This is a genomic window from Actinomycetota bacterium (assembly GCA_005888325.1).
GTDB lineage: Bacteria > Actinomycetota > Acidimicrobiia > Acidimicrobiales > AC-14 > AC-14.
In genome coordinates this window covers 5998-58910 of sequence record VAWU01000022.1, presented here as the reverse complement: position 1 = coordinate 58910, position 52913 = coordinate 5998, and the positions used below count along the sequence as shown (strand labels likewise).

The following is a 52913-nucleotide window of genomic DNA, read 5'->3' as shown; positions in this document are numbered from 1 at the left end:
CCGCCGTGCCATCTCCACCATCGCGTCGGCCCGGCGCTGGGCGGGGGTGCGGGCCAGGTCCGCCGCACACACCCCCTCGCCCGCCCGGGCCCGGGCCTCGGCCCAGTCGGCTTGGAACAGATCCGCTTCGATGCGCTTGAGCGCGCCGTCGAGCACGGCCCCGCCGACGGGGTCGAAGACCCCGTCGAGCACCCAGGTGCCGGCGAAGGTCTGGGACTGGTGCAGGCGACGGGCGTCGAGCAGTGCACGAGCACGGTCCTCCACGCCGTCGGGGTCGGCTTGTTGTGACCAGTAGGCCAGCGCCCGGGAGAAGTGTCGGTGGCTCAGCCGCGCCGCCTGGTCCACCAGCATCGCCTCGTCGCGCTCGAAGCACTCGGTTGTCCTCGGCGTGCGCGCGTCGGAAAGCGCCCCCACCCGCGCCGCGTCGATGTCGCCCGCCAGCCAGGCCGCCTCGGCCCGTGCCATGTCGCGCAGCGCCCGTCCCAATCGGAGGCGACGACGCGCGGTGCTCAGCGGCAGGCGACAGCGGGTGGCGAGCCATGCCGCGGCCGAGCGGGCGCCGTCGGGCGTCCACGTGCCGGCCGCCTCGAAGGCGGAGCTGGCCCTCGTGGCCACCGCCTCCAGCCGCTGGAGCTGGCGGTGGATTGCGACGACGGCCTCGGCGTCGGCGAGGTGGGCCGGATCGGTGTCGACGACCGCGTCGATCGCGCCGCTGAGCTCGACGAGAACGTTCATCGCTCCTCCGCCTCGGGGCCTCACGCAGGACCGTCGGGCTGCACACCGACGGTCGATAGGAACGACGCCGACACCGTACTCGAACAGATGTTCGACGTCAAGGAATTCTGCCGGGCCGAGTGACCTGTCTCAGACGCCCGCGGCGACCTTCAGCTCGTCGAGCGCGTCGGGCAGCATGCGGCACAGGTCCCAAAGGTCAGGGACCAGCTCGCGACAGGCCACGAGCCCGAAGTCGAGCTTGCCGTTGTACGACTGGACCGTGATGTTCAGCCCCTGCGTGTCGGCCACCGCGGACACCGGATAGAAGTGCAGCATCTCGGCTCCACCCGAGTACAGCGGCACCTGAGGACCGGGCACGTTCGAGATGACCAGGTTGAACGGCGGGTTCAGCCGGTTGGCCAGCTGGGTGCGGGCCACCACGCGGGCAGCACGCGCGGTGATCGCCGGCGGCGCGAACTCGACGGCGTCGGTGAGCAAGTCCGCCGGCAGGGCCCCCATGGTCTCCTTGGCCGAGAGCGTCGCCTTGTTGATCTCGTGGAGACGCTTCACTGGATCGTCGACATCGGTGCAGAGGCTGGCGAGCATCCCGGAGACCCGGTTGCCGTAGTCGCCGTTCTTGTCCTCGGTCCGTACCGACACAGGGATCATCGCTCGCAGCGACGCAACGGGGAGGGCGTCCTTCTCGAGGAGGTACCGCCGGAGGGCGGCCGAGCACATCCCGATGACGACGTCGTTCACGGTCACGCCCAGCGCCGACTTGACCGCCTTGACGTCATCGAGTGACACGCTGCAGAAGGCGAAGCGCCGGTGCGGGGAGATCTTGGCGTTGAAGGGCGTCGGCGGCGCGCTGATCCCGCCGCGGGAGAGGTCGGGAGCGTCGTCCTCGGCGTGGCGCGCGCCCCGACCGAAGAGTCGGGCGACCGGTTCGGGAAGGGCTTTGGCCACGGAGGCGACCACCGAGCCGATATCGATGCCCCTGGTCAGCTGGGGGGCCGACCGCATCATGCGAATGACCAGTCGCCCCTGCGCGTACGGACGGGTCACCAGGGAGGACACCCCGCGCCTCAGCATCTCGAGATCGCTCGGGACCCGCTCGGGCTGCGGTAGGGGCTCCGGCTCACCCGGCCGCGCCGCGGGGTCGACGTCGAGGATGTGCATCAAGAGCTGCGCGCCGCCCACGCCGTCGATGGCGGCGTGATGGACCTTCGTGAGCTGCCCGATGAGCCCGCCCTCGATGCCGTAGATGATGTACAGCTCCCAGAGCGGACGAGTGCGGTCGAGCGGACGGGCGATGAGACGGCTCACGAGCTCGCCGAGCTGCTGGTCGTTCCCCGGCGGCGGTACGGCGGTCTGCCTGATGTGGAAGTCGAGGTCGAGGTCCGGGTCCTCGATCCAGTACGCGTGGTCGAGATTGAACGGCACCTGCACGAGACGGCGACGCATCGGGTCGAGCACATGGAGGCGATGCTCGAAGATCGCTCTCGTGGACTCGTAGCCCGCGCCCGGCGTGTCCTTCGGGTCGAACAGGATCAGGCTCGACACGTGGCCGAACGTCGAGGGCGTCTCCATGTAGAGGAAGCTGGCGTCGATACCGGTCAACTGGCGCATGGAGGTCTCCCCGGGGGCGGAGCACCATCGTCTCGCTGTTCGCGCCCCGCGTCCACGCCGTCGGTCCTCAGGCGTGGACCTCAGAGCCCGTAGAGCGCAGTGACGGCTGCTCTCTGCTCGTTGGTGGGCGGACGGCCGAGCGCGGATCGCCAGTTGAAGCCGGGATCCGTCACCATGAAGCCGAAGGTCTCGGCGAAGTCTCCGGCGGGTGTGGCGAAGTCGGAGCAGTCCGCGCAGCCGAACCACCGTGCGTCGGCCTCGATGCCGCGGATGCTGCGATAGGAGCTCCGGCGCGCGGGCGTCGAGTACGTCACGTCGACCGCGTGGCCGAGCTCGTGGCCGAGGTTGTACGCGACCGTCCGCGCCGTGTCCCCCTGCCGCACGTAGATCTCGATGCGCTTCGACGCAGGGAGCGTCCGGCCCCGATAGCCGGCTCTCCCCGGAAGGAAGACGACCGTCCAGCCCGGTAGGCGGCTCAGGTCGAACGCGATGAGCCGCAGGCTCTGCGCTCCGATTTCCTGCTCGTCCGTCCGCGTGCCGGGTGAGTCGGGGCCCGCGCCGACGGGCGCCACGGTCACCCCGGCAGTCGTCGTCGCCGGCGCGCTCTCGACCATCGTCGTGGGCGGCGTCGCGATGGACGCGGCCGCCACCCGCGCCTGCGGACGACCGATCTCCATCCGTCGCCCGGACGATGGCATCCGGGCGACGCCGGCCAGCCCGACGCCGGAGGCCAGCACCGCGACGGCGACGCCGCTGAGGGTTCGGGCGGAGCGGCTGCGCCGCCCCGCGCCGGGGCGCGGGTGCTTCCGGGTCACGGCGCCCAGGACCTCCTGCGGCTCGCGCCGCGATCAATCCTCGGGCCGGTTTCGCTTGGCTCCCCGCACCCGCCGTTCAGCGACCAGTCACGTCTGCGGATCAACACCTCCCCAAGGGGGGGCGTGTATCGCTGTCCGTGACCGGATGCCACGGAACGTGCCTAGTGTGTCCGGAGGCTCTCAGCCCGGCAATGGGCCACTCGCCTCAATCGAACGCGGCCGCGAGACCGCGTCGGCGTCAGCCGACGAAGCCGGTCGACCGCCGGCGGCGCACGCGGGACACGCACTCCAGGAGGACGCCGAAGGCAATCGTGAACCCACCCAGGAGCGCCAACCGGCTCTGGAAGCCGGTCCGGGCCAGACCCGGAGGCACGGTGTCGGGCGTCGACGTCGTCGTCGGCGAACCGGTCCCGATGCCGGTCGTCGGCCCCGAGCCGGTCGTCGTCACCGTGGACCCCGGGCCGGCCCCTGCGCCCGCAACGGTCGTCGTCGATCCAGGAGGAGTCGTGGTCGTCGTCGCCGCCGCGCAGGTCTCGGCGGTGATGGTGTTGGTGTCCATCGTGACCGCGCCGTTCCGCGCCAGCAGACGACCATCGACGGTCGCGCCCGTCGTCGCCGTGATCGACGTCAACGCGAGGACGCTTCCGATCAGGTGGGAGCCCGTACCGAGCGTCGCGGAGCTGGTGAGCTGCCAGAAGACGTTGCACGCGGTGCCGCCGCCGAGGACGACGACCGAGCTGTTCGACGCGGTGATCAGGGTGGCGCCCGACTGGAAGATGAACACCGCCGCAGGGTCACCGAGGGTGTCGAGCGTCAACGTGCCGGTGATCTGAAGGGTCGCGCCGTTGTAGACGCCCGGCGTCAGCGTCAACCCGCCGAGCTCGCCGGTGGGGATCGCAATGGGCGGACCACTGCCGGCGGCCACGTCGTAGGCGGTGACGAGGTCGTCCTTGGCCTGCTGGGTGACGGCGTCAGCGACGTGGTTGGTGCCGTTCACCGTCACCGAAACGAACCCCGTCTCCGCCGGGTTGGGAAACGTTCCGATGTCACCGGTGATCGTGGTCGGTCCCGTGTTCGTGATGCCCGAGCCGGCGAGAACGGCGAAGCTGTCCGCCGTCCCGAGGCCGACCGCCGGCGCCGCGACGCTTGCCGCGGGGAGGAAGAGGACGGCGACGCCCGCGACGACCGCCAGGGAAGCGATCCGGGTGACCTTCCGTCGGGACCGCTCGGGGGCGCCGACGGGTGGCGCGAGTTTCCGGTCTGACCGCATGGCTTCCTCTTCCGCGGAGGTGGGAGAGGATCGCGTCGAGCATCGTCGACCGGAGCGCCGATTCGGCGCCTTTGATTCAAACCAGGCGTGCCCTCTCGGGGCTCTTGAGTCCTTGTCGGCATTCGGCGTCATACCCTTGAGGCAACGGCCGGCCTCTCGCCTGTCCCCGCCTCAACGGTTCAACTCGAGAGTGTCCTCTGCAGCGGAGTCGGGAAGCGGGGCGTGACGCGCACGTCGCGGAGCCGAGACTCCAACTGGTCGGCGACCGTCTCGATGGCGGCGACCGCGTCGCGCCCGACGTCCTCCAGCAACCGGTGCGCGATCTCGCCGCTCCGCCGCTGCGTCCAGCCGCCGACGACCCGACCGTCGACCCAGACCGTGGGCCCGGCATTGCCGTTGGTGTCGAAGAGCGACCGGCCGTGCTCACCGAGGTACCAGCCGCGCTCCCGCCACCCCATCGCCGTCGGGTCGAGCGCGGGCAACAGCGAGACCCACGGCGCGGGTGCGCGAGCCGGCCCGTCGTCGCCCGGGAGCACCCAGCCCGCGCCCGCCTCGAGCTCGACCTCGACGGCGCGCACCGAGGCCAGCGCGGCCTTCGTCTGGGCGACCGTCCAGCCCGTCCACCACTTGACGTCGGCTGTCGTCGCCGGTCCGAATGCCGCCAGCCAGCGCCGGACGAGCTCCGCGCGAGCGGCGTCCGCCGCCATCGAAGGCACGCCGCCGGGCAACCACGCTTCGATCGGTGACCACCGGAACTGACTGCTCGTCCACGATCCTTTCGGCCGGCCGCGCGCGACGCGCTGCTCGGTCGAGAGCAGGAACAGCACGCGGGTCGTCATGCCCACGGTGCCGGCCCACCGCTTGCCCTCGCCGAACGAGAGCTGCACGCGCAGCTCGGGCACCGCCTTCGACAGCTCGGAGCCGGTTGCCTCGCCGCGAGCCTCGAGCTCGGCGAGCGTCTTGGCCTCGACCTTCCGCAGCCAGCGCGCTCCATCGCGCGCGACCCCGTGGTCCTCGATGAGCCGGACCAACCGCTTGCGCTCGCCGGGAACCAGCGGATCGGTGCACGCCGCCTGCACGATCGGCACGACCTCGAGCGGCACCACGAACATCGTCCGCCGCATGCACAACGTGCGCACGAGCGTGCGCTCGTCGTACAACGCATGCTCGAGCGCGGTGACGGCTCCGGCCGGCTTCCTCAGCCGAGCCGCCGCAGACAGGAACACCGTGGCCGGGTCGCTGCCGTGCAAGCCGACCAGATCGCCCGCGAGCCTGACGACGTCGGCAACGTGGGCCCTCGGCGCGAGGTGGTGCCGCACGGCCAATCGCGCTCTTCGCTCGTCGTCGGTGACGCGTCGCACCCTCACGCGGCTTCGACGTACGCCTTGAGCCCGGCCAGGTAGCGCCGGGTGACCGACGTCTGCACCGCACGCGCGATCGGTGCCCCGAGCCGCGCGAGCGCGCCGGCGGGACGGGAGAAGGCAACGACGTCGAACGTCACCCGGTCGCCGGCTCGGGACACGACGAACGACTCCTCGCCTCGCTCGGGATGACCGGCGAGCGTCCCGTACGCGAACCCGAAGCGGTCCGCGTTGTCGAGCACGTACACGATGCGGCAGGGGGCCACCGCCGTGAGGAAGGCGACGCGGACCGCGACCGCGACAGTGGCACCCACCTCGAGGTCGACCGCGTCGGGCGCCACCCGAACGCCGGCACCGAGGTGCGCCTGCCAGCGGCGCAGACCGTCGGCGCCACGCTCGAACACGGCCGGCCCCCGACCGAGGTCGATCGAGCAACGGTCGATGCGGTACCCGGCCGGCATGGGCCCTCGCGTCGCGCCGACCTCCTCGTAGGAGAGGGGCAACGAGCGGGCGGCAAGAGCCAGCTCGGCGAGGCGCCCGGCGTCGACGCGTCCCGGCAGGACTGGCACCGGACGACGGTAGGTCACGCGCGGCGCGACCGCGGCATGATGCGGTGATGCGCATCGGGATCAACGGCTCGAGCCTCGTGGCCATCGGGGCATCACTGACACAAATGGTCGACCACGCGGCCGAGGCGGAGGCCGCCGGATTCTCGTCGTACTGGGTCGCGCAGCTGGCCGTGCCGGACGCGCTGACCGTCATCGCGACGATGGGCACGCGTACGAGCACGATCGAGCTCGGCACCGCGGTCATCCCGACCTGGCCCCGGCACCCGCTGATGCTCGCGGGCCAGGCGCTCACCGTGCAGGAGGCGATCGGCAACCGCTTGGCGCTCGGCATCGGGCTGGCCCACAAGTCGAGCGTCGAGTCCACCCTGAAGGTTCCGTTCGCCACCCCGGCCAAGCACATGGACGAGTACCTGTCAGTCCTGCTCCCGGCGATGGTCGAGCGGAGGGTCTCCTTCACCGGCGACATCTGGTCGGGCGAGGTCGAGGCGGTCAACGGGGCCCCGGGCGCCGAGGCACCAGCCGTGCTGCTCGCGGCGATGGGCCCGCGCATGCTGCGCCTCGCCGGCGAGCGCACGGCCGGCTCGATCCTCTGGCTGAGCGGGCCCGGGGCCGTCGCCCAGCAGATCAAGCCCGCGCTCGACGCGGCCGCCGCCGCGGCCGGTCGACCCGCACCCCGCATCGTCGCCAGCGTGCCGGTCTGCGTGACGAGGAAGCCCGACGAGGTGCGCGCGGTGATCGGCAGCGTGCTCGCCGGCTACAACGACCTCCCGTCGTACCGTGGTGTGATGGATGCCTCGGGCGCGGGCGGACCGGCCGACGTGTCGATCGTCGGCAGCGACGACGAGGTCCGCGCCGGCCTCGCCGCGTTCGCCGACGCCGGAGCCACCGACTTCGCCGCGCTCGAGTTCTTCACCGACGCCGACGAGATCACCGCCACCCGGGCGCTGCTCGCAGACGTGGCGACAGGGGACGCATGAACGACGACTGGGCGCGACCGGTGGTGCACTGGGAGATCGAGGCGCGAGACCCGGATCGGCAACGCGCGTTCTACGCGGCACTGTTCAACTGGGAGATCGGCGATGGTCCCATCATGCAGATCGCGCCAGGGCTCGGTGGGCCCGAGCCCGGGCCGGGCGGGCACCTGCGCGGCAGCGACCGCAGCGGCGTGTCGCTCTACGTCCAGGTGCGCGACCTGCGGGCATCGCTCAGCCGTGCGAGCGACCTGGGCGGCACCGTGCTCAGCGAGCCCTTCGACGTTCCCGGCGGCCCGACGCTCGCCGCGATCACCGATCCCGAGGGCAATCCTCTGATGCTCGTCCAGCAGTAGCGCGCGTCCGTGCGAGGGCTCAGTCGAGCGTCGAATAGCGCCGCGTCTGAACCGTGGCGTCGTCGATCAGCGCGGCGAGCTCCGACGTTGCCGGGTCGCTCTCGGACAGGCGCGCCGCCGCATCCGCGTCGGTCTCCGACCGCCAGATGACGATGAATATCCACTCGCCCTTTCGATCGCGCGCTGTCGTTCGTCGGACCAGTCCCGGCCGGCGGTAGAAGAACTCCGTCTGGGCCCGCCGGTCGGCATCGAGGAACGCCGCTTCATCGGTGCCCGCGGCGAGCCGGAACGTGACGGTCTCGATCACCGACGTGCGCCCTTCACGTCGCGCAGTGTATTGAGCCGCCGGCGGCGGCATCGGTAGCGTCTCGCAGGTGGTCGTCGTCCTCGCCCTCGGCTCGGCCCTGTGTTACGCGGTGGCGACGGTGCTGCAGCAACGCGGCGCGCAGCTCACCACCGCCAAGGTCTCGCTGCACCCGCGTCTCCTGCCCGAGCTCCTCAAGCTGCCGGCCTGGCGGGCGGGCATCGTCGCCAACCTCGCCGCCTATGGCCTCCAGTTCCTCGCCCTGCGGCGGGGATCGCTCGTCCTGGTGCAGCCCCTGCTCGTGAGCGGTCTGCTCCTCGCGCTGCTCCTGGGCGAGTTGGTCTCCCCCGGCGCGCTCCGTCGGCGGGACCTGCTGGCGGCCGCGGAGATCGCAGTCGGTCTGTCGCTGTTCCTGGTCGCGGCATCGCCGGACCGAGGGTCGGTGACCGCTACATCCGCGGCGTGGGCGCGACTCGCCATCGCGGTCGGCCTCGCGGTCGTGGGTCTGGTCTGGGCCGCGTCCCGGTTCCGCGACCGTCGACGTGCCTCGCTGCTCGCCGTGGCCGCCGGCGTGTTGTTCGCGGTCACCGCCGCGCTGACGAAGGCCACGGGCGATGTCGTGGGAGCCGGTTTGCACGACCTGCTCACGCGCTGGCCGCCGTACGCCCTCGTCGCGGTCGGGCTCGCAGCCGTCGTCCTCGTGCAGGGCGCGTACCAGGCCGGGCCGCTCACGAGCTCGCTGCCATTCCTCAGCGTCGTCGAGCCCACGGTGGGGGTGGCCATCGGCGTCCTGCTCTTCCACGAGCACGTGGCCGTGCAGGGCTGGGCGCTGGCGAGCGAGGCGGCAGGCGTCGTGCTCGTGATGAGAGGGATCTGGTCGGTGACCCGCACGACGTCGGTCGCGGGTGTGGGTGAGCGGGTCGCCGGGCGCGGGGCGCAGTGAGAGGATCACCGCCGTGACCGACGAAGCCGCGGAACCAGGACCCGAGGCACGAGCACCCCGACGGATCGCGGTCGTCCCCGCCTACAACGAAGCAACGACGGTCGAAGCGGTGCTCGAGCGCCTCTACGGCCTCGTCGACGAGCTCGTGATCGTCGACGACGGATCCACCGACGACACGCGGGCGATCGTGCAGGGTTGGGCCACCGACCGCGATGGCGCGCAGCTCCTGACGTTCGATCGCAACCAAGGCATGTCGGCCGCGTATCACCTCGCCTTCTCCCGCCTGCGCGATCGCCTCGCCCGCGGTGAGCTCGACGAGAGCGACCTCGTCTACACCGTCGACGCCGACGGACAGCACGAGCTGAGCTCGCTCGAAGCGCTGGCCGATCTGACGATCGAAGAGCACCTCGACGCACTTCTCGCGCGACGCGACCTGTCCGGCTATCCGATCCACAAGCGGGTCGGGAACGGAGTGGTCAGCGCATGGGCGAGCCTGTGGGCGGGCGGCCGGCTCCACGACGTCGAGTCGGGCTACCGCATCTTCCGGCTGGGGGCCCTCGCCGACGCGCTCGACTACTACCGCGGCTACAAGTACAGCGAGACCGTCGAGGTCGCGGTCATTCTTCACCGCCTCGGCTATCGGGTGCGGAACGACGTCGTCGTGCCGGTGCCCCTCTACCGGTCACGCACGCGCATGGTCGACGCGGTCATCGACCTGGCGGTCATCCCCCGCGCCGCCTGGCGGGTGCGCAGCCGCGGGCGGTCGCTCAGCTAGCACGCGGCGCCGTAACCCGGCCGCCCGAGCAGCACGTCGAGCCGGACCGGCCGCAACCCCCGCGCCCGCAGGCCGTCGAGAATGATCGGCAGCGCCCGCGTCAACACCGAACGGTCGGCGGTGAGGTTTCCGTCGATCCCGTCGTGCAGGTCGATGATGGCGCCGGGCCGGGCGCGACGAAGGACGCGTCGGGCGACGAGGCCCGCGTCGCGGGTGGCGAAGTCGCCGGCCGACACGTTCCACGTCACCATCGTCATCCGGTGACGACGCACGGCATGCGCCATGAAGGGAGTGTGCTGCCCGTGGGGCGGTCGAAAGAACGTGGGACAGACACCCAGGTCGCGGCGGAACGCCCGCTGCGTGCGCTCGAGCTCCGGGTAGCGGGGATCGAGCCAGCGGATCTCGTCGTGGAGGTACGAGTGGTTCCCGAGCAGGTGACCGTCGTCGAGCAGGGCGCGCGAGATGTCGGGCCGCGCGTCGAGCGCCCTGCCGACCGTGAAGAACGTGCCCTTGACGCCGTGCGCGTCGAGGATGGCGCGCACGACCGGCGTGTACGTGATGTTGGGCCCGTCGTCGAAGGTGATCGCGACCTCGCGACGTTCCCGGGGGCCGTGGCTCACGAGCGACCCGAACCAGCCCGCGGTCGGGGAGTTGGCGCCGATCCAACCGGTCAACCCGACGACGAAGATCGAGGTGGCCGACGCGACGAGCCGCCCGGACGAGCGCGCACTCGCGCGCGCGGCCCGGGCGACCGAGGACGCGGCAACCGCTGACACGACGGCGCACGCGGTGCCGACGGCGAGCGCGGACGCACGCCCACCCGCGGCCCGCGCGACCACGATCGCGACGGCGGCCACCGCGGCGGAGGCGGCGGTCGCGCCACCGGGCCGCAGCCGGCGCGGGAGCGTCATCCCGAGCCCGAGGCCGAGCGCCAGTGCGATCCACCACATCATCGCCCCGAGCGGCGTCTGCGTGAAGAGCCACGCGGACACGGCCACGACCGACGCGCCGAGCGGTGCGGCCGCTTCACGCGTCTGCCGGCGCGTCGCCGACGCGCCGAGGCCCGCGAGCCCGATCGCGACTGCCACGGTCAGGCGGTCGCCGGCGGTTGCGCCGGCGCGGAGCAGGACTGCGGGGAGGAGCAGCGTCGCGAAGCCCGCACCTGCGCCGCGCCCGAGGCGCGACGGCACTGTCACGCGAGCGCGAGCGACCATCGCACTCGACCCTATGCTGCGACCGGACTCGGCGTCCGCACCCGATGAGAGACCTTCAACCCGCCGCGCACGAGCAGGAAGTGGCCACCGGCCGCGGTTCGACCCCTTGGTTGAGACGCCTGTGCGTCGGCGTCCTCGTGGCGGGCTGGGCGCTCGTGCTCGCCCTGATCCTCGGACACCGCGTCTTCGTCTCGCACGACACGGTCAGCAACTACGCGCACGTCTGGTACGTCAGCGAACGGCTCAGCCAGGCACACACGCTGCCTTTCCGCATGCCCGTCATCGGGCACGGTGAGGCCTACGCCTTCCCCTATGCGTTCGTGCCGTGGGTCAGCGCCGCGGTCCTGCGCCCGCTGCTCGGTGACTGGGTCGTGACGCTCTGGCTGGTGATCGGCACTGTTGGCGTGATCGGGGCGACGTTCTGGGCGTTCCCCGAGCTGCTCGAGGGTTGGGGGCCGGCGGCCGTGCTCGCCAACCCCGCTCTCGTCGCGTCCCCGATCATCGGCCAGCTCCCGTTCGTCTGGGGCGCGGCGTTCCTGCTGGGGGCGGTGGGATGCTGGCGTCGCCAGCGCAGGTGGGAGGCTGCGGTGCTCGCCGGCCTGGGCCAGGCGACGCATCCCGCCGTCGTGCTGCCTCTCGGGCTCATGCTGGTGGTCGGACGGTTGTGGTGGGAGCCCGACCGACGCGCGCTCATCCGGTGGTACGCGGTCGCCCTGCTGGTGACCCTCCCGGCCGCGCTGCTCGTGTTCGCCTCCCCGGTCTTCCAGGACAGCTCACGGCGAACGATCGTGAACGCCTTCCTCGAGACCCTCGGGGTCCGGATGGTCGTCGTCTTGGTCCCCGTCATCCTCTGTCTGCTCCGCCCTCTCCACTGGCGCTGGCTCGCCCCCGCCGCGGTGGTCGCCATGCTCGTGACGAACGTCCTGCTGCTGCAACAGCGCGACGTGGCCTCGGCGTGGCGGGCGCTTCGCCGCCATCCCGACCCGACGATGCTGACGTTCATCCGATCCGACGCCTTCGTGCGCGGCGCGACCTACCGCGTCCTCAGAGCAGGCGACAGCAAGGTCGGGATGTACCAGCTCCTCCAGCACGGTGCCCGCCTCGACTCGGAGTTCTTCCCCGAGAGCATCGACATCAGGAGTTGGAGCCGTCGAGGGGACTACACCCGGTTCCTCCAGAGTCGCGACGTCGACTTCGTGATCGTGTTTCCCACCTTCGACCGTGCGTACCGCACGAACGAGCACCAGCTCCTCGACCAGCTGGCGATGCCGTCCACGGGCTGCGCATCATCCGACGTCGAGGCCGGCGCGTCGGTGATGCGACGGCCGCAGTACGACGTGTACCGGATCGAGCACGCGTGCAAAAGAGCGCCGGCGACGGCGTCGGACAACTAGGTCGTCGTCGCCTCGCGCAGCGCGCCACCCAGCGCATCGACGACTCTTCCCGCCTCGTCGTCGGTCATGTCCGAGTGGATGGGCAGGCAGATGTGCCGGCGGCAGACCTCCTCGGCGACCGTGAGGTCGCCGGCTGGGAGCCCGGCGAACACCGGCTGCAGATGCAAGGGGCTGGCGTAGACCTCCCCGCTCGGCGACACCCCTCGTCTGCGCAGAGCATCCTTCACCTGCTGACGGTCGATGCCTTCGTCGAGGTAGGCGACGTACTTGTAGTAGTTGGGCTCGGATGCGGCGTCGACGACGAGCGACTGCACACCTCGGATCTCCTCCAAACCCTTGTCGTAGAGAGACGCGACGCGCCGACGGACCGCGATGAACTCGTCGAGCCGTCCGAGCTGCACGACCCCGAGCGCCGCGTGCAGCTCGCTCATACGCCACGCGTAGCCCATGCGGACGTGCTCGCCGCCGAGGAAGCCGGCCTTCCCCTGGTCGCGGTAGACGAGCGCTTCGTCTCTGATGCGCTCGTCACGCGTGACGATCATCCCGCCTTCCGCAGTCGTCATGACCTTCGTGGGATAGAAGGAGAACGCGGCCGCAGTGCCGAACGAGCCGGCGGGCGCGCCCCGCCAGGCCGCTCCGTGGGCGTGCGCGGCGTCCTCCACGAGGGGAACCCCGGTGTCCCGGCAGAGCCGCGCCGTCGCTTCGGCTTCGGCGGTGACCAAGCCGCCGATGTGGACGAGGATCACCGCCGCCGTCCGTTCGCTGAGGGCCGGGCGAACCGTGGCGGTCGACAGGGCCAGCGTCTCGCGCTCGACGTCGACGAGTCGCGGGATGCCACCGGCATGAACCACCGCCGCTGCAGTGGCGAAGAAGGTGTTGGCCGGCACGATGACCTCTCGTCCTTCGACGCCGAGGATGCGGAGGATGATCTCCAGCGCGCTCGTGCCGCTGCTCACGGCGATCGCGAACGGGGCCGCGTGCCTGGCGCCGAACGCCGCCTCGAAACGCCGGGTGTTCGGCCCGAGCGTCAGCGACCCGCTCGACAGTGCCTCGTCGATCATCGCGAGCGCCTGGGCCCGATCCTCGGGCCCGAACACGATGCGGGCCGCGGCGATGGGCGAGTCCGAGCTCTGGGTCACGCGCCCAGGCCACGGCGCCGGGCCGGTAGGATCACCCGAGGGAGGCTAGGCGCCGACGGCAGCTGACTGGGATCGCGGTCGGGGCTTGCCGAATCACCGACATCCGTGATGGCATCCACACAACCATGAGAATCGCAGTCACGGGCGGGGCCGGCTTCATCGGGTCGCACGTGGTCGACCGCTTGGCGAGCGACGGTCACACGATCGTCGTGATCGACACGCGGCGTCCGCATCGCTCCGATGTCGAGCACCACGACGTCGACATCCTCGACGATGCCGGCTTGCTCCGAGCGACCGAAGGCTGCGATGTCGTGTTCCATCTCGCTGCGGTCTCCGACGTGAACGAGGCGGTCGCCGACCCCGTCCGCACGACCGAGCTCAACGTCCTCGGCACGACGAAGGTGTGGGAGGCAGCGCGACGCAACGGCGTGCGACGCGTTGTGCTCGCCAGCACGGTATGGGTGTACGGCACGGCGACCGGCAGCGGTGTCGCCACCGAGGATGCGCCGTTCGACCTGTCCCGCGCCGACCACGTCTACACGTCGTCGAAGTTGTCGAGCGAGCTGGTTGCGCACAACTACTACTCGCTCTACGGGCAAGAGTTCACGATACTTCGCTACGGCATCCCGTTCGGGCCGCGCATGCGGGGCGCCCTGGTGATCCCCAGGTTCGTGGGGATGGCGTTGCGCGACGAGACGATCACGATCGACGGCGACGGGTCCCAGTTCCGCAACTACATCTACGTCGACGACCTGGTCGAGGCGCATGCGCTCGTGCTCGCGGACGGGGCCGCGAACCAGGTGTTCAACCTCGAGGGCCCCGAGCCGGTCAGCGTGCGCCATCTCGTCGATTGCATCAGCGAGGCCACCGGTCGCCCGGTGAGCACGGTGTCCCGTCCCGCGCGCGCCGGGGATTACGCAGGGCGGACGGTGTCGTCTCAGAAGGCCCGCGACGACCTGGGCTGGGTGCCGGCCATCTCGTTCGACGAAGGGCTCCGTCGCTACGTCGACTGGTACCGATCTGAGATGGACCGGCCCGTGCCGGTCATGGCTCCCGCTGCGCCCGGCCGCCGCCTCTCGTTGGCGACATCGCGGGTGCTGGCGGGATGCGTGGTGGCGGGACTGCTCGTTCCGGCGCTGGCATCACAGTGGGACGCGGTGACCGCGCGTGCACCTGTTGTCGCGACGGCCGTGGGGTTGGCGTGCCTCATGGCGTGGCTGGTCGCCCGCCACGTCCCTCGGCCGTTTCCGAGACTGGTCGGTGGGGCCCTCGTCGCGACGACCGTCTGGCTGCTCTCGCAGACGTCGGTCGGTCCCGTCACCTGGCTCCTCGGCCTCGCGCTCGGAACCGGGATCGGCATGTGCCTGCCCGCCCGCGGGCTGGCGCGCGATCCGCTGGTGGTCGGGTCCGCGATCACGGCGGCCGGTGGTCTCGTCGCGCTTCGCACCGGCGGCAGCCCCAGAGCCGTGATCTTCGCCATCGGGGTCCTGGGCGCGCTCGTGGCCGTTCGCGACCTGTTCGGCCGTCGGGCGCTCCCGCAACGACCCAGGCCCCCGGCGCTGGTGCTGGGTGGGACCACGGTGCTGTTCACCGCGGTGCTCGCGTCGTGGATCGGCGCCACGTCGGCGAGCGCCACCTGGTTCGGCGCGATCGTGAGCCATGGTCCGCGTGACACCGCTCGGGTCGCGCTCACGTTCAACGGTAGCCCGAGCAGGAACACGCTCGCGATCCTCCGCATTCTCGACACGAGTGACGTGAAGGCGACGTTCTTCAGCGACGCGGAGGCGGTCGACGCCAAAGCCGTGGCGCTGCACACGCTGCTCAGCGACGGGCAGCTCGTCGCCAATCACTCGTACGTCGAGCAGCAGCGCGCCTGGCTCGATCCACGCTTTCGTGACCTCGGGCGGGCGCAGCATGCCTTCGCCCGCGAGCTGGGCGTGTGCCCCACGTTCTTTCGACCGCCTCACGGCAGGCACACGCCGTTGATGGCGCGTGTCGTCCATCATCACGGTATGACGATGGTGGGATGGGACGTTGCCGCCCACAGCCGCTCCTCCGACGACGGCCGCGCCCTGGCGCGTCAGGTGTTGCGGCAGGTGCGGCCGGGCTCGATCGTGATGCTGGGCGACGGTCTCGACGACGCGCGGTCCACGGACAGCCGGGCGATCCTGCGCGCGCTGCCGATCATCGTCGACGGTCTCCGTGATCGCCATCTCCAGCCGGTGCGGCTCGACGAGCTCCTCCGTCTCCCTCCGTACGGAGGAAGCTGCTGACGCCGCACCCTCAGATCGAGCCGAAGAACTCGACGAGGGCAGACGCGACCTGGTCGCCGTGCGTGAACACCCCGAGGTGGCTGGCGTCGGCGATCTCCACGAACCGGGCGTTCGGGATCCGCGCCGCCGCCTCCCTCGAACGCGCGGGCGGCGAGTCGACGTCGTGCTCGAACGCCAGCACGAGGCAGGGCGCCCGAATCGAGGGCCAGGCGTCGGTGCGGGCGACGTCGAGCGACCAGCTCAGGCACGCCTCATACTGACCCAACCGACCCGGGTTGGGCCACGGCGGTTGGTCGCCGATCATCGCCAGCCACGCCTCGACCACCTCGTCCTGCTGCAGCGCCTGATTCGGGAGGTACCGGAGCGTCTCGGTGGCGTAGAAGAGACGCGGCAGGTCGTAGTCGAGGCGGGCCATGTCGCGCTCGACGGTCGTGATCGCCTTCTCCCACGCGGTCGCCACGTTGCAGCTGCCGAGGAAGGCGGCGGCGCGCACCCGATCGGGGTGTTGGATCGCGAGCGTCTCGGCCACCCAGCCACCGAGCGAGTAACCCGCGAACCGGGCCGCGCCGATGCCGAGGTGATCGAGCAGACCGAGCGCGTCGGCCGCGAGGTCGGCGACGGCGTAGGGCGGGGGCGGAGACGATGAAGGCGCGACACCCCGGTTGTCGAAGGTGACGACCCGGTAGCCGGCTGAGGTCAGAGCGGGGACGAGGCCGAGCTGCCAGGCGATCGCAGGTTGTCCGCATCCGCAGATCAGCACCACCGGGTCCGCGTCGGGATCACCGCCGACGTCGAAAGCGATGTCGACGTCACCCAGGCTCACCGTCGGCATCGACCCCTTATACCTCACGCGGCGCGCCCCGTCGACGGGTACGTGGATCGACCAGTTGCTCCATGTGATCCCCTTATCCTGGATCGATGCTCGCTCGACGCGGCCTGGTGCTCGGCGCCTGCCTTTCGATCGTCCTCCTGTCACCGGCGGCCGCGCAGACCCAGGCGCCCGCTCCGACCGCGGTCTCGGGCGAGCTCTTCTACACGACATACAGTCCGCCGGCAGTGAAGAAGGTCGCGTTCACCTACGACTCATCGGGATTTCGGATCGGCCGGCGCGTGCTGATCGCCAACCTGCCCGGCGCGGACGGCATCGTGTTCGCGCCCAACGGCAAGCTCATCGTGGGCGGTGGCCCGACTGGGACGGTGTTCGAGGTCGATCCCAACTCCGGCGCGGTGCAGTCGGTGAAGTCCGGCGTCGCCGGCGCGTACCACGTGAGCGTCGACCCGAACGGCAAGCGCGCCTGGACCGCGGGTCTGCCCGGCACGCTCGCCGAGGTCCCCCTCGAGCCGTTTACCAACGGGACCCCGCGCCCGATCACGGGCGACGATCTGCTCGTCACGTCGGTGGGATTCGCCCTGGGCAAGGCCTTCTACACGTCGAGCGACGCAAACGGCGGCGGGAACTTCGGACGGATCGACCTCAGCACGATGCGCACGCAGCGGCTCCTGAGCGATCTGCGAGGGGCACACGGCATCACGTTCGACTCCTCGTCCGGCTCGCTGTTCCTCTTCGGCAGCTTCTCGATCCTACAGATCGACTCGGGCACCCCGACGGTGGTCTCGTCGCAACGCAACGTCCTGGGGCTGCGCTTCGACCAGGGCACCGTGGACGGACGCGGCCATCTGTTCGCGGCCGACAACGGCGGCAAGCTCGTCTTCGTCGACTACTCCGCGACGCGCCGGATCGGCGACGAGCGGAACCGGGTGGAGACCCGTTTCCTCGACCCCGCCCTCGACGACCTCGCGCCGCTGACGGGACCCGGCGCGAAGCCCGCGGCCGCGGCGAAGTCACACACCGCCCTGTTCCTGTTGGTCGGGGTCGCGCTCGCCGTCGTCATCGTGGCCGCGGTCGTCACCCGACGGCGGCGCGCGTAACGACGCGAGCGCCATGGATCCGGGTGAACGCGTGCGCTGGGTGCTCGAGACGGCGACCGCCGTCCTCCATGGACGGGTCTCGGCGGAGCAGGGCACCCAGGCGGTCCGTCTCCAGCAGGACCAGCTGGTCGTGCTCCTCCGCCGCGACCGCGACGCGGTGACCCGGCGGGAGTCGGAAGCGGTCGCCGTCCGTCTGCGGCTGCTCGCCGAGCAGCTCGTCGACTCTGCCGAGGCGCGCGACGATCCCGAGGGCTATCTGGCGCTGGCCGAGGCCCTCGGGGAGATGGCAGCCGTCCTGCGGTGAAAGCAGCACGCAGTCGGGCAGAACCCCTGGGAAGGGAAGGGCCGAGGGTGCCGCAAGAGGGGGGAACCGCAGCCCCCTCGGCCGAACCTTCCACCTGACCCTTCGGCAGAACCCGGGCCGAACTGTAGGGAAATCTCGGCGCCACGGGTGTCAACCCCCGCCTGGGTCATCCTGAAAATGATCCTCAAGCGCATGCATCGCGCTTTCGATGAATGGAATGCGAGTTCTCCTGACAAAGGCAAAGCCACCGGAAGGTGGCGACGCAAAGTCACGGGGCCCAGCACTGTCGACGATGACAGGAGCGGCCGGCCGGACTACCTGGAGGTGTCTCCTCGGCGACGGGGCGGGGCCCACGGGCGGATGAACGGGGCCTCGCTCCATCCATTGCAATTCATCGAGCCGAAGGAGCAACACCCATGCTGGAAATGCTGCGCAAGCGGCGTGAGGACGACGAGGGCTTCACCCTCATCGAGCTCATGGTGGTCGTCCTGATCATTGCGATCCTCATCGCCATCGCGATCCCGACGTTCCTCGGCGCCCGTCAGCGCGCTCAGGACCGGGCCGCACAGTCGAACGTCCGCAACGCCTTCACCGCGGAGAAGACGTTCTACACCGACGGCCAGGCCTACACCCAGACCGTTTCCGATATGACGGCGATCGAGCCGTCGCTCACGTACACGACGAACGCCGCCTCGTTGGCCGCGACCGGCAACCTCGTCTACCTGAACGTCTCCACGACAACCACCACCAACGACACGGTGATCCTCGGTGCGCAGAGCGGCTCGGGCAAGTGCTTCTGGCTCAAGGACAACACCGCAACGGGCACGAAGTACGCGACGACCACCGCCACTCCGTGCGCCAACCCGGGAGCGGCTGCCATCACCGGCGCCTCCTGGTAAGCCAGCAGTAGGACTCCTGTAGACACCCGAGACCCTGAGAGGGAGCGGCTCCCGCCGCTCCCTCTCTCGCGTCCGGCGTTAGGGTCGACGGCGTGCGGATCACCGACCTCCGGACCCCGGCACTGCTGGTCGACGTCGACGCGCTCGAGCACAACCTGGCGACGATGGCCGACGCGTTGCCGGGCGCGCGGCTGCGTCCCCACGTCAAGGCGCACAAGTGCACGATGCTCGCCCAGCGCCAGTGCGAGCTGGGCCACCCGGGCTTCACGGCCGCGACGATCCACGAGATCGAAGGCCTGGTGGCGGCCGGGCTGGTCGAGGACCTCCTGCTCGCCAACGAGGTGCTCGACGCCCACCGCCTCGGGCGCCTGATCGTCACCCACAACGCGCGCATCACCGTGGCCGTCGACTCCGAGGCGACCATCGATGCCGCGGTCGAAGGCGGCCTGCACGAGGTGGTCGTCGACGTCAACGTCGGCATGCCGCGCTGCGGCTGCCCGCCCGACGACGCGGGCCGCCTGGGCGACCTCGCCCGTCGCCGCGGGCTGTCGGTGCGCGGCGTCATGGGCTACGAGGGCCACATGGTGCTGGTGGCGGACCGCGACCAGCGGGCCGAGGGTGTGGAGAAGGCGATGCTCGACCTGCAGCTCGCGCACCAGGCCGTCGGCGGTGACCTCGTGTCGGCGGGCGGCACGGGCACCTACGACCTCAACCGGTGGGCGACCGAGATCCAGGCCGGTTCCTACGCCCTGATGGACACTGCGTACGCCAAGACCGGCGTCCCCTTCCGTCAGGCCCTTACGGTGCTGGCGACGGTGATCTCGGTGGCCGCGGGCTGGGCGGTGGCCGACTGCGGGCTGAAGGCGCTCGGCATGGACCACGGCAACCCGTCGATCGACGGCGCCACCGTCCTCTACTGCTCCGACGAGCACATCACCTTCGTCCCCGACGAGAGCCGGCGGGTACGCGTCGGCGATCGGGTCCGCGTCATCCCCGCGCACGTCGATCCCACCGTCGCGTACCACGCGCACCTCTACCTCGTCGACGGCGACGACGTGGTCGACACCTGGCCCGTCGACCTCCGCGGCTGGTAGCCGCGAGGGTGCGCCGCGGCCTCGCCTCGCCGCGCGTTCTTTTCGCGCTCAACCACCGTCGCGGTGGTCGCGCGTACCGAGAAGTCGAAGGCGTGCGTGGCGTACCCGACGGACCTCGGCCGCGACCGCCGGTTGTCGGCGGGTGAGGTCAGCCCACGTGTAACGGAGAGGCTGCCACCCTGCATCGACGAGGGCGTTCTGCCGTGCGAGATCTCGCTGGAGCGCGGGCCCGGACCCGTGCGTCTCGAGCCCGTCGAGCTCGATGAACAGCTTCGCCTCCGGGTACGCGAAGTCGACGCGTGCTATCCAGGTGCCGTCGTCGGCCAGCACGTCGAGCTCCGGCACTGCGGTCGGAAGCGCGAAACCTCGGGCGAGCGACGAGAACTTCGCCTCGAACACGCCGGCCGGGCGGGGGTTGTCGCGCTGCTCGTCGAGGAGCTTACGGAAGACCCGCACGCCTCGCCTCCCCTTGCGCGCAACCCGCTCGAGCGCTGCCTCCGTGGCGTCGAACGCGGCCAGTCGAGTGGACAACGCTCGATGCAGTGCATGGGCCACCGTTCCGACCGGGGCTACCGCGGCCAGGTCGACCAGCGTGCGCATGGGATTCGTCACCGAGATGCCTCGACGCAGAGTGGTGTCGGCGCGCTCGAGATCGGTTGCCCGGTGTACCACCACGTTGCGCAATCGGTGGTGGAGCGGGCGAGGCACGGCGATCTCCACCACGTCTGGCTCCTCGTCGAGCAGACCCCAGATCCACGCTGCGCTCCGGTGCGACGCGGCCGACTCCGCTCCGGCGGCGAGGCACGCGGCCACCACCCGCTGCTCGTATGTGACCGGAGCGCCGGCCACGCGGTACACACCGCGATGCACCCGCTCCCACCGCCCGCTGCCCAGCAGACGTTCGATCATCCGGTACGTGATGAGCTGCATCGCCTGGTCGTGCGTGATGAGGCCCAGCTGGCGTTGGGCGATCGCAGCCAGCCCTCGCTGGATCACGCCCGACAGTTCAGCAGGGGGCTACGACATCATCCCTTCTCGTCGCGCTCAGCCACCGTGACGGTGGTCCAGCGCGACAAGAAGGGTGGTGGCGAGGGCCGAGAAGGCCCGGAAGCGGTGGGAGACGGCCTGCTTCTCGGCCAGGGTCATCTCCGCGAACGTGCGCCCGTCGCCGTCGTCGGGGACGAAGACGGAGTCGTACCCGAACCCGCCGCTTCCGCGCCGCGCTCCGGTGATGACGCCGTCGACCGCGCCCTCGGCCACCAGCTCGCGCCCGTCGGGGAGGCAGGCCGCCGCCACCGTGCGGAAGCGGGCCCGGCGCGAGCCCGGTGGCACGCCGGCCAGCGCGGCGAGCAGCTTGTCGACGTTCTCGTCAGAGGTGGCCGCGGGGCCGGCGAAGCGGGCGGAGCGCACACCCGGCGCGCCGTGGAGCGCGTCGACCTCGAGCCCGGTGTCGTCGGCCACCGCCGGCTCGCCGGTGGCGTCGCGCACCGCGCGTGCCTTCAACAAGGCGTTCTCCACGAGCGTTGCGCCCGTCTCCTCGACATCGGGCACCGACGCGGGCCGGGCCACCACCTCGAAACCGTCGAGCAGGTCCTCGATCTCGCGGGCCTTGTCGGGGTTGGCCGTGGCGAGGACGAGCCTCACGAACGCGGCGCGGGCGGTGTCGCCAGCACCTCGGCCTGGTGGTCGAGGATCTCGGCGATGCCGTGCTCGGCCAGACCGAGGAGGTCATCGAGCTCGCTGCGGCTGAACGGAAGTCCCTCGGCCGTCCCCTGCACCTCGATGAAGCGCCCGGTGGACGTCATGACGATGTTCATGTCGACCTCGGCGCGCACGTCCTCGGAGTAGTCGAGGTCGAGCAGCGCGACCGCGTCGACGACGCCCACCGACACCGCCGCGCAGGCGGCTTCGAGGGGATGGGCCTGGAGCCGTCCGGCCTGCACCAAACGCGTGCACGCGTCGTGCAGGGCGACGTAGGCCCCACAGATCGACGCGGTGCGCGTGCCGCCGTCGGCCTGCAGGACGTCGCAGTCGATCAGGATCTGCCGCTCCCCCAGCACCACCATCTCGGTGACGGCCCGGAGCGACCGGCCGATCAGCCGTTGGATCTCCTGCGTACGTCCGGACGGCCGCCCGCGCACGACCTCTCGATCGGTGCGCTCGCTGGTCGACCCGGGCAGCATCGCGTATTCGGCGGTGACCCAGCCCTTGCCCCTGCCGCGCATCCACGGCGGCACCTTCTCGTCGACCGATGCGGTGCACAGCACGCGCGTCCGCCCCATCGAGATCAACACCGACCCGGCCGCGAACTCGGTGTAGTCGCGCTCGAACACGATCGGACGCAGCTGGTCGGGCTGTCGCCCGTCGCGCCGGGCGCTCACGCGACGGTGTACCGTGTGTTGTGCGCGGCGAGCTCGGCGGACGCACCGAACGCGTCGGAGCCCTCGTCGAGACTGCGGACGGGGTCGAGCGTGGGCCACAGGTGGGTGAGGAGCAGACGGCGCGCGCCCGCCGCCCGGGCCGACGTGCCTGCCTGGCGGGCGCTCATGTGCTGCACCTTCCCCTCCTCGTCGGACGCGAGCGTTGCCTCGCACAACGCGAGGTCGAGCGCCGGTCCGAGTGCCTCGAGCGACCAATCGGGACCGGAGTCGGCAGAGTAACCGAGCGAGCCGCCGCCACCATCGATGCGCACCGCGAGCGTCTCGACCCCGTGATCGGTGCGCGAGAAGGAGACGTCGAGCCCATTCACCGCGACGCGATCGCCGTCGGCCACCTCGTGCCACGCGAACGTGGGCTCGAGGTCGAAATAGGCGCGGTCGCGCAGGCCGGGCGGTGCGTAGACGGGCACACCGGCACGCGCAGGGGTCCCGTAGCGGCAGGCGACGAAGTAGCCCTCGAGGTCGTGCCAGTGGTCGGGGTGCTCGTGGCTGAGCACGACGGCGTCGACGTCGAGCAGGCCCACGTGCTCCTGCAGAGTCGCGAGCGTGCCGGGGCCCGCGTCGAGCCACACGCTGGTGGCGCCGCTGCGAACGAGGTAGCCGCTGCACGCGCCGCCCGGCCGGGCGTACGAGCCCGAGCATCCGAGCACGGTCACCGTGAGGCCGCTCACCAGACCCACGCCTCCGCCCCTCCGAGCTCGGGCCCGAGCAGCCGGCTCCCCAGCTCCTTGAACCAATCGATGTCGCCCGATGAGACGAACCGGTGACGACCCTTGCCACCGCCAGTGCCCGACCGGCGTACGAGCCCGGTCTCGTGCAGCAGGGCGCGCACCTCGAACGCGGTCTCGTCGGCCGACGAGACGAGCACGATCTCGCGGCCCATGACATCGCCGATGGTGCGGGCGAGGAACGGGTAGTGCGTGCAACCGAGGAGCAGGGTGTCGACGCCCGCGTCCTTGACCGGCGCCAACAGCCGCTCGGCGAGCACGTGCACCTGCTCGCTCCGCGTGTCGCCCCGCTCCACGAACTCGACGAACCCCGGGCAGGCCGCGCACGTGACCGTGACGGGCGCCCGGGTGGCGGCGAAGGCGCGCGGGTACGCGCCCGAGCCGATGGCACCGACCGTGCCGATGACGCCAACGCTGCCGTTGCGTGTGGCGCGCACGGCCGCCCGCACGCCCGGGTCGATCACACCGACGATGGGCACGTCGTGCTCGAAGTGGAGCAGGTCGAGCGCGGCGGCCGACGCGGTGTTGCACGCGACGACCACCATCTTGACGTCGTGCTCCGCCACCAGCAGCTCGGTGATCTGCTGCGCGAACTCGCGCACGTCGTGGAGCGGGCGAGGCCCATAGGGGTAGCGCCCCGTGTCGCCGAAGTACACCAGGTCCTCGTCGGGCAGCAGGTCGATGAGGGCGCGGGCGACGGTGAGCCCCCCGAAGCCGCTGTCGAACATGCCGATGGGCCGGTCGTCCACGATGCGCTTATGCGGCGGCCATCAGAAGTAGACGATCTTCTCGGCCCGCTCGACCACGTCGTCGATGTCGTCGGTCCAGGCGCCGGTGGAGAGGTACTTCCAGCCACCGTCGCTCGAAAGGGTCACGATCACGCCCGTGTCGATCTGCGCGGCCGCCTTGGCCGCGCCCGCCATGGCCGCGCCCGTCGAGATGCCCGCGAACACACTCGCCTCCTCGGTGAGGCGACGCGTCCACTCGATGGACTCACGCGGTCGCACGATCACCTTGCGATCGAGCACGTCGGGATCGAACACCTCGGGCACGAAGCCGTCGTCGAGGTTGCGGAGCCCCTCCACTCGCTCTCCGGCCGGGGGCTCGACCGCCCACACCTGCACGTCGGGCTTGCGCTCCTTGAGGAAACGGCCGACGCCCATGAGCGTGCCGCTCGTGCCGAGCCCGGCGACGAAGTGGGTGATGTCGGGGCAGTCGCGCAGGATCTCGGGGCCCGTCGTCTCGTAGTGCGCGCGCGGGTTGGCGGGGTTGCCGTACTGGTAGAGGAACGCGACGTCGTCCATCTCCTTGACCAGACGTTGCGCCATGCGGACCGCGCCGTTGGACCCCTCGGCGCCCGGCGAGACGATGATCTCGGCGCCGAAGATCTCGAGCAGTTGCCGGCGCTCCACGGAGACGTTCTCCGGCATGACGACCTTCAGCCGGTAACCCTTGAGCCGGCAGATCAGCGCGAGCCCGATCCCCGTGTTGCCCGACGACGGCTCGAGGATCGTGCACCCGGGCGTGAGGGTGCCGTCGGCCTCAGCCGCCTCGATCATGAACTTGGCGATGCGGTCCTTGACCGAGCCACCCGGGTTCTGTCCCTCGAGCTTGACGAGGATGCGGACACCCGGGTTGGGGCTGAGCCGGCTGACCTCGACCAGAGGCGTGTCACCGATGAGGTCGAGGACGGAGCGGGCCGCGGGCACGACTACCCGCCGGCGACGGCCGGCAGGATGGAGATGACGTCGTCGCCCGAGACCTTGGTGTCGAGCTTCTCGAGGTATCGCACGTCTTCGTCGTTGCGATAGACGTTGACGAACTTGTGCATCGTGCCGTCGTCCTGCACGAGCTGCCCGGCGAGGAGCGGGAACTGGCGGACGAGGTCTTCGAAGACCTCGCCCACGGTCGACCCGTTGGCCTGCACCGTCGCTTGACCGCCCGCGCTGTTGCGCAGGACGGTGGGAAGACGAACTTCGACCGGCATCCTCCTGATCCTACCGACGTTCCAGAGCAACCGGCTCTTCCGTGACGGTGCCGTCGACGATGCGGTAGGAACGGAGCCGCGGCTCGGCTTCGCTGAGCGACACGATCACGTAGTGCCACGCGGGGTCGGGGGCCTGGGCCACGTCGGTGGGCGACGGATACGGCTCGGTGTGGGTGTGCGAGTGGTAGACGCCGATGATGTCGAGGCCCCGGCTCTGCGCGTCGCGATCGGCCCGCAGCATGTCCTGGCTGTTCACCGTGTACAGGCGGGCGGATGCCGCGTCGTTGCGACAGCGGTACGCGACCATCACCTTGCCCGTGCCCAGGGGACCGGCCAGCAGACCGCACGCTTCGTCGGGCAGGTCGTCGAGACTGTGGCCGACCATGGCGAAGTACGTGAGCTCGCTCAGCCGCAGCATCGGCGCCGAGGGTACTGCCGGTAGCGTGGACCCGGCATGGCATCGAAACGCCCGGCCGGGCCGAAGCCCATCGCCACCAACCGCAAGGCCCGTCACGACTACGACGTGATCGACACCTTCGAGTGCGGGATCGTGCTGGTGGGCAGCGAGGTGAAGTCGCTCCGCGACGGCAAGGCGCAGCTCAAGGATTCGTACGCGCGCGTCGAGTCCGGTGAGCTGTGGCTTCTCGGCGTGCACATACCTCCGTACTCTCACGCGCACGGCACCGACGGCCACGAGCCCGAGCGGCGCCGCAAGCTGCTGCTGCACCGGTCGGAGATCGACGAGCTGGTCGGGCGGACGCAGCAGGAGTCGCTCACGCTCGTTCCGCTGTCGATGTACTTCAAGGACGGAAGAGCCAAGGTGGAGCTGGCGCTGGCCCGGGGACGCAAGCGCTACGACAAGCGCCAGGTCATCGCCGAGCGCGACGCCAACCGCGAGGCCGAGCGGGCGATGTCCGCGGCCCGACGCGGGGGCGTGGGCAACCGCCGGAGGATCTGACGGTCACGGCCGGCCGGTACACTGGTGCGGCAACACAGCGTCATTTGACATGGGGGTGCCAGGTCTCGACTTCGGTCGTCGAGACGGGAGAAGCGAGCCGTGGTCTCCGGAGCCACGTAAAAGAGCCGGAAAACAAACACAAACGCCGACGACAACGTCGCGCTCGCTGCCTAAACCACAGCGATGTCCGGCCGGTCCCAGCCCTGCGGGCCGGGTCCGGGCATCATCTCGCAGGGCTCACCTGACCGGCCTCGTCAACGGGTCGGACAGGGACACTTCAGTTGACTGGGGCTCCTCGCCGATGCCGGCGACAGCGAGGAGCCCGAGATCTCACCGCCGGCTGCGCTCGGAGAAGTCCCGTCGAGAAGCTGAAGGACGCGGGTTCGATTCCCGCCACCTCCACCGTTCTCACGTCACGCCGCAATAGTTGCTGCTCGGGCCTCCCTCGAGGAGGCACACCAACACTTCTTGTCGTACGCAGCGGTTCACGACGGTCGCGTACGACAAGAAGGGTTGGGGCGAAGCCCAGGAGCCCCCAATCCGATTCGGATTGGAGGCTCCCGGGGTTGCCATGTCACGGTCGTCGCCAAGACCGTGACTCAGCTCTGGGCGATCCGGTCGTGCGGCTCAGCCGTGCGAGAACCCGTACTTCACGGTGCTGCCGTGGCTGAAACCGTGGTTGATCTTCTTCATGGCTCCCCCTCTTGCTTCGCCCGAATGATTTACTCGGGCTCCTACTGAGAGCAGCGTGCGCCTCGGGGTTTGGACGGCCCTTGGATCCGGCCTGGATCGGCGTCGTGCTGGCATCACCGAGGGGATGCCGGGAGGCGCCCTTCCGGTGAAGGCGCAGCCTCCGCACAATGGGGTGATGCTGCCGGTGTGGATGGCATCCCGGACGCAGCTGCGGCGGCGTCGGGGTGCCACGGTCGGGCTTGCGCTCCTGGTGGGGCTGGCGGGGGGCGTCGTGCTGGTGGCCGCCTCTGGCGCCAGCCGCACCCGCACGGCGATGACGCGCTTCGTCGCGTACAGCCGCCCCGAGGACGTCGTCGTGATCGTGAACGGGGCGCAGGGCGACCCGTCGGATCCGGCCGTCTTCGCGCACGGCCTCGCCACCCGTCGCCGCGTGCTGGCCCTCCCTCAGATCGCGGAGGCGGGTCGCGCCCCGTACCTGTTCCTGTCGCCCGACAGAGCGGGGACACAGGTCGGTTCGATCAACCCCTTCGGCGCCGCCGACGACCACACCTTCCGCACCATCGACCGGCCGCTCGTGCTCCGGGGCCGCCTCGCCCGCGTCGAACGACCCGACGAGGTCGTGGTCGACGACCTCACCGCGGCCCGGCGCCACTTGCACGTCGGCAGCCGGGTGACGATGTGGGCGTTCTCCGCCCAGCAGAACGAGGAGACGAACGCGACCGGGTCGGGGAAGGTCCCCGCGCCCGAGGGACCCCGCTATACCTTCCGCGTGGTCGGGATCGTGCGCGACCCCTCGACCGTCAGCGCCCCGCCGCCGGACGTGACCCGTGACGCGATCTACCAGAGCACCGGCGGCATGTTCCTGACGCCGGCGTTCCTCCGCCGCTTCGCCCACGACGCGGGCACGCCGGTCGAGGTGCTCCCCGGCATGGAGTGGTTCCGCATCCGTCTCCGCCATGGCCCGGCCGACCTGCCCGCGTTCGAACAGGGTGTCCGCCGAGCCGTCGACCCCGGCGACGGCCAGGTCCACCCCGGCTCCGACATCCAGACCGCGGCCGACAAGGCGCAGCGATCCATCCATCTCGAGGCGATCGCCCTCGTCACCTTCGGCGGCCTGGCGGCGGTGGCCGCCCTCCTCGTCGTCGGCCAGGCGCTGGGCCGCCAGGTGGCGTCAGACGCCCGCTTCAACCCGACGCTGTCCGCCCTGGGCCTGAACCGCGCCCAGCTCGTCCTCGTGCCCCTCGTGCGGGCTGCCGTCATCGCCGTCGGCGGCGGCGCCACCGCCGCGGTCGTGGGCTTCGCCCTCTCTCCGCTCACGCCGATCGGGCTGGCCCGCCGGGCCGAGATCCACCCCGGGTTCTCCGTCAACGTGGCCGTGCTGGCGTTCGGCTCCGTCTGCGTCGCGGCCACGGTTCTGCTGCGCGCCCTCTTGCCCGCGTGGCGCGCCGCCCGCACGCTGCCGGACGCGGGCCACGAGCAGGCACCGGCCCGGCCCGGCCTGTTGCTCGGCGCGGTGGCCGGCTCGGGTCTGGGCCCCGCCGCCGTTGCCGGGATGGGGATGTCGTTCGAACGCGGACGGGGGCTCGCCTTCCGCACCGCCCTGCTCGGGACCGTGGTGGCCGTGGCGGGCGTGGTCGCGGCCGTGACCTTCGGCGTCAGCCTCCGCCACCTGGTCGACCATCCCGTCGAGCAGGGCTGGAACTGGGACGTGGTCGTCGGCAACCCGCACAGCAGCGAGGGCCTCATGGGCGACCCGGCCGCGGGCCCGCTCCACGACGAGATGGTGCGGCTGCTGGCCACCAACCGGTACGTCGCCTCCTTCGCGGGGTTCGTTCCCGTCGACGCGATCACCGTCGACGGCCATCAGGTGGACATCGTCGGCGTCGATTCGGAGAAGGGCTCGGTGTTCGGTCGCATCATCGAAGGGCGGGCCCCGGGCTCGGCCGACGAGATCGTGCTCGGCCGGGACGCCCTCGCAAAGCTTCACAAAGGCATCGGCCAGAGCGTCACGGCGCAGGCGGGCGATCGACGCATCACCATGCGGATCGTCGGCGCCTCGCTGCAGCCCACCGCCGGCGACCTGTCGCCCCGGCTCTCCCGCGGCGGTGCCACCACCGTCGCGGCGCTGCAACGTCTCGGTGTGGACGTGCCTGTCCTCCAGTTCGCGGTTCGGTACCGCCCCGGCGTCGACACCCGAGCGGCCCGCACGTCGTTGCTCGACGACTTCGGTCGTGAGGTGCTCCGGCCCTACCCGGGTGGCGAGGTGGGTGACCTCGCGCGGGTGGACTTCCTGCCCTCGGTGCTCGCAGGGCTCTTGGTGGTGCTGGCCGTCGGCGCGCTGGCACTGACCCTCGTCGGCTCGGTGCGTCGCCATCGGCGCGATCTCGCGATCCTGAAGACGATCGGCTTCGTGCGCGGACAGGTCTTCGCCACCGTGGCCTGGCAGGCGACGGCGCTGGCGGCCGGCGCGCTGGTGGTCGGAGTCCCCTGCGGCATGGCGGTCGGGCGGTGGACGTGGGACCTCGTCGCCGGCGGTGTCGGGAGCGTCTCGCCACCGATCGTGCCGCTCGTGGGCGTGCTCGCCATCGGCGCGGCCACGCTCGTGGTCGCAAACCTCCTCGCGGGCGGCCCCGGCTGGGCTGCCGGGCGCGTCCCGCCGGCCGAGGTCCTCCGGGCCGAGTGACGGCGCCGCGCCGCGCGCCCACGGCCCTCTCGTCGACCGCGCCCTAGTCTGCAGCCCGTGAGACGCGGTCCGCGCGCCCCGACGCGAGAGCGTCTCATCACCGTCGCCGTCGTCGCCGGTGCAGTGCTGTTCGTGCTCTGGCAGTTGCAGCCGTCGCTGCTGTTCTCGAGCACGACACCCACGGGCGGCGACACCGGCGGCTACGTGTGGGGACCGCAGTACATGCGCGAGCACCTCCTACCGCACGGGCATCTCACCGGCTGGACGATGGACTGGCACGCGGGCCTGGCCGCCTTCGTCTTCTACTTCCCGCTCCCGTCGTTGGTCATCGCAGTCGCCAGCCTTGTGCTCCCCTACGCGGTGACGTTCAAGGTCGTGAGCGCGCTGGGCCTGCTGACACTCCCCGTCGCCGCGTGGGCGTTCGGTCGGCTGACACGCCTCCGCTTCCCCGTGCCCGCGCTCATGGCCGTGACGAGCGTGGTCTTCCTCTTCGACCACTTCGCACCCCGAGCGCGCGGCGGCGATGTCATCTCGACCGTGCGCGGCGAGTTCGCGTTCTCCTTCGGGCTCGCGCTCGCGCTGCTCTTCCTCGGCCTCGTCGCGCGCGGCCTCGAGACCGGACGTCACCGCGCGTCGGCCGCCGTCGTGCTCGGCGTCACCGTGCTGAGCCACGTCTTCGCCGTCGTCTTCTCGCTCGCGGGCGCCGCGCTGCTGCTCGTCTTCCGCCGCAGCCGGGCAGGTCTCGTCCATGTCGCGGTCACGGTCGGCGTGGGCCTGCTGCTCGCCGCCTTCTGGCTCGTGCCGCTGCAGTGGCGTTACGCCTACGTCCCGCCGACGCGCATCGCCCAGGTCGGGCACTACCTCACCAACGTGTTTCCGTTCGTGAACTCCTGCGCCGACTCCGCCCACTGCGGGCGCGGGCGGTTCCTCTTCAGCCACGTCTGGCACCTCTTCCCGGTGACCGTGCTCGCGGTGACGGGAATCACCCTGGCCGTCCGCCGCCGCCAGCACGTGCTGCTCGCGCTGGGCGCGCTCGGCGCGCTCATGGCTCTCGCGTTCGTGCTCAAGCCCTCGGCCCGACTGCAGAACGACCGCTTCCTGCCGTTCTGGTTCCTCTCCCTCTACCTGCTGGCCGCATACGCCGTGGGCGAGCTGGGTCATCTCGCCCAGGACCTCGTGGCGCGCCGGCGGCGGCGTTACGCGGGGCCACGCGGCACCGAGCCCGCCCTGGTCGCCGCGGTACCGATCGTGGCCTTCGTCCTCGTCATGTGGCTCGTCGGGATCCCGGTGGCCGCCGCCCCGCGCGGGCTGCCGTTGCACGTGACCGACCGGAGCGACGTGCGGGGGTTCATCACCTCCGTGTACGGCGGCTACGAACGTCAGGCGGGGGCCCGCGAGTACCGCGACCTCATGCGGACCCTCGACGCGGTTGGCCGCGACCACGGCTGCGGACGCTTCATGGGCGAGGCCGACCTGCACCCGCTGATCTCCTACGGCAGCTTCAACGCCCTGCTCCTCGTGCCGTACTTCACCGACGGGTGCGTCACGACGGTGAACGAGGGGCTCGAGGTCTCGGCGACCGCGCCCTACGAGCAGCTCCTCAAGAAGGAGCTCTCGCAACTTCCGTTTCTCAGCCTGCAGAATCTTCCCTACGGCCGGCTCGACGTGGCCCGCGGGGTCGACCATCTCCAGTTGCTGGGCGCGCGCTACTACGCGGCCTACACCGCCGGCGCGCGTCGTCAGGCCGACGCCGAGCCGCGCCTCGAGCGGCTCGCCGACGCAGGCAAGTGGCGCGTGTACCGGGTCGCGGACACCGCGCTCGTCACGCCGCTGAGGTTCCAGCCCGCGGTCGTCACCGGGATCGGCGGGCCCGGCCGTTCGTGGACCGCGGTGGGGGTCGACTTCTTCCAGCGCGACCCGTCGGCCTGGGAGGTGCCGTTGCTGGCCTCGGGCCCCCGCGACTGGCCACGGGTCGCGGCGCGACCACAGCCCGCGAAGCACACCAAGGACGGCCTCGTCGTGCTCGGCTCGACGGTCGACGTCGCCGCGCTACGACACCCGGTGACGCCGGCACGGGTGAGCAACGTGCGTCTCGACGACGACCGCGTGTCGTTCGACGTCGACCGCCCGGGCGCGCCCGTGCTCGTGCGGGTCTCGTACTTCCCCAACTGGCGGGCGACGGGCGCACGCGGGCCCTGGCGCGCCACTCCCAACTTCATGGTCGTCGTGCCGACCGCCCGGCACGTGTCCCTCCACTACGGTCGCACTCCGGTCGACACCGCCGGCACGGGGCTGAGCCTGCTCGGCGCGGCAGCGGTCGTCGTCCTCGCCTGGGCCGACCGCGCCAGGGCGGGCGCACCCGACCCCGATCCCGCACCCGCACCGGCTGCCGCCCCGACAGGTCCCGCGCGTCGCCCCGCGCCGGTCTCCCGGAAGCAGGGCCGTTCGAGATCTCGCCGCCGACGTCGCTGAGGTTCAGCGCTCCTCGCGGACCGCGAAGCGCTCGACGTAGAACCGCAGGGCGCGCCGCCGCTCCTCACGATCGAGACCGAAGTCCGCCAGGTCGTAGATCAGGCCTCCGTGACGACCCCGCGGGTGATCGGCCATGAACGAGTCCATCGCGGCGCGCGCCTCGGGTGTCATGGCTTGGCCCGCCACCCGGTAGATGCGCTCGACCATGGCGACGTCGTCGGCCATGAACTCGTCGAAGCGAACGTCGAGCGACTGGTCGGCGGGCAGGACGTCGCGCTCGTCGACGCACGCGTGGAGCATGTCCTCGACGCGGTCGGCCCAGTAACGGCCGATCTTCCGGGGGTCGACGCGTTCGTGGCTGAGCCGGGCCGAGTAGCTGATCATGGTGGCGAGCGACGCGGTGATCGACACCGGATCTCGGTGGGTCACCACGAACGTGGCGTCGGGGAAGGTGGCCATCAGGGGCCGGAACTGCTCGAGGTGTTGGGGCGACTTCAAGACCCACCTGACACCGCCGCGCTGCCACTGCAGCACCTTCAGCACCGTCTCGAGGTAGCGGTACGTCGGTGACTGGTCGGTGGACTTGTACCAGTCGCGCCAGGTGGGCATGACGGCCATCGTCTCGAACAGCATCGTGGAGAAGTCGATGGCGAGCAGCTGGATCTCCTCGTGCACGTGATGGGTCGTCATCTCGTGCATCCGTCTGAAGAGGGGCAGCGCGGCGTTGAGCACACCGAGCGCCTGTTCCGTGCGGGCGACGCGCGGGTCGGGCTCGTCGCGCCGCTGCCGTTCGTCGTCGGCGAGGACGGGCTCGAGGCTCTCCCAGTACGGAAGCGAGCGCAGGGCGGGGTCGGCCGACATGAGGTTGTGCAGATGCGTCGTCCCCGTGCGCGGCAGTCCCGCGATGACGATGGGACGCTCGATGCGCAGCGCGTGGATCTCGGGATGGCGCTTGAGCACGTCCTCCACGAGCAACCGGTTCTTCAACAACGTCACGAGCTGCGACCAGGTGGTCGTCACGCCGGCCGGGCTCAGTCCCGCCTCGGTCCGGAGCGCGCCGCACAGCACCGCGAGCGGCTCGCGGAAGCGGGGGTCACCGAAGTCGTCGAGGCCGGTCTGCTCAGCTGCCGCCTCGAGCAGCTCGTCGGGCTCGAGATGCAGGTCGGCGCCCATCGCCGTCATCGCGGTGCGGATCGCTTCGACGTCCGCGGGAAAGCGGGGGGACGCGAGGTCGTCGATGCGCACGTCGGCGGGCCGAGTCGCCACCGCTAACCGCCCGATTCGGCCAGGGGAACCACGCGCGCGGTGGGCCGCGACGGCGTGGCCTCCGGGTGGAACCACCGGAACCAGATTCGACCGCGCGGGTGGCCGGCCGTCGACACCCAGTTGGGATGGCCGGGGTCACGCGGCGCGACCACGATCACCCACGATCCGTCGGCGCGATAGGTGAGCTGCCCACCGTTGATCGTCACGCGCTCGTAGTCGTAGTTGTAGGTGTGCAGGAACGGGTTCCAGAGGCACATGTTCCAGAACGCGCACTCGGGTGAGGTGCCCTCGATCACAAGCGCCTCGTCGTCCGCCAGGTCGAAGCTGCCCATGGCGTACGCGGCGTCGCCTGCCGCCCACCCGTAGGTGACCTGAGGGACGCCATAGGGCTCGTCGACCGAGTTGGGCTCGCCGAGCGCGAGCGGCACGAGCTTGGCCTGTTCCTCGATCCACGTGCGGGCGGCGCGGAAACGACGGGCCAGCGCGGAGTCGTCCTCGCGCCAGGTGCGCGGCGGGTCGACGGCCTCGATGTGCCACTCGGCGCGACGACCGACGACCGGGTCGACGAGGTAGCAGCGCGTGATCGCGCACACCGCCTCGGGCTCGAGCTCGAGCCACGTCCCCGCGTGGGCCTCGGGACTGAGGACCAGCTCGAAGCAACCGTCTGCGTCGATGTCGAGGGCGCGATCGTTGACGGTGCCGACGATGCGCTCCGAGTAGCGACCGTCGTCGGGCCCGCCGTAGACGGTCAGCGACAGGTAGACCGCGTCACCCTTCCGTCCCCGGACGCGGTACGTGCGGCGGGGGTCGATGGGTGCGAACTGGTAGAACGCGTCAGCGTTGTCGCCGCCCCACTTCTTGTAGGGCCCCACGATGTCGACGAACCGCGGCCGGTCGGGGTCGGCCCACACGTACACGTCGAACGCGACCTGCAGCACCGAGAAGGCCCACTTGTAGCCCTCGAGCACGCTCTGGGTGTCGAGCGGTTGCGCCGACTCGCCCAGGAACTTCGCCTCGAGGCCCCGCACCGCGTCGATCAACGCGTGGAACGCCTCACTCGTGCGCAGTCCCCTGTCGGTCACCGCCGGGCACTCTATGCCGCCGCTCGCGGCCGCGGCGCGGGTGCAAGGATGAGCGCCCGATGGAGCCCGACCGGTCTCGAGAGCGCATCATCACGCTCGCCGTCGTCGCGGGCGCCGCGCTCTTCGTCTTCCTGCAACTGCAGCCCGCCATGCTGTTCAAGCACACCACGCCGACGGGCAGCGACCTCGGTGGTCACATCTGGGAGCCCAACTACCTGCGCGGGCACCTTCTCCCCCACGGCCGGCTCACCGGCTGGGCCCCCGACTGGCACGCGGGTGTGCCCGCGCTCGTGTTCTACTTCCCGTTCCCCGCGCTCGTGATCGCGCTGTTGAGCGCGGTCCTCCCGTACACGATCACGTTCAAGCTCGTGCTCGCGCTCAGCCTGACGAGCGTCCCGGTCGCGGCGTGGGCGTTCGGGCGACTCTCGGGTCTGCGCTTCCCTGCGCCCGCGCTCATGGCCGTCGTCGCGGTGCCCTTCCTGTTCGACCACTTCCAACCCCAGACCCGGGGTGGCGACGTCATCTCGACGTTGCGCGGCGAGTACGCGTTCGCCATCGGGCTCCCGCTCGCCCTGTTGTTCCTCGGGCTGCTCGCCCGGTCGCTCGACACCCGTCGTCACCAGGCCGCGGCCGCCGTGCTCCTTGGGCTCGTCGTGCTGTCCCACATCTTCACGACGCTCTTCGCGCTGGCCGGCGCCGCGGTCATCGCCCTCATTCGACCGAGCCGGCGGCGCTTCCTCGACGCCGCGTTCGTCGTCGCCGCGGGCGGGCTGCTCGCGGGGTTCTGGTTGGTCCCGCTGCGCTTTCGCTACGGGTACGCGCCCCCGGGCCTGCACGACCACGTCGGCAAGTACTTCCAGAACCTCTTCCCGTTCGCCAGCCGTTGCGCGGTCCGGGGCCAGTGCCAACCCGGACAGTTCCTGACCGACGAGACGTGGCACCTCGGCGTGGTGACGCTGCTGGCCGTCGTCGGCGTCGTCATCAGCGCGCGACGGGGGCTTCGCATCGGCCTGGCCATCGGCGCGCTCGCGCTGGCGATGGCGGTCGGCTTCGTCGTCGTGCCCGGCGGCCGGCTGCAGAACGACCGCTTCCTGCCGTTCTGGTTCCTGGGTCTCTACCTGCTCGCCGCGCTCGGGGTGGCAGAGGGAGGCCACGAGCTCCAGGAATGGCGGGCACGACGCCGGGCGCGGGGGCGGGGGCGGGGGCGGGCGCGGGACGCGTCGGCGGGCGACGTCCGCCCCGCGGTCCCCACGATCCTGCCGGTCGCGGGACTCGCGTTCGTCGTCCTGCTCATCGGCCTGCCGCTGCGCTCGGTGCCGGGCTGGCTCCCCGTCCACACCGTCGACCGCGGCAAGGTCCGCCTCACCATGGACTTCGCCCTCGGCGGCTACGAGGGACGCCCGGGTTGGCACGAGTACGACGCCCTGATGACCACGATGGACCGCGTCGGGCGCGAGCACGGTTGCGGGCGCGCCTTCGCCGAGGCGGATCGCCCCGCGTTCTCGCGGTTCGGAACGCTTGCCGCGTTCCTGCTGCTGCCGTACTGGACGGACAGCTGCATCGCCACCATCAACGAGGGCCTCGAGGTGTCGGAGACCTCGCTCTACGAGCAACTGGTCAAGGTCGAGCTGACCAAGACGCCGAACATCAACCTCTACGACCTTCCGTACCAGAACCTGGTCGTGGGCCAGGGAGTGGAGCACCTCCAACTCATGGGAGTGCGGTACTACCTCGCCGTCTCGCCGGAGACGAAGGCCCAGGCCGACACCAACCCCGACCTCGTGCGGCGCGCCCGCTCCGGCCCGTGGAACGTCTATGAGGTGCGCGGCGCGCCGCTCGTCGCCCCGCTCGCCTTCCAGCCCGCGGTCATCGAGGGGAAGTACGCCTCCGGCGCGCTGTGGAGCCAGGTAGGGGTGAACTACTTCGAGAAGGACCGTCGCGGACGCGACGTCGCCCTCGCCGCCGGTGGTCCGGACAGCTGGGCGCGCGTGCCGGTGCGCGAGCTCGAACCCACCGCCAATGTCTTCAACCTGCCGGCGATCGGCACCGGAGTGAACGTCGACGCGCCCCGGGTGCAGGTGGCGCCGGCGCGCGTGAGCCGGATCCGGACGAGCGACGATCGCATCTCGTTCGACGTCGACCGCACGGGATCACCCGTGCTCGTGAAGACGTCGTACTTCCCGAACTGGAAGGCGTCCGGCGCGCGTGGCCCGTGGCGCGTCACGCCCAACTTCATGGTCGTCGTGCCGACCTCGCGCCACGTCAGCCTCCACTACGGGTGGACGCCGATCGACCTGCTCGGCTTCGCGCTCACGCTCACCGGCCTCGCCGGCGTCGTGTTGCTCGCCTGGTGGGGCCGGCATCGAGCCGGCGAGGTGGTGCCGGTCGCGCCGGCCCCCGCGCCGGTCGCGCCGTCGCCCCAACGCACCCGCCCGGCGCGCCCGCCGACGTCGAAGTCGCAACGCAAGAAGCGGAAGAGGTCGGGCCGAGCGCGCCGCTGACGTGTCGTGTCCGCTCAGCCGGCGCGGAAGAACGGGTTCCACGGCGACGCGCCTGCCGCGATCACCTCGTCGAGCGTGGGCTCGTGGCGGCTTCCCGCGCGCAGCGCGCCGAGCGTGGCCGCGCGGTTGTTGCCGTACACCTCGTCGCCGTCATCCGCGTCCCAGTCCACCCAGACGGCGGCGATCAACACGAGCTCGTCGACCTGACCACGCGGGATGGCGCCCTCGGACACCGCGTCGACCACCCCGCCCGCGACACCGGCCTGCGCGGGTCCCCACGTGAGGCGGGCGTGCCCGTCGCCGCGCACCTCGGCCTTGTTGACGAAGAGCGTGACCGGCTTGGCCGGAAGGCCGGGCCGCACCACGGCGACGAAGGGTGCGTGACCGTGGGTCGGTGTCGCCAGCGCGGTGGCGAACGCCGCGCCGACCGGGCCGGCCCGGGTGCCGAGCACGGTGTTCACGTGGGCGGCGTTGGCTCCCGACCCCACGAAGCTCTCGCCGATCTGCACGACCGCGACTGTGCTCAGCCGAGCCGCCCGTAGCGGGCCAGCTTCAACTGGTCGGAGCTCACGGTGTCGGGCTTGGTGTCGTAGGCGAGGAGGGCGACGTATCTCGGCACCCGTCCCGCGATCGGCGTGACCCGGTGCATCGAGTTGCGCCCCTCGAAGAGCATCAGGGTGCCCGGCGTCATCGGCACGCGCTCGACCGCCTCGTGCGGCTCGCCCCGGAGCACCCTCGCCACCTCGTCGTACCTCTCGTCGCCGGCGCTGCGGATGCGGCGCGCGCTCACGAAGTCGCCACCCTCCTCGCTGTCCTGGAGCGCGATGGAGACGACGAAGTCGGTCTGGTCGAAGTGCCAGCCCAGCTCGTCGCCCTCGACCATCACCGCGAGGTTCAGCGCGCCCATCGGGTCGGCGTAGCGGTACAGCGGTGAGCGCCCGAGCACCGCGCCGACGAACGTCATCATGGGACCCCACTCGTAGAGGGCGCGCAGCGGGGACGAGGGAGGGAACCGGTCGTACGCGAGCGCGCGTACTGCGGAGCGCACGACGAAGCGCCGCGGGTGGCCCTCGGCGAACGAACGATCGGGACGTTCGAGGTAGGGCGTGCCGCTCGCCTCGGAGAAGTGGGCCTGCGGCACCAGCTCGTCGGCCTCCCGGCACAGGAGCCGCACCGCTTCGGGTGTGAGGAACCCGGGCAGGACGCTGACCCCGGTGGCGGCCAATCGCCGCTGCTCGGTCGCGACGATCCGCTTCGTGGCGGACGCCTCGAGGTCGGTCACCGGCCAGCGCGATCGGTCGATCAGCTTCTCCGGCGCAACCGTGACACCCGCGGTGCTCGTCCTCCCACCGTCCGCCCGCGACATGCGTGCGACCCTAGTGCTCCGCGTCCTCGAGGGGACCGGCCGCGGTGCGTCGGGGCAGACGGGTGGCCACCAGCGCCCCCAGCAGGGCGACGGCGAGCATGAGGAAGTCGATGGCCGCGATGCTCGTGCGCCGGCTCCACGGCGCGGCCTCACCTGCAGCGACGATCGCTCCGCCCAACCCGGTGCCGAGCGCGACGCCGAGCACGTCCGCGAGCTGCAGCCCGGCCGAGGCCGCGCCCACCCCGTCGGCGGGCGCCTCCGCCAGCACGATCACCGACGCCATCGAGTACGCCAGGCCCATGCCGAGCCCGGCGACACCCCATCCGGCGGCGGCCACCGCCACCGGCACGACGTCCAGCAGGACCGTCGCGATCAACCCGATCCCCGCCGCCACCAGCACCAGTCCCGCGATCGACACGGAGCGCACGGACCGGCGGGTGGCCAGCCGCGCCTGTACCCACGCGCCGGCTGTCCAGGTGAGAGTGGCCGCGGTGAGCGCCAGGCCCGCGATCGTGGTGCTCTGCCCCCGGACCGACGTGAGCATGAGGGGGAGAAACGCCTCCGCGCCGAAGAACGCAAACGTCTGGAGGCTGCGCATGGTCACGGCCGCGGGCAGGCCCGGCGCGGCGCGCAGGGCGCCGGCGGGCAGGAGGCGGAGCAGGGCCGGGAACCCCACGAGGCCACCGGCGACCATGAGCGGCAGGCCGACGAGCGAGTGCAGGCCCAGCCCGCCGAGGAGCAGGCCCGCGCCCGCCGCCAACCGCACCGCGGTGCCGGCCTGCGATTCGGACGACGCCGTCGTCGGCCCGAGACCGCGGAGCGCGGGGACCAGGAGGCCGCCGCCGAGTGGCAGCAGCGGCAGCAACCCGAGGAACACCAGCCGCCACGACAGGCGCTCGGCGACGAACCCTGCGACACCGGGGCCGACGATCCCGGGGACCACCCACGCGCTCGACATCACCGCGAACATGCGCGGGCGCAGCGCTTCGGGATAGCCCCGGCCGATGGCGACGTAGGCGACGGCCGGCACCGCGCCCGCCCCGAGCCCCTGCACGGCCCGGCCGGCGACGACCACGCCCATCGACGGCGCCGCACCGCAGATCACGAGGCCCGCCCCGAACAACACGAGCCCGGCGACGAGCGGCGGAGCCGGGCCGCGCGCGTCGGCCTGGTGACCCGCCACCGTGATGCCGATCAGGTTGGAGAGCATGAACCCGCTGAAGGCCCAGCCGTACAGCGACACGCCGCCGAGCTCGTCGACCGTCTTCGGCAGCGCGGTGGCCACGGCCAGCGCCTCGAACGCGACCATGGTGACGACGAGCACGATGCCGATGGTGAGTGCGCGCCGGTGCGCGTCGAGCACGCCGAGAGGCCCGACCTCGTCGCCCATGCGGGGACCGTAGCCCTCGGGAACGTGGGAGCGGCCGTGCAATGACACGGCCTACGATGACCCGGTGGCCGACGAACCGAGTTTCCGAACTTCGCTCCGCAACTTCCGCGAGTACGACGCTCCTCTCGCGACCAAACTGCAGCTCGTCGTGCGCAACAACCTGATCAAGGCGCGCACTCGACAGAGCTGTTGCGGCAACCACGGTCAGCCCGGCTGTTGAGTGGGGGCCGACGGTCCCCGTGAGGGACCGCACGATCACCACCACGACCACGATCAAGACGACGACGACCATCCGCACGACGACGCGTAGACGCGGCTGACAGCACCCCGCAGGGTGCTGTCAGCGTTCGCCGGGGGGCGGGGGGTTACGGCGCCGCAGGCGCGCCGCCCGTGCGTTGCCCGACGAGCACGGCGGTGTCGCCCTTCGACACGACGATCGCGCCCTTGTCGTGCACGAGCTGGTCCGCGGAGTCGACGCCCCGGAACTTGGTGTCCGCGGTGACCGCCTTGGTCACCGACACGCCGTCGGGCCGCTCGATGGTGACCGACGAGGCGGAGGCGGCGGTGACCTTCCCCCGGTCGACGGTCACGTTCTCGAAGCCGGTCTTGGTCCGCACGACGAGGTCGCCGTGGACCACGCGGCGCAGCGGACGGAGGAGGTGTCGACGCGGGTGGGCGGCGGCCGGTGCCGACGCGCTCGGCGTCGTGGTCGACGGCGTCGACGGGCTGTCCGCGGCGTAGGCGTACGCGCCTCCGGCCAGGACGAGGGTGCCGACCAGAACTGCGGTGAATCGCTTGAACATGGGAACCTCCAGGGCTCACGGGGACCGACGCTCTGTCGCCCACCGATTGCAGCTTGCGGCCCGGGGGTGATGGCCGTACCGGCGGCGGATGAGCGAACGATGATGGATCGCAGGCGATTCACAGCCTCTGCACAGCCTCCGCATTCGCTTCTTGTCGTACTCAGCCGTTCTCAGGACGGTTACGCACGACAAGAACGAGCCGGCGGAGTGATTCGGGGTCGGCGCGTCGTCGTTACGCTGCCGATGTGGCTCCTCCCGTCACGTTCCGGAACACCGAGTTGACCGTCGGGCTCGCGGTCCTCGGCGGCGTGATGGGCCTGCTGCTCCTCGCCTTCGCGGTGGTGGCCGAGGTGCCGGTCGTCGCGCGCGCCGGGGCGGCGGCCGTCGGTCTCGCGACCGTGTGGCTCTACCTCGGGCGAATGGCGCGGGCCTCGGTGCGCGCGTCCGACGACGAACTGGTGATCCGTAATCCGCTTCGCACCGTGCGGTTGCGGTGGCGCGAGATCGAGTGCTTCGAGACCCGTCTGGAGATGGGTGGCGTGATACCGCGTGTGGCACTGCGCGACGGGCGCAAGGTGGGGATGTGGGCGGTGCAGTCGCCTCGGCGGCGGCTCCGGCAGGCGGACGACACGGCCACGCGCGCGGTGGCCCGGCTCAACCGTCTTCTCGACGAGCGGCACCCCGGCGAGCGTTGACGAGCTCAGCCCCCGCGGCGCGCATCTCCTCGCGCGCGCCGGCACTCGACGCCTCGGCCACCCCGGCGGTGAGGTCGTCGAGGACCCTCACCGAAAAGCCCTCGCGCCGGGCGTCGAGGACCGTGGCTCGCACGCAGTAGTCGGTTGCGATCCCGGCCACGTCGATCTCGGTGATGTCGTGCGCTCGGAGCCACCCGGCGAGCGACGCGCCTTCGGAGGAGACCGCCTCGAAGCCCGAGTACGCCGCCGAGTACGCGCCCTTGTCGAACACCTCGTCGATCCGGCTCGTGTCCAGCGCCGGGTGGAAGTCGGCTCCGGGCGTGCCCACCACACAGTGGGGTGGCCACGAATCGGTGTAGTCGGGGTCGGCCGAGAAATGCGCGCCGGGATCGCGATGGTGATCGCGGGTGGCGACGACGGCGTCGTAGTCGTCGTCGTGCGCGGCCATGTGGTCGGTGATGGCGGCGGCCACGGGCCCACCGCCCACCACCGCGAGCGAGCCGCCCTCGCAGAAGTCGTTCTGCACGTCGACGACGACGAGCGCCCGCATGCTCCTTATCCTCGCAGCGCCGGTGGTCCCGGCTCCAGCAGCAGGGCTTCGGGCGGCAGCTCGGCGAGAGCTGCGACGTGATGCTGACGGATCTCCATGAGCGACGGACGGTGCACGACCTCCCCGCCGCGCAGGACCGGCACCTGGAGCGCACGGCCGATCGGCGCAGGTGAAGGCAGCAGGCGCTCGTCCCGCGCCCGGCCGTCGGCGTCCAGCACCCGGTACGCCCACTTGCGCCCGCCGGAAGTCTCCTTGCCGGGCGAGCGCTTCGACACCGGCACACCGGCGCGCGCCACGAGCTTGTAGATGAGCTCCGCGGTCGGCGCGCCCGAACCGGTCACGAGCGCCGTGCCCACGCCGTAGGAGTCGACCGGCGCGGCGGCCAGCCGCTCGATCTCGCGCTCGTCGAGATCACCCGACGCCACGATCCTCGTGCGCGTCGCGCCGAGCTCGTCGAGCAGGGCGCGCGCCCGGCGCGCGCCCTCCACCAGGTCTCCCGAATCGAGCCGGATGGCGCCGAGGTCGAGGCCGGCGACGTCGACCGCGTTGCGAATGCCCTGCTCCACGTCGAACGTGTCGACGAGCAGCGTCGTGCCGCGGCCCAACGCCTTCACCTGGGCGGCGAAGGCCGTCAGCTCGTCCGGGTGGGCGAGTGTGAACGCGTGGGCAGAGGTGCCCACGGTCGGTATGCCATACGTGCGACCTGCCTCGAGGTTCGACGTGGCGTCGAACCCGGCGACGTAGGCGGCCCGGGCCGCGGCGACGGCGGCCTGCTCGTGGGTGCGGCGTCCGCCCATCTCGATGAGCTGCCGGTCGCCGGCGGCCACGCGTATGCGCGCCGCCGCCGACGCGACGGCCGAATCGTGGTTGAGCACCGAGAGCACGAGCGTCTCGAGCACGACGGCGTCACCGAAGCGAGCCTCGACCGTGAGCACGGGGCTCTCGGGGAAGAACAGCTCGCCTTCGCGATAGGCGTCGACGTCGCCCGCGAAGTGCCACCCGGCGAGATGCTCGAGCGTCCGTTCGTCGACGATCTCGGCCAGGTGCTCGAGCTCGGCCGCGCCGAAGCGGAAGCGCTCGATCGCGTCGATTAGCCGGTCGAGACCGGCGACGACGCCGTAGCGGCGGCCCACGGGCAGACGGCGGGCGAACACCTCGAAGACCGCGTGCTCACCGGCCACCCCCGACTGGAGGGCGGCCTGGAGCATCGTGAGCTCGTACCGGTCGTTGAGGAACGCGGTGCTCGTCGACGACCTGCTTTCAGGAAGGGACGGCCTCACGGTACGACGGTCTACGCTGCCCGGGTGAGCGACACCACCGCGGAAGTCACCGATCTGCTCCAGCAGCTCATTCGGAACGCCTGCGTCAACGACGGCACGGCCGAGTCGGGGGGTGAGGCCCGCAGCGTCGACGCGCTCGAGTCGTACCTCGGCAGCACCGGGTTCGACGTCGAGCGCTACGAGCCCATGCCGGGACGGGCCAGCCTGGTGGCGCGCATCGAGGGCACCGATCCCGCCGCACCGACGCTGATGCTCATGGGTCACACCGACGTCGTGCCCGTCAACCCCGACGGCTGGCGGCGCGACCCCTTCGGCGGTGAGCTCGTCGACGGCGAGGTGTGGGGCCGCGGCGCCGTCGACATGCTGAACCTCACTACGTCGATGGCGGTGGCGTTCAAGCACCTGGCGGCGGCGGGCTTCCGTCCGGCCGGCGACCTGGTGTACCTGGCCGTCGCCGACGAGGAGGCGCTGGGCACCTACGGTGCCGGCCATCTCGTCGAGCGCGAGCGCGACGCCGTGCAGTGCGACTACGTCATCACCGAAGCCGGCGGCTTCCCGATCCCCACGCCCACCGGCAACAAGCTCCCGATCATCGTGGGCGAGAAGGGCACCTGGTGGGGCACGCTGCGCGTCAAGGGCACACCCGGGCACGCGTCGACGCCGTTCCGCACCGACAACGCGCTCGTAAAGGCGGCCGAGGTCGTGCGCCGCATCGCCGAGTACCGGCCGGAGACCGACATCCACGAGATCTGGCGCCGCTTCGTGACGGGCATGGAGTTCGGGCCCGAGCTGGAGGAGCCGCTCCTGCGGGCGGAGGGCTTCTGGGAGCTGTGCGAGGCCCTGCCGTCGGTCGGGTTGGCCCAGCAGGCGCATGCGTGCACACACACCACCCTCGCTCCGACCGTGGTGCACGGCGGCACCAAGACGAACGTGATCCCCGATCGCGTCGACCTGCAGGTCGACATCCGCACACTGCCGGGCCAGACGGGAGCCGACATCGAGGCGATGCTCGCCGATGTGTTGGGCGACCTCGCCCCGTCGGTCGAGATCATCTCCCCGGTCGACGACCCGTCGACGTCGTCACCGATCGACACACCGCTCTGGGACACGCTCGTGCGCGCCACCGAGAAGCTGTCGCCGGGTGCGAAGGCGGTCCCGTTCCTCACGGTGGGAGCGACCGACGCCCGCTTCTTCCGCCGAGCCGGCGCCACCGCATACGGCTACGGCCTGTTCAGCAACCAAATCGACTTCGACGCGTTCAGCACGATGTTCCACGGCGACAACGAGCGCGTCGACCAGGAGTCGCTGCGCCTGTCCACCGAGCTGTGGCAGGCCGTGGCCCACGATCTGCTCGTCGCATGAGCGGTCAAGCCAGGGTCGGCGAACCGCGCTTGACCCAGTCCGCGTAGGACGCGGCGAACAGCGCGGGCAGGCCACCCGTGTGGAGGAACACGACGCGTGCGTCGTGGGCGATGAGACCCTCGCGTCGGGCGTGCACCAGGCCCGCGAGCGCCTTGCCCGTGTAGACGGGGTCGAGGATCAACCCCTCGAAGCGAGCGGCGAGGTCGAGGGCGCGACGGCAGTCGTCGGTCGGCACCGCGTAGCCCGCGCCGAAGCGCTCGTGGTCGATGAGCACGGAGGCGGTCGGCGCGGGGAGCCCGGCGCGCGCCGCGGCCTCGACCGCCTTGGCCGGCACCTGCTCGTCGAGGTCGGGGCGGGTGCCGACGTCGACGCCGAGCACCCGCACACCGGCAGGGAGCCCGGCGAGCAGCCCCGCATGGGTGCCGCCGGAGCCGTCGGCCACCACCACCCAGTCGGGGTGACCCTCGAACTGGTCGAGCAGCTCGAGCGCACCGTGCACGTAGCCCAGCGCGCCCACGGCGGACGCGCCGCCGATCGGCATCTCGTACGGTCGCCGCCCTTCGTCGGCCAGCCGCGCACAGGTGACGCGGATCGCGTCTTCCATCGCGTAGTAGTCGAGGGGGCCGCCCCAGACGATCTCGGGAGCGAGCAGATGGTCGAGCACCACGTTGCCGGTGGGCGTCGCCGGCTCGTCGGCACCGAGCACGATCGTGCACGCGAGGCCGAGGCGGTTGGCGGCAGCGGCGGTCATGCGCACGTGGTTGCTCTGCCGTCCACCACCGGTGACGAGCGTGTCGCAACCGTGCGCGATCGCGTCGGCGCAGAGGTACTCGAGCTTGCGGGCCTTGTTGCCGCCCCCGGCCAGCCCGGTGGCGTCGTCGCGCTTCACCCACAGCGCGCCGGCCGTCATCCCGAGCCGGGCGCCGAGCCGCTCCATCGGCTCGAGCGGCGTGGGCAGGTGGGCGAGCCGGACGCGCCGTTCGAGGGGGTTCGCCATCGTCGGTGACGCTACCGTCGTACCGTGAGCGAGGCGCTGGCACGACTGGTCGCCGCCACCGAGGCGGCGCTCGGCGATCCTCGTCTCGCCGACGACCGGGCCCGTTGCGACGCCATCCGACCCGCGATGGAAGCGCTCCTCGTCGACCCGGCACCGATCCCCGACTCGGCACGCGAGCCGCTCGACGGTAAGGCGGTCGGCAACGTGCTCCACACCGACGCCCTCGGCCGCTTCCACGTGATGGCGGTCGTGTTCCCGGAAGCGACGTCCAGCGGGGTGCACCACCACGGCTGCTGGGGCGTGATCGGCTACCTGCAGGGGGGCGACGAGGAGACGCGCTACCTGCCGGCCGCCGGCGGCGGCGACACGGAGGACCGCGCCGACCTCGAGGAGGCGAGCCGCCACGTCTGGCACCAGGGCGCGGTCACCTACCTGTTGCCCGCCGAGGCCGACGGCGAGGGCTGCTGGCACCGCGTGCGCAACCCCGGACCGGGCACCGCGGTGAGCGTGCACGTGCTGTGCCGCACACCGTCCGACCATCCCCACCGCTTCTGGGACCGACAGACGGGCGCGGTGGTCCCCTACCCCTTCGTCGAGGCCGCACCCGGCCGCTGGCGGGCCGAGGTCGTCGGCCTGACCTGACCGGTTGAAGAGCTGCCGTGTCGAGCGGGATCTACAGGTAGGGCAGCGGGTCGACCGGCGTGCCGTACACCCGCACCTCGAAGTGGAGGTGGGGCCCGGTGCAGTAGCCGGTGCACCCCGACCGACCGATGACCTGGCCTCGCGTCACCCGGTCGCCGGGCGCGACGAGCAACGCGCTCTGGTGCCCGTAGAGCGTGGCCAACGCGTTGCCGTGGTCGATGACGGTTGCGTTGCCGTAGCCGCCGTAGGGACCGGCGAGCACGACGACCCCGTCGCCGGCGGCCCGGATCGGGGTGCCCGCGGCGACGCCGAAGTCGACGCCCGTGTGCATCCGCACGTCGCCGAAGATGGGGTGCACCCGCGGCCCGAAGCCCGACGTGATCGGCCCGTCCACGGGCCGGGCGAACAGGCCGCGCCGGGCGGGGGTCGCCGTCTCGCCCGCCTGCCGGGCACGCAGGAGCTCGGCCAGGTGGTCGGACGTGACCTGCAACGCCGCCAGCTGCGCCTCGAACTCGCCGCGGCGCGCCTGGATCTCGTCGAGCGCCCGGCCCTGGTCCGCCAGCTCGGCCCGGACCTGTCCCCGCAGGCCGTCGGCCTCCTGACGGTTCTGCTCGAGCGCGGCCTTCCGGCCTGCGACGGCGTCGCGGCCGGTCTGGGACGCGAGGCGCGCCGCCTCGGCGTCGTCGCGGAGCCGCTCGACCTCCTTGCCCAGCTTCTGCGCCCGGTGCAGGGAATCGGCCTGGGCCTGGAGCACCGCGCTGAGGTAGCTGCTCGACGCCGCGAGCTGCCGCATGTCGCGCACGTGCAGGACGAGCTCCGCGTAACGCCCGATGTCGGATCGGCCCATGTACGCGGCCAGCGCCCGGCGGCGGAGGTCATCCCTGGCCACGCCGAGCTGATGCCGCGCCTCGGCCAACCGGTTCTCGATCTTGGCGACCTGCGCCTGCTGCGCGTCGAGGCGTTGCTGCGCGGCGTCGAGGTCGGTCTGGACCGCCGCGATCTGCCGGTCGATCGTGGCCACCCGACCGTCGAGCGATCGGCGCCGGGCCGCGGACGCATCGATGCGGCCCAGGAGCGACGACTCCTCGGCGGACGCCTCCGCCACCTGCGCGCGCAGCGTGTCGAGCTTCGGGTCGTGCCGCGGGGTGGCGGGCGCAGCCCCGACCGGCGCCGGCCGCAGACCCAGGACGAACACGCCCACGATCACCACGAACCGCGCGGCGGTGCGCACCCCGTGTTTCACATTGTCCACTTTAGCCACACCAGCAACGAAACCGGACGCGGGCCGCGCCCGGCTGCCCGAGCTCGAGGACGGCGGCGCGGCGGGGCCGCTACACGTCGAGGAAGCGGGTGACGGCGAAGGCGGAGCCGACGGCTCCGACCATGGCGCCGACGAAGATCAGGAAGACGCCCGTGCCGGCGACGTCGGTGGTCGAGACCGCGAACTGGCGGAACAGCTCGACGTTGCGCACCGCGTGCTGGGCGAAGTTGCGGAGCACCCACACCACTCCGAACGCGGCGGCGGCCCCGGCGACGCCCTGGAACAGACCCTCGAACATGAAGGGGATCCGGATGAACCAGTTGGTCGCGCCCACCAGCTTCATCACCGCCACCTCGCGACGACGGGCGAAGATCGCCATACGGATGGTGTTGAGGATGAGCATCGACGCGGCCAGGAGGAGCACCAGCGCCACCGCCCACAGCATCAGCTGCAGGATCCGCGTGAACTTGAGCAGCGCCTTGATCTGATCCTTGGCGTAGACGACCTCCTCCACGCCGGCGCGGGCCTTGAAGCGCTCGCCGATCAGCTCGACCTGCTCGGCCTGCTGGGGCACCACCCGGTACGACGGAGGCATCTGATCGACGGTGAGGCTCTCCTGGAAGTCGGGCGAGTTCTTGAACATCTGTTGGAACTCGCGGTGCGCGGCCTGCTGCGACACGTACTTGATCCGCTTCACCTCGGGCATGGCCCTCAGCTCGCGCTCCACCGCCCCGCTCTCGGTGGCGGACGCGTCCGGCTTCATGAAGATCGAGAGCTCGACGCCGCCGCGCCACTGCAGCGTGGCCTTGTCGACGCCGCGCTTGAGCAGGAGCGCCCCACCGACGAGCGCGAGCGACACGGCCACCGTGAGCACGGCTGCCGATGTCATGAGGAAGTTGCGCTTGAGGTTGTGGAACGTCTCGCGTGCGACGTAGTCGACCTTGATCGCCATCAGCCCAAGCAGCTCCTAGGTGTACGCGCCGTAGACACCGCGCACCTGATCGCGGACGAGCGTGCCCCGGTCGAGCTCGATCACGCGACGGCGCATGGCGTCGACGACGCTGCGGTCGTGGGTGGCCATCACCACGGTGGTGCCGGTGCGGTTGATGCGGTCGAGCAGGCGCATGATGCCCTCTGACGTGCTCGGATCGAGGTTGCCCGTGGGCTCGTCGGCCAAGAGGATCAGCGGGCGGTTGACGAACGCGCGCGCGATCGACACGCGCTGCTGCTCACCACCGGAGAGCTCGTTGGGCAGGTTGTCGTGCTTCTTCGCCAGCCCGACCAGGTCAAGGATCTGCGGCACCTGCGATTCCACGACGTGCTTCGGGCGCCCGATCACCTCGAGCGCGAACGCGACGTTCTCGTAAACCGTCTTGTTCGGCAGCAGCTTGAAGTCCTGGAAGACGCAACCGATGTTGCGCCGGAGATACGGGACCTTCCAGTTGCTCAGGTTCGCGATCTCCTTGCCCGCGACCCAGATGCGCCCCGCGTCGGGCCGCTCCTCCTTCAGGAGGAGGCGAATGAACGTGGACTTGCCCGAGCCCGACGCGCCGACCAGGAAGACGAACTCGCCCTTCTGGATGTCGGCCGACACGTCGCGGAGCGCGACGACATTGCCCTTGTAAGCCTTTGTGACGTTCTCGAGACGAATCATGGAGAGGGGTGCGGGGGCGGGTTGGGGGCGCCCCGCCGAAGACGCCGGGCCGAGGTTAGCACCCACCGCCTACGCCAACGCACCTCGCGCCGGGTGAGGCACGCTTCGTGTCGAGGGTCAGGAGGACGCGGTCAGGAAGCCTGGCGGCGCCAACGCAACCACGCCTCCATGAACTCGTCGAGATCGCCGTCGAGCACCGCCTGCACGTTGCCCACCTCGTGCTCGGTACGGAGGTCCTTCACCATCTGGTACGGGGCCAGCACGTAGGAGCGGATCTGGCTGCCCCAGGCGACGTCGCGCTGTTCGCCCGCGAGGGCCTCGAGCTCGCGTCGCCGCTCCTCGCGCGCCTGCTCGGCCAGCTTGGCCGCGAGGATCTGCATGGCCCTCGCCTTGTTCTGGTGCTGGCTGCGCTCGTTCTGGCACGACACGACGATGCCGGTGGGCAGATGGGTGATCCGCACGGCCGAGTCGGTGACGTTGACGTGCTGGCCCCCCGCGCCCGACGATCGGTAAGTGTCGATGCGCAGGTCCTTCTCGTCGATCTCGACCTCGCCGCTCTCCTCTTCGATGAACGGCACCGCCTCGAAGCTGGCGAAGCTGGTCTGGCGGCGCGCGTTGGCATCGAACGGTGAGATGCGCACCAGCCGGTGCACGCCCTTCTCCGCCGACAGCAATCCGTACGCGTAGCGGCCGCGCACGATGAAGGTGGCCGACGTGATGCCGGCCTCCTGACCGGGCGACACTTCGTCGACCTCGAACGAGAAGCCGCGCCGCTCGGCCCAGCGCAGGTACATGCGCAACATCATCTCGGCCCAGTCCTGCGCGTCGGTGCCACCGGCACCCGAATGGATCTCACACACCGCGTCGCGCTCGTCGTGCTCGTCGCGGAAGAGTGAGCGCAGCTCGAGGCCGTCGAGCTCGGTCGCGAGTGACGCGACGGCCTCCTCGAGCTCCGGCGCGAACGACTCGTCGGACTCCTCGTGCGCGAGCTCGAAGAGCGTCTCGGCATCGGACACGCGCCGCTCGAGGCCGTCGAGCAGGTCGACGTCCTCCTTCACGCGGCTGTGCTCGGTCGTCACGCGCCGCGCGACCTCCTGGTCGTCCCACAGTCCGGGTCGCCCCACCTCCACGTCGAGCTCGCGCAGGCGCGCGCGCCGGCCGTCGATGTCGAGGTACGCGCCGGCCTCGGTCAACCGCTTGCGCAGCGCGCTCAGGTCGTCGGTGAAGTCGCGCATCGCCCTCTCAGGCGGTCACCGGGACAGCGTCCTCGCTCATCGGCCGTGGCAGAGCTTGAACTTCTTGCCGCTGCCGCACCAGCAGGGCTGGTTGCGTCCGAGCTTCTCGTGGTCCGCCTTGACGACGGGCTCCTGGATCACGTCCTCCTCGGGCAGGCCCGCGGCCAGCTCGGGGTCGCCGACCTCCTGCGCCTGCCGGGCCGCCGCCTGGATCATGCCGCCGCCGTCCTGGATCGGGTCGTCGGGCCCCGAGTACTGCACGTTGCCGACCGTCGAGTCGCCCTGGTCGACCACGACGTCGAGGTGCATGACGTACTTCACGAAGTCCTCGGCGATCGCGGTCATCATCGCGGTGAACATGGCGTAGCCGTCGCGCTGCCACTCGACCAGCGGGTCCTTCTGGCCCATGGCCCGCAGGTTGATGCCCTCCTGGAGATAGTCCATCTCGTAGAGGTGCTCACGCCAGCGCTGGTCGATGATCGACAACATCACCCGGCGCTCGATCTCGCGCACGACGTCGGGGCCGAGCTGCTCCTCGCGCTGGTGGTAGTAGCCGGTGGCCTCCGCCAGCAGGCTCTCGTAGACGTCGTCGGCCCGATCGGCCCGAGCCAGCTCCTCGGCGGTGAACTTGGTGGGGAAGTAGGTCGACGCCTCGGCGAGCAGGCCGTCGAGGTCCCAGTCCTCCTGGAAGTCGTTGGGGCAGAACGTGGACACGACCGCGCTGATGGCGTCGTCGAGGAACTGCAGCGCGTCTTCGCGCAGGTCCTCGCCGTCGAGGATCTGCTGGCGGCGCCGGTAGATCACCTTGCGCTGCTCGTTCATGACCTCGTCGTACTTGAGGACGTCCTTGCGGATCTCCGCGTTGCGGGCCTCAACGGTGTTCTGCGCCCGCTCGATCGCCTTGGAGACCATCTTCGCCTCGATGGGCACGTCGTCGGGGAGGGCCTTGCCCATCACCCAGCTCATGGCGCCCGTGGCGAACAGCCGCATGAGCTCGTCCTCGAGCGAGAGATAGAAGCGGCTCTCCCCCGGGTCGCCCTGACGACCCGACCGGCCGCGCAACTGGTTGTCGATGCGGCGGCTCTCGTGGCGCTCGGTGCCGAGCACGTAGAGGCCGCCGAGATCGCGCACCTTGTCGCCCTCGGCCCGGCACTCGTCTTCGTACTTCGCGAACAGCTCCCGGAAGCGCGCCTCGCTCTCGGGCGAGTCGGGGTCGAGTCCCTCGGCCGCCGCCTCGAGGCGGGCCATCCCCTCGGCGTTGCCCCCGAGGATGATGTCGACGCCGCGACCCGCCATGTTGGTCGCCACGGTGACCGTGTGGAGGCGCCCGGCCTGGGCGACGATGATGGCCTCGCGCTCGTGCTGCTTGGCATTGAGCACCGAGTGCGCGACCCCCCGCTTCTCGAGGAGGCGACTCAGGCGCTCGGACTTCTCGACCGACACCGTGCCGACGAGAACGGGCTGGCCCTTCTCGTAGCGCTCGACGAGGTCGTCGACGACCGCGCCGAACTTGGCGTCCTCGGTCTTGTAGATGAGATCGCCCTGGTCTTCGCGCACCATCGGCACGTTGGTGGGGACGGGCACGACGGGCAGGTTGTAGGTGTGGGCGAACTCGCCCGCCTCGGTCTCGGCCGTGCCCGTCATGCCGGCGAGCTTCTCGTAGAGGCGGAAGTAGTTCTGCAGCGTGATGGTGGCGAGGGTCTGGTTCTCCTCCTTGATGCGCACCCGCTCCTTGGCCTCGACGGCCTGGTGCAGGCCCTCCGACCAGCGCCGCCCCTCGAGCACGCGGCCGGTGAACTCGTCGACGATCTTCACCTCGCCGTGCTGGATGAGGTAGTCGACGTCGCGCTTGTAGAGCTCCTTGGCGCGCAGGGCGGCCTGCAGCTGGTGGACGTAGTTCGCCGACAGCTCGTCGTAGAGGTTGGCCACCCCGAGCGCGCTCTCGACCTTGTCGATGCCCGCCTCGGTGGGCGCGACCGTGCGCTTCTCCTCGTCGACGTCGTAGTCCTCGTCGCGCACGAGACCGCGCACGATGCTGGCGAACTTGTAGTACGTGGCCGCGGCATCGGCGACGCGGCCGCTGATGATCAACGGCGTGCGGGCCTCGTCGATGAGGATCGAGTCGACCTCGTCGACGATGGCGTAAGCGTGTCCGCGCTGCACCATCTCGTCGCTCGACATCGCCATGTTGTCGCGCAGGTAGTCGAACCCGAACTCGTTGTTCGTGCCGTATGTGACGTCGCAGGCGTAGGCGCGGCGCTTCTCCTCCGGGTCGTCGATCTCGGGCAACACCGTGGCGACGGTGAGGCCGAGCCACTGGTGGATCTGCCCCATCCAGAGCGCGTCGCGCTTGGCCAGGTAGTCGTTCACGGTGACGAGGTGCACGCCCCTGCCGGTGAGACCGTTGAGGTAGATGGGCAGCGTCGACACCAGGGTCTTGCCCTCACCCGTCTTCATCTCCGCGATCCACCCGAAGTGCAGCGCGGCCCCGCCCATCAGCTGCACGTCGTAGTGGCGCTGGCCGATGACCCGCTGGGCGGCCTCGCGCATGGTCGCGAACGCCTCGAAGAGCAGGTCGTCGACGTCCTCGCCCCGGGCCAGGCGCTCACGGAACTCGACCGTCTTGTGACGGAGGGCGTCGTCGCTCAACGCCCGCATCTCGGGCTCGAGCGCGCTGATGTCGGGCACCAGCGACTGCAGGGCCCGCTGCTTCTTGCCCTCACCCGCCCGAAGGACGCGGGTAAAGATCGACATGCGGGGCAGTCTACCGGCGGGGTGTCACGTTTCCGGTGCCTCCCGTGAGCAACGATGACCCCGTGGTGACCGTGATCGAGCCGGTCGGCCCGCGTCTGCGGGCGATGTCGGCGCCCGCCCGCGTCCTGGTCGGGATGATCGCGGCCTACGTGGCCGTCTTCGG

General features: G+C 71.0%; 49 protein-coding genes, 1 other RNA gene, 1 riboswitch and 1 other annotated feature. Of the genes, 18 read left to right on the top strand and 32 right to left on the bottom strand.

The window, feature by feature from the left end:
- The 6 genes from E6G06_07285 to E6G06_07260 form a co-directional block, all read right to left on the bottom strand.
- Positions 1-735: DUF222 domain-containing protein (locus tag E6G06_07285; protein ID TML92174.1), on the bottom strand; the 735-nt coding region annotated here is incomplete at its 3' end.
- A 129-nt stretch (positions 736-864) separates the two neighbouring features.
- Positions 865-2343, bottom strand: coding sequence for a wax ester/triacylglycerol synthase family O-acyltransferase (locus E6G06_07280; protein TML92173.1), 1479 nt, complete (start codon positions 2341-2343; stop codon positions 865-867).
- 80 nt (positions 2344-2423) lie between these two features.
- Positions 2424-3158 (bottom strand): hypothetical protein, encoded by a 735-nt coding sequence (locus tag E6G06_07275; GenBank protein TML92172.1) that lies wholly within the window; start codon positions 3156-3158, stop codon positions 2424-2426.
- 238 nt (positions 3159-3396) lie between these two features.
- Positions 3397-4428 (bottom strand): DUF3494 domain-containing protein, encoded by a 1032-nt coding sequence (locus E6G06_07270; GenBank protein TML92171.1) that lies wholly within the window; start codon positions 4426-4428, stop codon positions 3397-3399.
- Positions 4429-4607: 179 nt separating this feature from the next.
- Positions 4608-5789: a winged helix DNA-binding domain-containing protein gene (locus E6G06_07265; protein ID TML92180.1), complete on the bottom strand. Its 1182-nt coding sequence runs from the start codon at positions 5787-5789 to the stop codon at positions 4608-4610.
- Between the two features lie 2 nt (positions 5790-5791).
- Entirely contained in the window at positions 5792-6292 is a 501-nt protein-coding gene (locus E6G06_07260; protein TML92179.1) for a DUF1990 domain-containing protein, read from the bottom strand.
- A 113-nt stretch (positions 6293-6405) separates the two neighbouring features.
- On the opposite strand from E6G06_07260, the gene E6G06_07255 reads away from it, so the two are divergent.
- Positions 6406-7335 (top strand): TIGR03564 family F420-dependent LLM class oxidoreductase, encoded by a 930-nt coding sequence (locus E6G06_07255; protein ID TML92170.1) that lies wholly within the window; start codon positions 6406-6408, stop codon positions 7333-7335.
- Complete coding sequence (locus E6G06_07250) at positions 7332-7685, top strand: VOC family protein (GenBank protein ID TML92169.1); 354 nt, start codon at positions 7332-7334, stop codon at positions 7683-7685. Before E6G06_07255 ends, E6G06_07250 begins: the two co-directional genes overlap by 4 nt.
- A 19-nt stretch (positions 7686-7704) precedes the next feature.
- Here the strand turns inward: E6G06_07250 and E6G06_07245 are convergent, their stop codons facing one another.
- Positions 7705-7992: a hypothetical protein gene (locus tag E6G06_07245; protein TML92168.1), complete on the bottom strand. Its 288-nt coding sequence runs from the start codon at positions 7990-7992 to the stop codon at positions 7705-7707.
- Positions 7993-8059: 67 nt separating this feature from the next.
- Here E6G06_07245 and E6G06_07240 point away from each other — a divergent pair, with 67 nt between their 5' ends.
- The gene (locus tag E6G06_07240; GenBank protein ID TML92167.1) at positions 8060-8932 is read left to right on the top strand and encodes a hypothetical protein; all 873 of its coding nucleotides are present in this window, start codon (positions 8060-8062) and stop codon (positions 8930-8932) included.
- Complete coding sequence (locus tag E6G06_07235) at positions 8895-9707, top strand: glycosyltransferase family 2 protein (GenBank protein ID TML92166.1); 813 nt, start codon at positions 8895-8897, stop codon at positions 9705-9707. Before E6G06_07240 ends, E6G06_07235 begins: the two co-directional genes overlap by 38 nt.
- On the opposite strand, the gene E6G06_07230 is transcribed toward E6G06_07235, so the two are convergent.
- Positions 9704-10921 (bottom strand): polysaccharide deacetylase family protein, encoded by a 1218-nt coding sequence (locus E6G06_07230; protein TML92165.1) that lies wholly within the window; start codon positions 10919-10921, stop codon positions 9704-9706. The two genes, E6G06_07235 and E6G06_07230, sit on opposite strands and share 4 nt — an antisense overlap.
- Before the next feature lie 44 nt (positions 10922-10965).
- Here E6G06_07230 and E6G06_07225 point away from each other — a divergent pair, with 44 nt between their 5' ends.
- Positions 10966-12315 carry a hypothetical protein gene (locus E6G06_07225; GenBank protein ID TML92164.1) on the top strand — a complete coding sequence of 450 codons (1350 nt, stop codon included), beginning with the start codon at positions 10966-10968 and terminating at the stop codon, positions 12313-12315.
- On the opposite strand, the gene E6G06_07220 is transcribed toward E6G06_07225, so the two are convergent.
- On the bottom strand, positions 12312-13376 hold the full coding sequence (locus E6G06_07220; protein ID TML92178.1) for a DegT/DnrJ/EryC1/StrS family aminotransferase: 1065 nt from the start codon (positions 13374-13376) through the stop codon (positions 12312-12314). The genes E6G06_07225 and E6G06_07220 overlap by 4 nt on opposite strands.
- A 203-nt stretch (positions 13377-13579) precedes the next feature.
- On the opposite strand from E6G06_07220, the gene E6G06_07215 reads away from it, so the two are divergent.
- Positions 13580-15727, top strand: coding sequence for an NAD-dependent epimerase/dehydratase family protein (locus tag E6G06_07215; protein TML92163.1), 2148 nt, complete (start codon positions 13580-13582; stop codon positions 15725-15727).
- 10 nt (positions 15728-15737) lie between these two features.
- On the opposite strand, the gene E6G06_07210 is transcribed toward E6G06_07215, so the two are convergent.
- Positions 15738-16769, bottom strand: a complete 1032-nt coding sequence (locus tag E6G06_07210; protein ID TML92162.1) for an alpha/beta fold hydrolase — start codon at positions 16767-16769, stop codon at positions 15738-15740.
- A 14-nt stretch (positions 16770-16783) separates the two neighbouring features.
- On the opposite strand from E6G06_07210, the gene E6G06_07205 reads away from it, so the two are divergent.
- From E6G06_07205 to E6G06_07190, 4 genes are all read left to right on the top strand, one after another.
- Positions 16784-17656, top strand: a complete 873-nt coding sequence (locus E6G06_07205; GenBank protein ID TML92161.1) for a WD40 repeat domain-containing protein — start codon at positions 16784-16786, stop codon at positions 17654-17656.
- Positions 17657-17669: 13 nt separating this feature from the next.
- A complete protein-coding gene (locus E6G06_07200) occupies positions 17670-17960 on the top strand; it encodes a hypothetical protein (GenBank protein TML92160.1) in 291 nt (96 codons plus the stop codon).
- A gap of 227 nt (positions 17961-18187) precedes the next feature.
- A riboswitch (cyclic di-GMP riboswitch) is annotated at positions 18188-18282 on the top strand.
- Between the two features lie 94 nt (positions 18283-18376).
- Positions 18377-18859, top strand: a complete 483-nt coding sequence (locus E6G06_07195; GenBank protein TML92159.1) for a prepilin-type N-terminal cleavage/methylation domain-containing protein — start codon at positions 18377-18379, stop codon at positions 18857-18859.
- Positions 18860-18951: 92 nt separating this feature from the next.
- Positions 18952-19953: a metal-activated pyridoxal enzyme gene (locus E6G06_07190; GenBank protein ID TML92158.1), complete on the top strand. Its 1002-nt coding sequence runs from the start codon at positions 18952-18954 to the stop codon at positions 19951-19953.
- Positions 19532-19582: a sequence feature (possible 23S ribosomal RNA but 16S or 23S rRNA prediction is too short), on the bottom strand. Its footprint overlaps the gene before it by 51 nt.
- 48 nt (positions 19954-20001) lie before the next feature.
- On the opposite strand, the gene E6G06_07185 is transcribed toward E6G06_07190, so the two are convergent.
- Genes E6G06_07185 through E6G06_07150 form a run of 8 tightly spaced genes read right to left on the bottom strand, consistent with a single transcriptional unit; the run spans position 20002 to position 25524 of the window.
- The gene (locus tag E6G06_07185) at positions 20002-20949 is read right to left on the bottom strand and encodes a DUF559 domain-containing protein (protein TML92157.1); all 948 of its coding nucleotides are present in this window, start codon (positions 20947-20949) and stop codon (positions 20002-20004) included.
- A gap of 48 nt (positions 20950-20997) precedes the next feature.
- Positions 20998-21597, bottom strand: a complete 600-nt coding sequence (gene rdgB / locus E6G06_07180) for an RdgB/HAM1 family non-canonical purine NTP pyrophosphatase (protein ID TML92156.1) — start codon at positions 21595-21597, stop codon at positions 20998-21000.
- Positions 21594-22334 carry a ribonuclease PH gene (locus E6G06_07175; GenBank protein ID TML92155.1) on the bottom strand — a complete coding sequence of 247 codons (741 nt, stop codon included), beginning with the start codon at positions 22332-22334 and terminating at the stop codon, positions 21594-21596. The genes rdgB and E6G06_07175 overlap by 4 nt, the downstream gene beginning before the upstream one ends.
- Positions 22331-23317 (bottom strand): MBL fold metallo-hydrolase, encoded by a 987-nt coding sequence (locus E6G06_07170; protein TML92154.1) that lies wholly within the window; start codon positions 23315-23317, stop codon positions 22331-22333. Before E6G06_07170 ends, E6G06_07175 begins: the two co-directional genes overlap by 4 nt.
- Positions 23059-23868 (bottom strand): glutamate racemase, encoded by an 810-nt coding sequence (locus tag E6G06_07165; protein ID TML92153.1) that lies wholly within the window; start codon positions 23866-23868, stop codon positions 23059-23061. Before E6G06_07165 ends, E6G06_07170 begins: the two co-directional genes overlap by 259 nt.
- A gap of 21 nt (positions 23869-23889) precedes the next feature.
- Positions 23890-24828: a cysteine synthase family protein gene (locus tag E6G06_07160; GenBank protein ID TML92152.1), complete on the bottom strand. Its 939-nt coding sequence runs from the start codon at positions 24826-24828 to the stop codon at positions 23890-23892.
- 2 nt (positions 24829-24830) lie between these two features.
- Positions 24831-25106, bottom strand: coding sequence for a MoaD/ThiS family protein (locus tag E6G06_07155; protein TML92151.1), 276 nt, complete (start codon positions 25104-25106; stop codon positions 24831-24833).
- Between the two features lie 10 nt (positions 25107-25116).
- Complete coding sequence (locus E6G06_07150; protein TML92150.1) at positions 25117-25524, bottom strand: M67 family metallopeptidase; 408 nt, start codon at positions 25522-25524, stop codon at positions 25117-25119.
- A gap of 36 nt (positions 25525-25560) precedes the next feature.
- On the opposite strand from E6G06_07150, the gene smpB reads away from it, so the two are divergent.
- The 4 genes from smpB to E6G06_07130 all read left to right on the top strand — a co-directional run bounded on the left by smpB (position 25561) and on the right by E6G06_07130 (position 31912).
- A complete protein-coding gene (gene smpB, locus E6G06_07145) occupies positions 25561-26064 on the top strand; it encodes an SsrA-binding protein SmpB (protein TML92149.1) in 504 nt (167 codons plus the stop codon).
- Positions 26065-26115: 51 nt separating this feature from the next.
- Positions 26116-26469: a transfer-messenger RNA gene (gene ssrA / locus E6G06_07140) on the top strand.
- A 412-nt stretch (positions 26470-26881) separates the two neighbouring features.
- Positions 26882-29440: an FtsX-like permease family protein gene (locus tag E6G06_07135; protein ID TML92148.1), complete on the top strand. Its 2559-nt coding sequence runs from the start codon at positions 26882-26884 to the stop codon at positions 29438-29440.
- Positions 29441-29497: 57 nt separating this feature from the next.
- Complete coding sequence (locus E6G06_07130) at positions 29498-31912, top strand: hypothetical protein (GenBank protein ID TML92147.1); 2415 nt, start codon at positions 29498-29500, stop codon at positions 31910-31912.
- Positions 31913-31915: 3 nt separating this feature from the next.
- Here the strand turns inward: E6G06_07130 and E6G06_07125 are convergent, their stop codons facing one another.
- Together E6G06_07125 and E6G06_07120 are read right to left on the bottom strand one after the other, a co-directional pair.
- On the bottom strand, positions 31916-33094 hold the full coding sequence (locus E6G06_07125; protein ID TML92177.1) for a sulfotransferase: 1179 nt from the start codon (positions 33092-33094) through the stop codon (positions 31916-31918).
- A gap of 86 nt (positions 33095-33180) precedes the next feature.
- Positions 33181-34260, bottom strand: a complete 1080-nt coding sequence (locus tag E6G06_07120) for a DUF1214 domain-containing protein (GenBank protein TML92146.1) — start codon at positions 34258-34260, stop codon at positions 33181-33183.
- A gap of 59 nt (positions 34261-34319) precedes the next feature.
- Here E6G06_07120 and E6G06_07115 point away from each other — a divergent pair, with 59 nt between their 5' ends.
- The gene (locus E6G06_07115) at positions 34320-36761 is read left to right on the top strand and encodes a hypothetical protein (protein ID TML92145.1); all 2442 of its coding nucleotides are present in this window, start codon (positions 34320-34322) and stop codon (positions 36759-36761) included.
- 14 nt (positions 36762-36775) lie between these two features.
- Here the strand turns inward: E6G06_07115 and fae are convergent, their stop codons facing one another.
- From fae to E6G06_07095, 4 genes are all read right to left on the bottom strand, one after another.
- Positions 36776-37288, bottom strand: a complete 513-nt coding sequence (gene fae, locus E6G06_07110; GenBank protein TML92176.1) for a formaldehyde-activating enzyme — start codon at positions 37286-37288, stop codon at positions 36776-36778.
- Positions 37285-38127 (bottom strand): alpha-ketoglutarate-dependent dioxygenase AlkB, encoded by an 843-nt coding sequence (locus tag E6G06_07105; protein TML92144.1) that lies wholly within the window; start codon positions 38125-38127, stop codon positions 37285-37287. Before E6G06_07105 ends, fae begins: the two co-directional genes overlap by 4 nt.
- A gap of 10 nt (positions 38128-38137) precedes the next feature.
- A complete protein-coding gene (locus E6G06_07100; GenBank protein TML92143.1) occupies positions 38138-39517 on the bottom strand; it encodes an MFS transporter in 1380 nt (459 codons plus the stop codon).
- Positions 39518-39882: 365 nt separating this feature from the next.
- Positions 39883-40320, bottom strand: coding sequence for a hypothetical protein (locus E6G06_07095; GenBank protein ID TML92142.1), 438 nt, complete (start codon positions 40318-40320; stop codon positions 39883-39885).
- A 245-nt stretch (positions 40321-40565) separates the two neighbouring features.
- Here E6G06_07095 and E6G06_07090 point away from each other — a divergent pair, with 245 nt between their 5' ends.
- A complete protein-coding gene (locus E6G06_07090) occupies positions 40566-41015 on the top strand; it encodes a hypothetical protein (protein TML92141.1) in 450 nt (149 codons plus the stop codon).
- Here the strand turns inward: E6G06_07090 and E6G06_07085 are convergent.
- Together E6G06_07085 and E6G06_07080 are read right to left on the bottom strand one after the other, a co-directional pair.
- On the bottom strand, positions 40975-41565 hold the full coding sequence (locus tag E6G06_07085; GenBank protein ID TML92140.1) for a nicotinamidase: 591 nt from the start codon (positions 41563-41565) through the stop codon (positions 40975-40977). The genes E6G06_07090 and E6G06_07085 overlap by 41 nt on opposite strands.
- Positions 41566-41570: 5 nt before the next feature.
- Positions 41571-42845 carry a nicotinate phosphoribosyltransferase gene (locus E6G06_07080; GenBank protein ID TML92139.1) on the bottom strand — a complete coding sequence of 425 codons (1275 nt, stop codon included), beginning with the start codon at positions 42843-42845 and terminating at the stop codon, positions 41571-41573.
- A gap of 24 nt (positions 42846-42869) precedes the next feature.
- Between E6G06_07080 and E6G06_07075 the strand changes: the two genes are divergently transcribed.
- Positions 42870-44207 (top strand): M20/M25/M40 family metallo-hydrolase, encoded by a 1338-nt coding sequence (locus E6G06_07075; protein TML92138.1) that lies wholly within the window; start codon positions 42870-42872, stop codon positions 44205-44207.
- Between the two features lie 4 nt (positions 44208-44211).
- Here E6G06_07075 and E6G06_07070 read toward each other — a convergent pair whose 3' ends face one another.
- Positions 44212-45204 (bottom strand): D-cysteine desulfhydrase family protein, encoded by a 993-nt coding sequence (locus tag E6G06_07070; GenBank protein TML92137.1) that lies wholly within the window; start codon positions 45202-45204, stop codon positions 44212-44214.
- A gap of 24 nt (positions 45205-45228) precedes the next feature.
- Between E6G06_07070 and E6G06_07065 the strand changes: the two genes are divergently transcribed.
- Positions 45229-45846, top strand: coding sequence for a hypothetical protein (locus tag E6G06_07065; GenBank protein ID TML92136.1), 618 nt, complete (start codon positions 45229-45231; stop codon positions 45844-45846).
- A gap of 31 nt (positions 45847-45877) precedes the next feature.
- On the opposite strand, the gene E6G06_07060 is transcribed toward E6G06_07065, so the two are convergent.
- The 5 genes from E6G06_07060 to secA form a co-directional block, all read right to left on the bottom strand.
- A complete protein-coding gene (locus tag E6G06_07060) occupies positions 45878-47089 on the bottom strand; it encodes a hypothetical protein (GenBank protein ID TML92135.1) in 1212 nt (403 codons plus the stop codon).
- An 88-nt stretch (positions 47090-47177) separates the two neighbouring features.
- Positions 47178-48059 carry an ABC transporter permease gene (locus tag E6G06_07055; protein ID TML92134.1) on the bottom strand — a complete coding sequence of 294 codons (882 nt, stop codon included), beginning with the start codon at positions 48057-48059 and terminating at the stop codon, positions 47178-47180.
- Between the two features lie 15 nt (positions 48060-48074).
- Positions 48075-48761, bottom strand: coding sequence for a cell division ATP-binding protein FtsE (gene ftsE, locus E6G06_07050; protein TML92133.1), 687 nt, complete (start codon positions 48759-48761; stop codon positions 48075-48077).
- 131 nt (positions 48762-48892) lie between these two features.
- Complete coding sequence (gene prfB / locus E6G06_07045) at positions 48893-49996, bottom strand: peptide chain release factor 2 (protein TML92132.1); 1104 nt, start codon at positions 49994-49996, stop codon at positions 48893-48895.
- 36 nt (positions 49997-50032) lie between these two features.
- Positions 50033-52750 (bottom strand): preprotein translocase subunit SecA, encoded by a 2718-nt coding sequence (gene secA, locus E6G06_07040; protein ID TML92131.1) that lies wholly within the window; start codon positions 52748-52750, stop codon positions 50033-50035.
- Between the last annotated feature and the right edge of the window lie 163 nt (positions 52751-52913).

Coding starts and splice junctions, on each gene's coding strand:
- E6G06_07280 (TML92173.1), bottom strand. CDS start 2,343: ATGCGCCAGTTGACCGGTATCGACGCCAGCTTCCTCTACATGGAGACG.
- E6G06_07270 (TML92171.1), bottom strand. CDS start 4,428: ATGCGGTCAGACCGGAAACTCGCGCCACCCGTCGGCGCCCCCGAGCGG.
- E6G06_07255 (TML92170.1), top strand. CDS start 6,406: ATGCGCATCGGGATCAACGGCTCGAGCCTCGTGGCCATCGGGGCATCA.
- E6G06_07250 (TML92169.1), top strand. CDS start 7,332: ATGAACGACGACTGGGCGCGACCGGTGGTGCACTGGGAGATCGAGGCG.
- E6G06_07230 (TML92165.1), bottom strand. CDS start 10,921: ATGGTCGCTCGCGCTCGCGTGACAGTGCCGTCGCGCCTCGGGCGCGGC.
- E6G06_07225 (TML92164.1), top strand. CDS start 10,966: ATGAGAGACCTTCAACCCGCCGCGCACGAGCAGGAAGTGGCCACCGGC.
- E6G06_07220 (TML92178.1), bottom strand. CDS start 13,376: ATGATCGACGAGGCACTGTCGAGCGGGTCGCTGACGCTCGGGCCGAAC.
- E6G06_07215 (TML92163.1), top strand. CDS start 13,580: ATGAGAATCGCAGTCACGGGCGGGGCCGGCTTCATCGGGTCGCACGTG.
- E6G06_07210 (TML92162.1), bottom strand. CDS start 16,769: ATGTCGTGTAGAAGAGCTCGCCCGAGACCGCGGTCGGAGCGGGCGCCT.
- E6G06_07200 (TML92160.1), top strand. CDS start 17,670: ATGGATCCGGGTGAACGCGTGCGCTGGGTGCTCGAGACGGCGACCGCC.
- E6G06_07195 (TML92159.1), top strand. CDS start 18,377: ATGCTGGAAATGCTGCGCAAGCGGCGTGAGGACGACGAGGGCTTCACC.
- E6G06_07155 (TML92151.1), bottom strand. CDS start 25,106: ATGCCGGTCGAAGTTCGTCTTCCCACCGTCCTGCGCAACAGCGCGGGC.
- E6G06_07150 (TML92150.1), bottom strand. CDS start 25,524: ATGCTGCGGCTGAGCGAGCTCACGTACTTCGCCATGGTCGGCCACAGT.
- smpB (TML92149.1), top strand. CDS start 25,561: ATGGCATCGAAACGCCCGGCCGGGCCGAAGCCCATCGCCACCAACCGC.
- E6G06_07135 (TML92148.1), top strand. CDS start 26,882: ATGCCGGGAGGCGCCCTTCCGGTGAAGGCGCAGCCTCCGCACAATGGG.
- E6G06_07125 (TML92177.1), bottom strand. CDS start 33,094: ATGACGGCGATGGGCGCCGACCTGCATCTCGAGCCCGACGAGCTGCTC.
- E6G06_07115 (TML92145.1), top strand. CDS start 34,320: ATGGAGCCCGACCGGTCTCGAGAGCGCATCATCACGCTCGCCGTCGTC.
- E6G06_07105 (TML92144.1), bottom strand. CDS start 38,127: ATGTCGCGGGCGGACGGTGGGAGGACGAGCACCGCGGGTGTCACGGTT.
- E6G06_07100 (TML92143.1), bottom strand. CDS start 39,517: ATGGGCGACGAGGTCGGGCCTCTCGGCGTGCTCGACGCGCACCGGCGC.
- E6G06_07095 (TML92142.1), bottom strand. CDS start 40,320: ATGTTCAAGCGATTCACCGCAGTTCTGGTCGGCACCCTCGTCCTGGCC.
- E6G06_07085 (TML92140.1), bottom strand. CDS start 41,565: ATGCGGGCGCTCGTCGTCGTCGACGTGCAGAACGACTTCTGCGAGGGC.
- E6G06_07070 (TML92137.1), bottom strand. CDS start 45,204: ATGGCGAACCCCCTCGAACGGCGCGTCCGGCTCGCCCACCTGCCCACG.
- E6G06_07055 (TML92134.1), bottom strand. CDS start 48,059: ATGGCGATCAAGGTCGACTACGTCGCACGCGAGACGTTCCACAACCTC.
- ftsE (TML92133.1), bottom strand. CDS start 48,761: ATGATTCGTCTCGAGAACGTCACAAAGGCTTACAAGGGCAATGTCGTC.
- prfB (TML92132.1), bottom strand. CDS start 49,996: ATGCGCGACTTCACCGACGACCTGAGCGCGCTGCGCAAGCGGTTGACC.
- secA (TML92131.1), bottom strand. CDS start 52,750: ATGTCGATCTTTACCCGCGTCCTTCGGGCGGGTGAGGGCAAGAAGCAG.